General features: G+C 70.5%; 48 protein-coding genes (1 of these 48 cut by a window edge). 34 read left to right on the plus strand and 14 right to left on the minus strand.

Features of this window, described 5'->3' with window-relative positions; translation table 11 throughout:
- Nucleotides 1-140: 140 nt before the first annotated feature.
- The 6 genes from ABT352_RS31040 to ABT352_RS31065 form a co-directional block, all read right to left on the minus strand.
- Entirely contained in the window at nucleotides 141-497 is a 357-nt protein-coding gene (locus ABT352_RS31040) for a hypothetical protein (protein ID WP_350948527.1), read from the minus strand.
- Nucleotides 498-533: 36 nt separating this feature from the next.
- Entirely contained in the window at nucleotides 534-1,211 is a 678-nt protein-coding gene (locus ABT352_RS31045; RefSeq protein WP_350948528.1) for a uracil-DNA glycosylase, read from the minus strand.
- Between the two features lie 83 nt (nucleotides 1,212-1,294).
- Nucleotides 1,295-2,170, minus strand: coding sequence for a carbohydrate ABC transporter permease (locus ABT352_RS31050; protein WP_350948529.1), 876 nt, complete (start codon nucleotides 2,168-2,170; stop codon nucleotides 1,295-1,297).
- Entirely contained in the window at nucleotides 2,167-3,780 is a 1,614-nt protein-coding gene (locus ABT352_RS31055) for an ABC transporter permease subunit (protein ID WP_350948530.1), read from the minus strand. Before ABT352_RS31055 ends, ABT352_RS31050 begins: the two co-directional genes overlap by 4 nt.
- A 12-nt stretch (nucleotides 3,781-3,792) precedes the next feature.
- Nucleotides 3,793-5,121, minus strand: a complete 1,329-nt coding sequence (locus ABT352_RS31060; protein ID WP_350948531.1) for an ABC transporter substrate-binding protein — start codon at nucleotides 5,119-5,121, stop codon at nucleotides 3,793-3,795.
- Nucleotides 5,122-5,224: 103 nt separating this feature from the next.
- On the minus strand, nucleotides 5,225-6,499 hold the full coding sequence (locus ABT352_RS31065) for an ABC transporter substrate-binding protein (RefSeq protein WP_350948532.1): 1,275 nt from the start codon (nucleotides 6,497-6,499) through the stop codon (nucleotides 5,225-5,227).
- A 128-nt stretch (nucleotides 6,500-6,627) separates the two neighbouring features.
- Here ABT352_RS31065 and ABT352_RS31070 point away from each other — a divergent pair, with 128 nt between their 5' ends.
- The 3 genes from ABT352_RS31070 (at nucleotide 6,628) to ABT352_RS31080 (ending at nucleotide 10,389) form a co-directional block, all read left to right on the plus strand.
- The gene (locus tag ABT352_RS31070; protein ID WP_350948533.1) at nucleotides 6,628-7,134 is read left to right on the plus strand and encodes a PadR family transcriptional regulator; all 507 of its coding nucleotides are present in this window, start codon (nucleotides 6,628-6,630) and stop codon (nucleotides 7,132-7,134) included.
- Entirely contained in the window at nucleotides 7,131-7,883 is a 753-nt protein-coding gene (locus ABT352_RS31075; RefSeq protein WP_350948534.1) for an ABC transporter ATP-binding protein, read from the plus strand. The genes ABT352_RS31070 and ABT352_RS31075 overlap by 4 nt, the downstream gene beginning before the upstream one ends.
- Nucleotides 7,884-8,109: 226 nt before the next feature.
- Complete coding sequence (locus ABT352_RS31080) at nucleotides 8,110-10,389, plus strand: FtsX-like permease family protein (RefSeq protein WP_350948535.1); 2,280 nt, start codon at nucleotides 8,110-8,112, stop codon at nucleotides 10,387-10,389.
- A 74-nt stretch (nucleotides 10,390-10,463) separates the two neighbouring features.
- On the opposite strand, the gene treS is transcribed toward ABT352_RS31080, so the two are convergent.
- Both treS and ABT352_RS31090 read right to left on the minus strand, forming a co-directional pair.
- Entirely contained in the window at nucleotides 10,464-12,185 is a 1,722-nt protein-coding gene (gene treS, locus ABT352_RS31085; protein WP_350948536.1) for a maltose alpha-D-glucosyltransferase, read from the minus strand.
- Nucleotides 12,186-12,773: 588 nt separating this feature from the next.
- Nucleotides 12,774-14,432 carry an asparagine synthetase B family protein gene (locus tag ABT352_RS31090; protein ID WP_350948537.1) on the minus strand — a complete coding sequence of 553 codons (1,659 nt, stop codon included), beginning with the start codon at nucleotides 14,430-14,432 and terminating at the stop codon, nucleotides 12,774-12,776.
- A 71-nt stretch (nucleotides 14,433-14,503) separates the two neighbouring features.
- Here ABT352_RS31090 and ABT352_RS31095 point away from each other — a divergent pair, with 71 nt between their 5' ends.
- The 6 genes from ABT352_RS31095 (at nucleotide 14,504) to ABT352_RS31120 (ending at nucleotide 22,134) form a co-directional block, all read left to right on the plus strand.
- Nucleotides 14,504-16,411, plus strand: coding sequence for a glycosyltransferase (locus ABT352_RS31095; RefSeq protein ID WP_350948538.1), 1,908 nt, complete (start codon nucleotides 14,504-14,506; stop codon nucleotides 16,409-16,411).
- 145 nt (nucleotides 16,412-16,556) lie between these two features.
- Nucleotides 16,557-17,312 carry a DALR anticodon-binding domain-containing protein gene (locus ABT352_RS31100; RefSeq protein WP_350948539.1) on the plus strand — a complete coding sequence of 252 codons (756 nt, stop codon included), beginning with the start codon at nucleotides 16,557-16,559 and terminating at the stop codon, nucleotides 17,310-17,312.
- A gap of 43 nt (nucleotides 17,313-17,355) precedes the next feature.
- The gene (locus ABT352_RS31105; protein ID WP_350948540.1) at nucleotides 17,356-18,168 is read left to right on the plus strand and encodes a neutral zinc metallopeptidase; all 813 of its coding nucleotides are present in this window, start codon (nucleotides 17,356-17,358) and stop codon (nucleotides 18,166-18,168) included.
- 274 nt (nucleotides 18,169-18,442) lie between these two features.
- A complete protein-coding gene (gene lysA, locus ABT352_RS31110) occupies nucleotides 18,443-19,825 on the plus strand; it encodes a diaminopimelate decarboxylase (RefSeq protein ID WP_350948541.1) in 1,383 nt (460 codons plus the stop codon).
- Between the two features lie 60 nt (nucleotides 19,826-19,885).
- Nucleotides 19,886-21,178, plus strand: coding sequence for a homoserine dehydrogenase (locus tag ABT352_RS31115; RefSeq protein WP_350948542.1), 1,293 nt, complete (start codon nucleotides 19,886-19,888; stop codon nucleotides 21,176-21,178).
- Nucleotides 21,179-21,285: 107 nt separating this feature from the next.
- On the plus strand, nucleotides 21,286-22,134 hold the full coding sequence (locus ABT352_RS31120; RefSeq protein WP_350948543.1) for a polysaccharide deacetylase family protein: 849 nt from the start codon (nucleotides 21,286-21,288) through the stop codon (nucleotides 22,132-22,134).
- A gap of 71 nt (nucleotides 22,135-22,205) precedes the next feature.
- Here ABT352_RS31120 and ABT352_RS31125 read toward each other — a convergent pair whose 3' ends face one another.
- From ABT352_RS31125 to ABT352_RS31140, 4 genes are read right to left on the minus strand one after another with little or no spacing between them, the layout of a single operon-like run.
- A complete protein-coding gene (locus ABT352_RS31125) occupies nucleotides 22,206-24,044 on the minus strand; it encodes a glycosyltransferase (RefSeq protein WP_350948544.1) in 1,839 nt (612 codons plus the stop codon).
- Nucleotides 24,041-25,975, minus strand: coding sequence for a glycosyltransferase family 2 protein (locus ABT352_RS31130; protein ID WP_350948545.1), 1,935 nt, complete (start codon nucleotides 25,973-25,975; stop codon nucleotides 24,041-24,043). Before ABT352_RS31130 ends, ABT352_RS31125 begins: the two co-directional genes overlap by 4 nt.
- Entirely contained in the window at nucleotides 25,975-27,726 is a 1,752-nt protein-coding gene (locus ABT352_RS31135; protein WP_350948546.1) for a glycosyltransferase, read from the minus strand. Before ABT352_RS31135 ends, ABT352_RS31130 begins: the two co-directional genes overlap by 1 nt.
- Nucleotides 27,723-28,205, minus strand: coding sequence for a hypothetical protein (locus ABT352_RS31140; RefSeq protein ID WP_350948547.1), 483 nt, complete (start codon nucleotides 28,203-28,205; stop codon nucleotides 27,723-27,725). The genes ABT352_RS31135 and ABT352_RS31140 overlap by 4 nt, the downstream gene beginning before the upstream one ends.
- Nucleotides 28,206-28,615: 410 nt before the next feature.
- Between ABT352_RS31140 and ABT352_RS31145 the strand changes: the two genes are divergently transcribed.
- Nucleotides 28,616-30,394 carry a glycosyltransferase family 2 protein gene (locus ABT352_RS31145; RefSeq protein ID WP_350948548.1) on the plus strand — a complete coding sequence of 593 codons (1,779 nt, stop codon included), beginning with the start codon at nucleotides 28,616-28,618 and terminating at the stop codon, nucleotides 30,392-30,394.
- An 85-nt stretch (nucleotides 30,395-30,479) separates the two neighbouring features.
- Here ABT352_RS31145 and ABT352_RS31150 read toward each other — a convergent pair whose 3' ends face one another.
- On the minus strand, nucleotides 30,480-32,051 hold the full coding sequence (locus ABT352_RS31150) for a glycosyltransferase family 2 protein (RefSeq protein ID WP_350948549.1): 1,572 nt from the start codon (nucleotides 32,049-32,051) through the stop codon (nucleotides 30,480-30,482).
- A gap of 212 nt (nucleotides 32,052-32,263) precedes the next feature.
- On the opposite strand from ABT352_RS31150, the gene thrC reads away from it, so the two are divergent.
- The 24 genes from thrC (at nucleotide 32,264) to ABT352_RS31270 (ending at nucleotide 57,193) form a co-directional block, all read left to right on the plus strand.
- On the plus strand, nucleotides 32,264-33,322 hold the full coding sequence (thrC, locus tag ABT352_RS31155) for a threonine synthase (protein WP_350948550.1): 1,059 nt from the start codon (nucleotides 32,264-32,266) through the stop codon (nucleotides 33,320-33,322).
- A gap of 81 nt (nucleotides 33,323-33,403) precedes the next feature.
- Nucleotides 33,404-34,390, plus strand: coding sequence for a homoserine kinase (locus ABT352_RS31160; protein ID WP_350948551.1), 987 nt, complete (start codon nucleotides 33,404-33,406; stop codon nucleotides 34,388-34,390).
- A 466-nt stretch (nucleotides 34,391-34,856) separates the two neighbouring features.
- Entirely contained in the window at nucleotides 34,857-36,884 is a 2,028-nt protein-coding gene (gene rho / locus ABT352_RS31165) for a transcription termination factor Rho (RefSeq protein WP_350948552.1), read from the plus strand.
- 281 nt (nucleotides 36,885-37,165) lie between these two features.
- Nucleotides 37,166-38,485 (plus strand): sensor histidine kinase, encoded by a 1,320-nt coding sequence (locus ABT352_RS31170; RefSeq protein WP_350948553.1) that lies wholly within the window; start codon nucleotides 37,166-37,168, stop codon nucleotides 38,483-38,485.
- 13 nt (nucleotides 38,486-38,498) lie between these two features.
- Nucleotides 38,499-39,143 (plus strand): response regulator transcription factor, encoded by a 645-nt coding sequence (locus tag ABT352_RS31175; protein ID WP_350948603.1) that lies wholly within the window; start codon nucleotides 38,499-38,501, stop codon nucleotides 39,141-39,143.
- A 277-nt stretch (nucleotides 39,144-39,420) separates the two neighbouring features.
- Nucleotides 39,421-39,639, plus strand: a complete 219-nt coding sequence (gene rpmE / locus ABT352_RS31180; RefSeq protein WP_350948554.1) for a 50S ribosomal protein L31 — start codon at nucleotides 39,421-39,423, stop codon at nucleotides 39,637-39,639.
- A gap of 104 nt (nucleotides 39,640-39,743) precedes the next feature.
- A complete protein-coding gene (gene prfA / locus ABT352_RS31185) occupies nucleotides 39,744-40,796 on the plus strand; it encodes a peptide chain release factor 1 (protein WP_350948555.1) in 1,053 nt (350 codons plus the stop codon).
- 9 nt (nucleotides 40,797-40,805) lie between these two features.
- A complete protein-coding gene (prmC, locus tag ABT352_RS31190; protein WP_350948556.1) occupies nucleotides 40,806-41,660 on the plus strand; it encodes a peptide chain release factor N(5)-glutamine methyltransferase in 855 nt (284 codons plus the stop codon).
- Between the two features lie 10 nt (nucleotides 41,661-41,670).
- Nucleotides 41,671-42,336 carry an L-threonylcarbamoyladenylate synthase gene (locus tag ABT352_RS31195; RefSeq protein ID WP_350948557.1) on the plus strand — a complete coding sequence of 222 codons (666 nt, stop codon included), beginning with the start codon at nucleotides 41,671-41,673 and terminating at the stop codon, nucleotides 42,334-42,336.
- A 167-nt stretch (nucleotides 42,337-42,503) separates the two neighbouring features.
- On the plus strand, nucleotides 42,504-45,326 hold the full coding sequence (locus tag ABT352_RS31200) for a hypothetical protein (RefSeq protein WP_350948558.1): 2,823 nt from the start codon (nucleotides 42,504-42,506) through the stop codon (nucleotides 45,324-45,326).
- Between the two features lie 177 nt (nucleotides 45,327-45,503).
- Nucleotides 45,504-45,884, plus strand: a complete 381-nt coding sequence (locus tag ABT352_RS31205) for a hypothetical protein (protein WP_350948559.1) — start codon at nucleotides 45,504-45,506, stop codon at nucleotides 45,882-45,884.
- A gap of 220 nt (nucleotides 45,885-46,104) precedes the next feature.
- Entirely contained in the window at nucleotides 46,105-47,370 is a 1,266-nt protein-coding gene (gene glyA, locus ABT352_RS31210) for a serine hydroxymethyltransferase (protein WP_350948560.1), read from the plus strand.
- A gap of 57 nt (nucleotides 47,371-47,427) precedes the next feature.
- Nucleotides 47,428-48,807: a glycosyltransferase family 4 protein gene (locus ABT352_RS31215; protein ID WP_350948561.1), complete on the plus strand. Its 1,380-nt coding sequence runs from the start codon at nucleotides 47,428-47,430 to the stop codon at nucleotides 48,805-48,807.
- 152 nt (nucleotides 48,808-48,959) lie between these two features.
- On the plus strand, nucleotides 48,960-49,385 hold the full coding sequence (locus ABT352_RS31220) for a Cg1360 family ATP-synthase-associated protein (RefSeq protein ID WP_350948562.1): 426 nt from the start codon (nucleotides 48,960-48,962) through the stop codon (nucleotides 49,383-49,385).
- 72 nt (nucleotides 49,386-49,457) lie between these two features.
- Complete coding sequence (locus ABT352_RS31225; protein WP_343975662.1) at nucleotides 49,458-49,673, plus strand: AtpZ/AtpI family protein; 216 nt, start codon at nucleotides 49,458-49,460, stop codon at nucleotides 49,671-49,673.
- Between the two features lie 67 nt (nucleotides 49,674-49,740).
- A complete protein-coding gene (gene atpB, locus ABT352_RS31230; protein WP_350948563.1) occupies nucleotides 49,741-50,529 on the plus strand; it encodes a F0F1 ATP synthase subunit A in 789 nt (262 codons plus the stop codon).
- 65 nt (nucleotides 50,530-50,594) lie between these two features.
- Nucleotides 50,595-50,822 (plus strand): ATP synthase F0 subunit C, encoded by a 228-nt coding sequence (atpE, locus tag ABT352_RS31235; protein ID WP_350948564.1) that lies wholly within the window; start codon nucleotides 50,595-50,597, stop codon nucleotides 50,820-50,822.
- Between the two features lie 30 nt (nucleotides 50,823-50,852).
- Nucleotides 50,853-51,398 (plus strand): F0F1 ATP synthase subunit B, encoded by a 546-nt coding sequence (locus ABT352_RS31240; protein ID WP_350948565.1) that lies wholly within the window; start codon nucleotides 50,853-50,855, stop codon nucleotides 51,396-51,398.
- A gap of 46 nt (nucleotides 51,399-51,444) precedes the next feature.
- A complete protein-coding gene (locus ABT352_RS31245) occupies nucleotides 51,445-52,254 on the plus strand; it encodes a F0F1 ATP synthase subunit delta (RefSeq protein WP_350948566.1) in 810 nt (269 codons plus the stop codon).
- A 23-nt stretch (nucleotides 52,255-52,277) separates the two neighbouring features.
- On the plus strand, nucleotides 52,278-53,927 hold the full coding sequence (gene atpA, locus ABT352_RS31250) for a F0F1 ATP synthase subunit alpha (protein WP_350948567.1): 1,650 nt from the start codon (nucleotides 52,278-52,280) through the stop codon (nucleotides 53,925-53,927).
- A 3-nt stretch (nucleotides 53,928-53,930) separates the two neighbouring features.
- Entirely contained in the window at nucleotides 53,931-54,833 is a 903-nt protein-coding gene (locus tag ABT352_RS31255; protein ID WP_350948568.1) for a F0F1 ATP synthase subunit gamma, read from the plus strand.
- Nucleotide 54,834: 1 nt separating this feature from the next.
- Nucleotides 54,835-56,262, plus strand: a complete 1,428-nt coding sequence (gene atpD / locus ABT352_RS31260; RefSeq protein WP_350948569.1) for a F0F1 ATP synthase subunit beta — start codon at nucleotides 54,835-54,837, stop codon at nucleotides 56,260-56,262.
- A gap of 68 nt (nucleotides 56,263-56,330) precedes the next feature.
- Nucleotides 56,331-56,738, plus strand: coding sequence for a F0F1 ATP synthase subunit epsilon (locus ABT352_RS31265; RefSeq protein ID WP_350948570.1), 408 nt, complete (start codon nucleotides 56,331-56,333; stop codon nucleotides 56,736-56,738).
- Between the two features lie 44 nt (nucleotides 56,739-56,782).
- On the plus strand, nucleotides 56,783-57,193 hold the full coding sequence (locus tag ABT352_RS31270) for a DUF2550 domain-containing protein (RefSeq protein ID WP_350948571.1): 411 nt from the start codon (nucleotides 56,783-56,785) through the stop codon (nucleotides 57,191-57,193).
- Nucleotides 57,194-57,288: 95 nt separating this feature from the next.
- Here the strand turns inward: ABT352_RS31270 and ABT352_RS31275 are convergent, their stop codons facing one another.
- Nucleotides 57,289-57,671, minus strand: partial view of a cob(I)yrinic acid a,c-diamide adenosyltransferase gene (locus tag ABT352_RS31275; RefSeq protein ID WP_350948572.1) — the 3' portion only. It continues 208 nt past the right edge of the window; the window shows 383 of its 591 coding nt (coding positions 209-591); the start codon falls outside the window, past its right edge — the gene reads right to left on this strand; it ends in the stop codon at nucleotides 57,289-57,291.

Below are 57,671 nucleotides of genomic sequence, written 5' to 3' on the forward strand. Positions count from 1 at the left end.
GATGCCCTCGCGCAGGCACAGCGGGACGATCTCCGGTTCGACGACCCGCCACAGCATGTTGTACTGCGGCTGGTTGGAGACGATGCCGGGGTCGTTCTCAGTGCCGCGTGCTCAGTCTCGCGGTCTCAGTGCTCGCGGTCTCAGTGCTTGTGGTCGTGACCCGCGTGGTCGTGGTCTGCGTCCTCGTCGTCGTCCTCGTCCGAGGGGCCGTCGGAGGGCTCGACGCCCAGCACGGCCTCGCGGGGCTCGATCTGGTCGACGTGCTCGATCAGCCCAAGGACGTGGTCCGGCTCGATCAGCCACTGCAGTGCGGTGGCGCCGGTGTCGTCGGCCGAGACCAGCTCGGCCTGCTCCTTGCGCTCGTCGTCGTCCAGGTCGGCGTCAGGGTGGCTGATCTCCTTCAGCGCGGCGGCCTGCAGGGCGGCGATGTCCTGCACCTCCACGGTCAGCTCAACGGTCAGACGCAGGTAGCGTTCGGTGCCCGATACATCACTCATAGTGTGAATCCTAGTGCCTGGGTGGGGTAAACCAGCCTAAGGGAGTTTCCACTCCACGGGGGTGGTGCCCTGCTTCTCGAGAAGTTCGTTCGTCTTGCTGAACGGGCGGGAGCCGAAGAAGCCGCTGCGGGCCGACAGGGGACTGGGGTGCGCCGACTCGATGGCCGGGACGGAGCCGAGCATCGGGCGCAGGTTGCGGGCGTCGCGTCCCCACAGGATCGCCACCATCGGCTTGTCGCGGGCGACGAGGGCCTTGATGGCCTGCTCGGTGACCTCCTCCCAGCCCTTGCCCCGGTGTGAGGCGGGCTTGCCCGGCATGACGGTGAGCACCCGGTTGAGCAGGAGCACGCCCTGCTCGGTCCAGGGGGTGAGGTCGCCGTTGCTCGGCATCGGCAGCCCGAGGTCCTCGGTGAGCTCCTTGTAGATGTTGCGCAGGCTGCCCGGGATCGGGCGCACGTCCGCGGCGACGGAGAAGCTCAGGCCGATCGGGTGACCCGGCGTGGGGTACGGGTCCTGGCCCACGATCAGCACTTTGACCTGGTCAAACGGCTGTTGGAAGGCGCGGAGCACGTTGGCGCCCGAGGGGAGGTACTGCCTGCCTTCCGCCACCTCCCTCCGGAGGAACTCGCCCATCTCGGCGATCTTCTCGGCGACGGGTTCGAGGGCCTCGGCCCACCCGGCTTCCACGACTTCGTTCAAGGGACGTGCGGCCATGTGCAGGACCCTATCGAGGTTTTAGGCCCGGTACGGCGCGTGCCGGCAATCAGCGCGTGCCGCACCGGGCCTGCCCCTGTTAACTATTTCACCGAGCCAGCCATCATCCCCTGGACGAAATACCGCTGGAAGGCGAAAAAGAGGATCAACGGGATAATCAGCGACAGGAAAGCGCCCGGCGCAAGAATGTCCACGTTGGTCCCGAATTGCCGCATTTGGGACTGTAGGGCCTTGGTCATCGGCTGGTTCTCGGTGTTGGCGAAGACCAGCGAGACGAGCAGGTCGTTCCAGACCCAGAGGAACTGGAAGATGCCGAGCGAGGCGACCGCCGGTTTGGCCAGCGGGAACACCACGGTCGAGAAGATCTTCCATTCCCCGGCGCCGTCCATCCGCGCCGCCTCAAGCAGCGAGCGTGAGATGCCCGCGAAGAAGTTGCGGAGCAGGAAGATGGCGAAGGGGAGGCCGAAGGCGACGTGGAAGAGCACCACGCTCGCGATGGAGCCGAAGATCCCGGCCGAGCCGTACAGTTTCGCGATCGGGATCAGCGCGATCTGGGTCGGCACCACCAGCAGGCCGACCACCACCAGGAACAGCGCGTCCCTGCCGGGAAACTCCATCCAGGCGAACGCGTACGCCGCCATGGCGGCGATGCCGATCACCAGGATGGTCGAGGGCACCGTGATGAACACGGTGTTCCAGAACGACGCGGTGAACCCGGTGGCGAGCAGGTTGGAGTAGTTCTCCAGGGTCAGCTCGGCCGGCTTGGTGAGGATCGTCCACCAGCCGCTGGAGTTGTTGGCCGCCTCCTCGCGGATCGAGACCACGAACAGGCCCAAGGTGGGAACCAGCCAGAACAGGCCGACCAGCACCAGTACCGCCTGGACCAGGCCGTTGCCCAGCCGGTCCACGATCCTGCCGAGGACGCCGCGAGGTGGGGTGCCAAGGGTGGAGGTCGTCACTGGTTGTCCCTCCTGAACCGGCGGATGTTGAGAATCATGAAGGGAAGGACGAGGAGCAGCAGGAAGATGGCGAGCGCGCTGCCCAGCCCCTGGTTGCTGCCTCCGCCGAACGAGACCCGCCACATCTCCAGCGCGATCACATTGGCCTGCGGCTGCACCGATCCCGGTGCGATGACGAAGACCAGGTCGAAGACCTTCAGGGTATTAATGATCATCGTGACGAACACGACGAGCAGTACCGGGGAGAGCAGCGGAACGGTGATCTTGCGGAACACCTGCCACTCGGTGGCCCCGTCGATGCGGGCCGCCTCCAGCGCGTCGCGCGGGATGGCCGCGAGCCCTGCCGCGATCAGTACCATCGCGAACCCGGCCCACACCCAGACGAACGCGCCGATGATCGCCGGAGTGATCAGTGTCGGGCCCAGCCAGGGGATCCCGCCGAACGCCGCCTCGAAGTTCGACTGCGGCAGTCGCACCTGGTATTCGCCCGGAGCGAGCCCGGTGAAGCGGAAGGTGCCGTCGGCCCCGCTGGTGGCGGTGGCCTTGACGGCGCCGTCCTGCACCGCCTCGACCGTCATCCCGGCCAGGGCCTTCTCGGTGCCGTCCACCTCGTTGGCCGCGCCGCCACCGCCCTGGGTGAAGTCGACCCAGACGGTCCCCGCCAGCTCGCCGGGACCCGGCTGGACCGCCTTCGCCGTGGAGGCCGAGGCGAGGGTGTCGGGCTTCACGCCCACGAGCGGCAGGAGCACCGCCTGCCCCGGCTGTGCGGGCTGCTTGGTGACCACCCCGCCGCCCTGTTCCGCGGTGACGGGGGACTGGTCGTTCTCCCTGGGGCGGGCGTCCGGGTAGCCGTTGCCGGAGCCGAAGAGACCGGTCACCGAGGTGATCACAGCGTTGGCCACACCACGGTCGGGGGCCTGTTCGTAGACGAGGCGGAAGATGACGCCGGAGGCCATCAGGGAGACGGCCATCGGCATGAACACGACCAGTTTGAACGCGGTGGCCCAGCGGATCCGCTCGGTCAGCACCGCGAAGACGAGGCCGATCACGGTGACCAGGGCGGGAGCCACCGCGACCCAGATCAGGTTGTTCCTGATCGTGGTCAGGGTGGAGGAGTCGCTGAAGATCGTCGCGTAGTTCTCCGCCCCGACGAAGGTGCTGCCGCCGGCGTCGTAGAGGCTACGGAAGATCGAGTAGATGATCGGGTAGATCACCATCACGCCGAGTACGAGCGCGCCCGGCAGCAGGAACCAGATCGCCATCCTCGGCGGCGGCCCCAGCCGGGTGGCCCCGGCGGGCACCTTCGCGGGCGTGGCCGCCGGGGCGGCCGCCCCCGCCGTGGCGAGCTCCGGTTCGGCGGCCGGTGCGGCCGGGTCGTCCGACCTGACGTCGGCGAGGGCCGGGTGGCCGTCCCCGCCGTCCGTCTTCTCCGGGGTCTCCGGGGTCCCGGAGGTCTTCGAGGGCTCGTCGGCGGACGGGGTGGCGTCAGAGGTGTGGGGGGAGCCGGCGCCTCGCGCCGGCCGCTGGGTGTCGTCAGGTCCGGAGGAGGGACCGCGGGCGGCGTCGTCGCCGCCACGCGAACCCTGCGGGCCGTCTAACCGGTCGGTCACGGCCTTACTCCCCTACTTCCAGGCCTTCTTGGCCTCGGCCTCAAGCTTGTCCTGGATGCCCTTGATGTCCGAGGGGGTGCGCACGAAGTCCTGCAGGTACTTCCACAGGGCCTTGCCGTCGGTGCCACCGAAGGCGCTGGGCGCGAGGTCGGACATGTCGTAGCGGACCGTGTCACCGGCGGCGATGATCGTCTCGGCGAGCTTCTTGGTCATGTCGTCCGGGTAGTTGTCCGGTGAGACGTTGCGGTTGGGAGAGAGGTAGCCGGGAAGCTTCGCCCAGACCTCGCCGCCCTCCTTGGAGGCGAGGAACTCCAGCAGCGCCATCGAGCCCTCGGACTCCTTCAGCGCCACCGCGATGTCACCGCCCAGCACGACCGGCTCGGTGTCGCCGACCTTGGGGAACGGGAAGTACTTGGCCTCCTCGCCGAGCTTCGCGCCCGACTGCTCGGCCGTGACGCCCACGAAGTCCGCCTCGATGACCATCGCCGACTTGTCCTGGCCGTAGACCTGGGTCACGCAGGTCGGGAAGTCGGTCTGCAGGGCGCCGGCGGAGCCGCCGAGCAGGAACTCCTTCTTGCCGACGAGCTGCGCGATCTTCTCCAGCGCGGTGGTCACGCTGGGGTCGGTCCACGGGATCTCGTGCTTGGAGAGCTTGGTGTAGTTCTCCGGGCCCGCGGAGGACAGGTAGACGTTCTCGAACAGGTCGGTCAGGGTCCAGCCGGAGGCGCCGCAGAGGGAGAACGGCGGGGTGCCCGAGTCGGCGATCGTCTGGGCGGCCTTGATCAGGTCGTCCCAGGTGGCGGGGGGCGTCACACCGGCGTCCTGGAAGGCCTGGTCGCGATACCAGATGAGCGACTTGTGGGCCGCCTTCACCAGCACGCCGTAGGCCTGGCCGTCGGCGGAGCCGAGCTCCTTCCAGTACGGGGTGTAGTTGTCGTCGATCTGCTTCTGGACCTCGGCGGTGAGCGGCTTGAGCGCCTTCTGGTCCGCGTACTGCTGGACCAGGCCGGGCTGGGGCAGGATCGCGACGTCCGGCGGGTTGCCGCCCTCGATGCGCGGCCCGAGGTAGGCGCCGGTGTCCTCACCGGTGGAGGCGTAGGTGACCTTGGCGCCGGTCTTCTCCTCGAACGCCTTGAGCACCTGCTCGAAGTTGGTCTGCTCGGCGCCGGTCCACTTGGCGGCGACCTCGACGGTCACCCCTGCGAGGTTCTTGGCGGCCGGGGCCGACGCGGGCGCGCTGTCACTCGTGGCCGGTGCGGGGGCGGCCGACTCGCCGCCGCCGCACGCGGCGAGTGCCAGGGCGAGTCCCGCCGTCGTCACCGCTGCGATGGTTTTGCGCATACTGAACAGACCTCCTGAGACATTGAGGCTTGAAATCGGGATATGTAGGACGAACAACCAGCCGAAATGGGGATGACGGCTTCTGCCGGGGGATGCCCCGGCCTCATTGGGCCCGGATTATCTCTTCGAGTTGGCCCTTCATGGAGGAGACGACGTCGTCGCCGTCGCCGTCCTTCGCGAAAGGCGGTGTGAGGGCGTTGGAGACCGCGCTGGCGATCACCAGGCTCACCTGGTTGTAGTTGGCGCCGGCGGGCCTGGGCCGAGCGGAGAGGATGCTCTGCTTCAGGACCGGCAGGTAGGGAAAACGCCTGATCAGGTCGGGATCGTCGTACAGTTCGGCCCACACGGGCGGGAACGAGCCGTCGGCGAGCACCCGCCGCTGGTTCTCCAGGCCGGTGAAGTAGCGGATGAACTCGGTGGCCGACTTCTGCCGCTTGGAGAAGGCGCTCACCGCGAGGTTGTAGCCGCCGAGCGAACCGGTGCCGGGGCCGTCGAGGCCGGGCAGCCGGGTCACCCCGAACTTGCCGGCGACCGCCGAGGTGGTGGCCGGTCCGTAGGCGTGCGGCCAGTTGCGGGCGAAGGCGAGCCGTCCCTCCTCGAAGGCGAGCTGCGCCTCGTCCTCCTTGTAGGAGAGCGACTCCTCCGGGATCCAACCCTCCCGGAACCCGTCCATCAGGAAGTCGAGGCCGACCTTCGCCTTGGCCACGTCCATGGTCACCTTGGTGCCGTCCAGGCTGAGGATCTGCCCGCCCGCCGACTGCACGGCCTCGGTGAAGTTGACGGTCAGGCCCTCGTAGGCCAGGAACTGCCCCGCGTAGCCGCCGATGCCGTACTTGTCGTGCAGGGCGCGCGCCTGGGTGCGCAACTCCGCCCAGGTCTTCGGCGGCTTGAAGCCCTCCTTGGCCAGCAGGTCCCTGCGGTAGTAGAGGAGGCCGGCGTTGCTGGTGTAGGGAACCGCCCAGAGCTTGCCCCGGTAGACCGCCGTGTCGACGACCGGCGGCAGGAACCGGTCGAGCGGGAACATCGTGCGCTCCAGCGGCAGGATCCAGCCGGCCTCGGCGAACTCGGCGGTCCAGATCACGTCCAATCCGATCACGTCGTATCGGTCGCTTTTGGCCTGGAGGTTGGCGACCATCTGCGCCCGCTGCTCGTCGGCGGCCTCGGGGAGTTCGAGCAGGGTCGCCCGCTCCCCGGGGTGGGCCTGGTTCCAGCGGTCGAGCAGCGGCTGCAGGTAGGCGGTCGCGGGGCGTCCGATCACCAGGGTGAACGGACCGGTCCCGCCGAACCGCTCATCCTCCTGGGCGCCGGCCGCCGAACATCCCGCCAACCCCGCCACGAGAAGCACGGCGAGCGCGACGGGGATGAGTCGGCGCACCATGACCTCCCGGTTTCCAGTTGGTTACATACGTGTTAGGTAGATGCATGCATGTTATGCATAGCGGTATCATCACCGTCAACGGATAACCCCGTAACGCTCACGTAACGAGCTCTCCGAGGAGGTGGGGCGTGCGGCTGACGCTGCTGGCGCTCCTCGCGAAGGAACCTGCCCACGGCTACGAGCTCAAACAGGCACTTGAACAGATCTTCGGCAGCGCCTACCCTTCACCGAACATCGGGCAGATCTACGTCACGCTCGGCCGTCTGGAGAAGGACGGTCTGGTGCGCGCCGTGGACGTCGAGCAGTCCAACCGGCCGAACAAGAAGGTCTACTACCTGACGGCCGCCGGCCGCGAGATCCTCGACACGTGGGTGGACGAGCCCACCGAGGGCCCCAGGGTCCGGGACGAGTTCTTCATGAAGCTCGTGCTGGCCCCGATGACCGGCATCGCCGACAGAATGGCGATGATCAATCGCCAGCGCCGTCACTACCTCGGACTCATGCGTGACCTCAACGAACTCGCCGAGCGGACCGACCCGGAGAACCAGGTCGCGCTCCTGCTGGTCGAGGGGGCCATGCTGCACCTCCAGGCCGACCTCGACTGGCTCGAACGCTGCCAGGAGGAGCTGAGTTGACCTCTCCCGTGGTTCCCGTGGTCGAAACCGTCAACCTCGTCAAGATCTACCAGGACGGCGGGGTGCCGGTGCCCGCGGTGCGAGGGGTCGACCTGCGGGTGAGCCCGGGGGAGTTCGTGGCGGTCATGGGCCCCTCCGGCTCGGGAAAGTCCACCCTGGTCCACATGATCGGCGGTCTTGAGGCGAGGACCAGCGGTGAGATCTGGCTCGACGGGCAGCGGGCCGACACGCTCAGCGAGAGCGCCTGGGCGCTGCTTCGCCGCCGGAGGGTCGGTTTCGTCTTCCAGTTCTTCAATCTCGTCGCCAACATGACCGTGGCCGACAACGTCGAGCTGCCCGCGCTGCTGGCGGGGGCCTCCACGCGCGAGGCCCGCCGCCGCCGCGAATACCTCCTCGGCGAGCTCGGCCTCACCGCCCGCGCCGACGCCGCCCCCTCGCAGCTCGCCGGGGGCGAGCAGCAGCGGGTCGCGCTCGCCCGCGCGCTGGCCAACGAGCCGAGCCTGCTGCTCGCGGACGAGCCCACCGGCAACCTCGACAGCCGCAACACCCGCGACGTCCTGCGCCTGCTCGGCGAGGTCCACCGCGAGGGCCAGGCCATCATCCTGGTCACCCACGACGCCAGGGTCGCCAGCCTGGCCGACCGGGTGGTCTCCCTCCTGGACGGCCAGGTCGTCGACGACGGGGGCGCCGGGCTGGTCCGCCGCCGCCCCAAGGGCAGCGCCGGCGACGTCGTCGAGCTGAGAGGCTGACGGTGCGCCTTCTGCCCTCCCCGTCCGAGGGGCCGCCTCGGCCCGTGCTCCCCAGGCTCCTCCGGGTCGGCGACGTCGTCGCGGGCGGCATCACGGGTTCGCCTCCGCCGGTGCCTTCGGGGCTCGCCGGTCCGACGGCCTTGCGGGCTTCGGGGCTCGCCGGTCCGACGGTCCCGCGGGCTTCGGGGGCCCCACGGGTTTCGCGAATCATGCGGAAGGCATCGCGGTGAGCACCGTCCGCGCCTCCGTGAGGTGGATCCGCGCCGATATCAGGGCCCGCAGGGGCCAGGCGCTGCTCACGCTGCTCGCCGTCGCCGGGATCGTCACGGCGCTGATCACCTCCGCGACCCTCCTGGAGGACGGCACCAACCCGTGGCGAGGGCTGTTCGCCGAGTCCAGGGGCGCGCACGTGTGGATACACACCAAGGACGCCCCCGACCCGGCCGCGCTGTCGAGGCTGCCCGGCGTGGTCCAGGTCGCGGGCCCCTACCGGTCGGCTCCGGTCACCCTCACGCTGGACGGCAAGAGGTCGCCGGTGGCGCTGCGGGAGATGTCCGCGACGCCGCCCCGGGTCGCCGCCCCGCTGATCCGCGAGGGGCGCCCGCTGCGCTCCGGCGACACCGACGGCGTGGTCGTCGAGCGCTCCTTCGCCAAGGCGCTCGGCCTGAGGGTGGGCGGAGCCTTCCCGGTGACCGCGCTCAACGGCGCCACCCACCCGCTCATCGTGGTCGGCCTGGCCGACACCGCCGACCAGGGGTTCTACCCCGAGTGGACGCCCGGCCTCGCCTGGACGCTCGCGCCCGTGCTGGCCAGGGTCGAGCCCGCGCTGGGGCGCAGCGAGTCGGTCACCGGGCTGCGCCTGGCCGACGGGGAGGCCACGCTGCCCGCCGTCCACGGCGCCGTCACCCTCCTGGACGAGCAGATCCAGCGGATGTCCACCTGGCGTGAGGTCCGCGCCTCGATGGAGCTGGACAACCGGCTGCTCGGCCTGCTGCTCGCGCTGTTCGGAATCACCGGGCTGGTGGCCGCCGCGCTCGCCATCGCCAACGCGGTGGGCGGCCGGGTGCTGAGCCAGACGCGCGACATCGCCACCCTCAAGTCCCTCGGCTACACCCGGGGCCAGGTGTTCGGCGTGCTCATGGCCGAGCACGGCGCGCTCGGGCTGCTCGGCATCGCCCTCGGACTGGTCTGCGGGCAGATCGCGGCCTCGTTCGTCCTGGACGGGGTGCCGATACTGCCGCTCTCCCCGGTCCCGCTGCTCGCCATCACCGGCGGCACCGCCGCCGTGGTCCTGATCGCGGTGGCGCTGCCCGCCTGGCGGGGCGGCCGCACCCCTCCCGTCCCCGCGGCGCCCGTCGCGCCGCCCAGGAGGCACCTGTCCCGGCTGGCGCGCCTGGCGCTCCTCGTACGGCTGCCTCCCGCCCTGGTCCTGGGCACCCGGGACGCCTTCACCCGTCGCGTCCCGGCGTTCCTGAGCATCTTCGGCGTCGCGATCCCGATGATGATGATCACTATTGGGCTCGGCTGCTGGGCCACCCTGGACGACTTCCTGCGGCACCCGGAGCGGGTCGGCCAGGCGGCGGCGCTCACGGTTCGCCCGGACAAGCTCTCGGCCGACGACGCCCTGCGGATCGCGAGGGCCGACCCGGGGGTGCTGGCGGTCTACCCCGGCACCGAGGTGCCCGCGCTGGAGCCCGAGCAGACCAGGAGTGTGCTGGCCCGCGCCGCCGGAACCTCCGCCGAGCCGTACCCCTTCTCGGTCGTCGAGGGGCGGATGTACGCCGCCAGGGGGGAGGCCGTCGCGGGGCAGGGGCTGCTCGACCTGCTGGGGGTGAAGATCGGAGACCGGATCCGGCTCACCGTCGGCGGCACCCCGCTGATCGTGCACCTGGTGGGCCGGGTGGTGGAGCCCGACCAGGACGGCGAGGTGCTCTCCTTCGGGATCGACAGCCTCGCGGCCAAGGACGCGGTGCCGCCGCAGTTCTACAGCCTGGTGCTCAGGCCGGGCGCCGACCCGGCGGAGGTGAGGGCGCGGCTGATGGTCGCCTCGGGAGAGGCCCTCGAGGTCCGGCGGGTGGTGAACCCGGCGGAACGGCTCGCGATCATCCGCGTGGTGATCGTGGCGTTGATCGTCGTGCTCGCCCTGCTCGGCCTGGCGAACCTCCTGACGGCGAGCGCCCTCGGCCTGCGCGACCACGCCCTCGACCTCGCGGTGCTCAAGGCCATGGGTCTCACCCCCCGGCAGGTGGCGGCCACCCTGGTCACCGGGACCGGCCTGCTGATCGTGCTGGGGGTGGTCGCGGGCACCGTGGCCGGGGCCTCACTCGTCGGCGGGCTGATCGACCTGCAGGGGCACACCAGCGGTGTCGGCGCGGGCATCGGCCGTACGCCCTCGGTCCTGACGCTCGCCGTCGCGGTGCTCGTCGCGGTGGGGAGCGCCCTGCTGGTGACGCTGATCCCGGCGGGGTACGCGGCCCGCGCCCAGGTCCCGGTCACCGCGAGATGACCAGAACTCGTCGGGGTTCACCCGGGACGGCCCCGGGACGGTGACCGTCCCGGGGCCGTAGCGGAAAAGGGGGTTCAGCCGTCGATGCCGGGGACGTCGGCGTTCTTGAGCGAGAACCAGTAGAAACCGTGGCCGGGCAGGGTGAGCAGGTACGGCAGGGTGCCCACGGGGGGGAACCGCACCCCGCCCCTCGCCTCGACGGGGATCATGCCCGCGAAGCGGCGCAGGTCGAGCTCGACCGGCTGCGGATACTTCGAGAGGTTGTTGACGCACAGCATCAGGTCCTCGCCGTCCTCGCGGACGAAGCTGAGCACCGCCGGGTTGCTCGACCACAGCTCGTTGTAGACGCCGGTGCCGAAGACCTGGTGGCTGCGGCGGATCGCCAGCATGTTCCTGGTGAAGTGGAGCAGCGAGGCGGGGTTCTTCTGCTGCGCCTCCACGTTGACCGCCTGGTATCCGTGGATCGGGTCCATGACGACGGGCAGGTACAGGCGTCCGGGGTCGGCCGTGGAGAAGCCCGCGTTGCGGTCGGGGCTCCACTGCATCGGGGTGCGGACCGCGTCGCGGTCCTCCAGCCAGATGTTGTCGCCCATGCCGATCTCGTCGCCGTAGTACATGACCGGGGAGCCGGGCAGCGAGAGCAGCAGCGCGGTGAACAGCTCGATCTGGTCGCGGTCGTTCTCCAGCAGCGGGGCGAGGCGGCGCCGGATGCCGAGGTAGGCCCGCATGCGCGGGTCCTTGGCGTACTCGGCGTGCATGTAGTCGCGCTCCTCCTCGGTGACCGTCTCGAGCGTCAGCTCGTCGTGGTTGCGAAGGAAGATGCCCCACTGGCCGCTGTCGGGGAGCTTCGGGGTCCGCGACATGATCTCGGAGATCGGCTCGCGGCTGCCCCGCCGCACCCCCATGAAGATGCGCGGCATGAGCGGGAAGTGGAAGGCCATGTGGCATTCGTCGCCGCCGGTCGCGGGGTCGCCGAAGTATTCGACCACGTCCTCGGGCCAGCCGTTGGCCTCGGCGAGCAGCACCCGGTCCGGGTAGAGGCGGTCGACCTCGGCGCGGATCTTCTTCAGGTACGCGTGGGTCTCCGGCAGGCCCGAGCAGTCGGTGCCCTCGCGCTCGAAGAGGTAGGGCACCGCGTCGAGCCTGAAGCCGTCGATGCCCAGGTCCAGCCAGAACCGCAGGACCTCCAGCATCGCCTCCTGGACCGCCGGGTTCTCGTAGTTCAGGTCCGGCTGGTGGTGGAAGAAGCGGTGCCAGTAGTACTGCTTGCGGACCGGGTCGTAGGTCCAGTTGGACTCCTCGGCACCGATGAAGATGATCGGCGCGTCGGGATACCCGGTCGGGGTGTCGGACCACACGTAGAAGTCGCCGTACGGCCCCTCGGGGTCGTGCCGGGACGCCTGGAACCAGGGGTGTTTGTCGCTGGTGTGGTTCATCACCAGGTCGGTGATGATGCGCAGGCCCCGCTGGTGCGCCGACTCGATCAGCTCCACGAAGTCCCCGAGGTCCCCGAAGTCCGGAAGGATCTTCATGTAGTCGGAGATGTCGTATCCGCCGTCACGTAGGGGAGATTCGTACAGCGGAAGGAGCCACAGGCAGTCGACGCCGAGCCACTCGACGTAGTCCAGCTTCTCGATGAGACCGCGCAGGTCACCGGTGCCGTCGCCGTTGGAGTCCTTGAACCCGCGGACCAGCACCTCGTAGAAGACCGCGCGCTTGTACCACTGGGGATCCGCCGAGACGAAGTCCTCGGCCACGGACTCCTGGGAAGGGGAGGGGAGGGGGGATGGGTTCATCGTGTTCTCGCTCACGGTGATGAAGGGCAGGACGAAGTCACCGGATGCTCCGGCTGATGATGTTTGGTGACCGCGCCGGCGGGAGCCGTCATCCCCACGAGCTCCATGGCCGCGGACAGGATGAATTTGTGATTCAGGACTGTCCGTTGTGGCGCTTTCTGGGCCGAACACTACCAGCCACCTGAGACCCCCGAAGCCCTCTTGGCGTGGTACATCGCCCCCGCCCCACGGAATTTTCGCGCGCATCGCGCCACGACCGCGTAATCGTCGCGTCGCTGATTGTTTTCCTGCGTGAAACACGACACGCCGCAGAGGGGTGACCTCGTCCTATGCCCGGGGATCGGGCCGATACACGGACCCTCCCGCGCGGCCGGGAGCCGGTCCTTTGCGCGGATGTTGCGCATCGGGTCCCCGGAGCATTCCCGAAAGCATTCTCGGGGCACTCTCAGGGCACTCCGGGGGCACTCGCGGGGCACTCGCGGGGCACTCACGGGGCACGGAGAAACCCTCGCGGAACGGACGACTCGGAAAGGACCGGGCGGGAACGGGAACGGACGGAGGCCGCTCCCGGCGCGGAGGGAGAGGGGATCAGTTCCAGGGCGGGGTGAGGTCGGGAAGGTGGTCCCGGTAGTCGCCGAGCCAGGCGCCGAACAGCACGAGGCCGCGCACCCAGAATCGGTCGTTCCAGCCGTTGAACCGCGCCAGCGCGTCGGGGCCCTCGGCGACCACGGCGTGGAGCTGCTCCGACAGCAGCGAGGGCACGGCGCCGGCGACCCGGGTGAGCATCAGGTGGCTGTACTCCCTGGCGGGCGCGGCGGCCGAGCGGAGCGGGACCCGCTGGAGCGGCTGCTTGACCACGTTGGTGGAGGGCAGCGCGGCCACGCGCGGGTTGGCCGCGTACAGGACCTCGCGGTAGAAGCGCCCCTGGTCCTTGCGGTGCACGCCGACCGAGAGCGCCGCGTCGAAGAAGGCGGGGTGGATGAACGGTGCCGCGAAGGAGGCCTCGGGGCCGACCAGGTTGACCGGGGAGCGGGCGATGCCCCGCGCGGTCCTGGTGTGCAGGACCGAGAGCGGCAACTCGGCCCGGTGGCCGTTGAGCATCGCGGTCGACTGGGTGAAGGCGTGTCTCACGCTGTCGGTGATCCACGCCTCGGCCCCCTCCGACAGGAACGGCACGGACGGGGAGCCGAGCGCGAGCGAGCCGAGCAGCGCGGCCTTGCGCTCGGCCTGCGTGGAGGCGCCGAGCGCGGCCCCGCTGACCATGAAGTTCTTCAGCAGCGGCCCTCCGGCCAGCCCGTCGACGAGGGTCCGCCCCGCCCGGTGCACCTCGCGGGCGAACGGGGTGTACCAGGCGTGGTGCGGGGTGAGGAACTCCAGCCGCCGCGCCGCGGCCAGTGCGTCGTCGGGATAGGAGTCGGCGTCCTGGGTGATCACCCTGTGGCGTACGCCCAGCTCGCGGGTGATCGCCTTGGCGAAGACGATGTCGGTGTCGGTGCCGTCGTCGGGGCTGGTCGTCCACGACTCCACGTCGGCGCCGCGCGCCACCGCCACCGAGCACAGCAGCCGTGAGTCGTAGCCGCCGCTGACCGGCACCAGCAGCGGGCGCCCGTCGAACTCCTTGTAGACCTCGTGCAGGATCTCCAGGATCTCCCCGGCGGTCCTGCCCGCCTCGTACGGCTCCTCGCGCAGCCAGCGGGGCAGCATCCGCTCGACGCCGATCCGGTCCGACGCCCGGTCGAAGACGAGCGCGCTCGCCCCCGCGAGCCGCTTCACCTGCGTGTACGGGGTGTCGTCGCGCAGCGGGAAGGTGAGCTGGATGATCGAGGCCCAGGCGTCCCAGTTGATCTCGTACGGCGTGCGCGCGAGGGAGAGCAGCGGTTCGAGCAGCGAGGAGAAGTAGACGGCCCCGCCGTAGGACAGGTAGTAGACGTCCACGAGGCCGAGACCTCCGGTGTGCAGCGTGATCCGCTCACCGTCGTCGATCAGGCCGGGCGTCTCGTAGGTCTCCGCCACCGTGATCCACGGCGCCGCGCCGCCGGGCCTGCGCTCGCCCCAGGCGAAGGCCCAGGTGCGCTCGTCGCGCCGGTACGGGGGCAGCGGGGAGGAACTGAACAGGGCCGCGTTCTGGGCCTGGACGGCGGGTCTGACCCGCGGCCCCGCCTCGCGCAACCTCTCCAGGACGGCCTCGTCGAGGTGTCCGATGCCGCCGCAGACGTACGGCCTCACATTGAACGTCGGCCACTGCACCGTGCTGACTCCTCTGTGTCGCGATTGACCAAAGGGTATCCTTTCGCCCGGCTCACGAAACGGAGGACGGCGTGGCGGGCGAGCAACTCGAAAGCACACGACAGGCGTTGCGGGAGGCGGTGGCGCACGCGGAGAGGGCTTCCGAGCTGGCCCGCCTGCTCGACGCGGCACAGGCCAAGATCGCCGATGCGGAGCGTGCGGCCGAGGAGCTGCGCGGGGTGAAGGAGCTGCTGAGCGAGACCGAGGAGCGGCTCGAAGCCGCGAACGCGGCCGAGGAGAAGCTCCGCAAGGAGCTGGCCGAGCAGCGCTACCAGGCCGAGGTGGCGAAGTGGAAGCTCTCCTCGGTGCAGGTGGCCCGCTGGTCACGGCTGGGCGACGCGATCAAGACGGGCAAGAGCAACCCGGTGCGGCTGGCGCGCGGCCTGCGCGGGGCGGCCAAGCCGGCCAAGCGCCCGACCGCTCCCAAGCGCCAGCCGGTGCCGCGCAAGGCGGGCGACAAGGCGCCGGTGCCCGGGGCGTCCTTCCAGGCCACCAGCTCCGTCAGGACCGTCGGCGGCAGGCCGGTGAAGCTCAAGCCGTACCGCGTCCCGACCGGCCCGAACACCCGCCCGCACCTCACCGCCGCCGTGATCGCCGCGCCGCACGGCGAGGCGCTGCTGCGCTACGAGTGGCGCCAGACCACCGGTTTCACGCCGAAGGACTTCGCCAGGGTGCTGGCCGCCGAGGTCCCGCACCTGCTGCTGGTCGAGTCGGTGACGGAGGGGCCGTGGGCGGAGGAGCTGCGCCGGCCCGGCCAGGGACTGCACGCGCTGCTGGCCTGGTGCGCGGAGCGGGGCATCCGCACGGTCTTCTGGCACACCGGGGGCACGCCCGCCGAGTTCGTCGCCGCGGCCCGGCTGTTCGAGCACGTCGTGACCGCGCTGCCCAAGTCCGTGGGGCCGTGGGGCACCGCGCTGGCGGCCCAGGAGCCCGAGCAGGGACGCCGGGCGCCCTCGCTGGGAATCCTGCCCTTCGCGATCCAGCCGCGCGTGCACAATCCGTTGCCGCTCGCCGGGGACCGGTTCGAGCGGGTGCTCTCGCTGGAGGAGCTGCTTCCGGGGCACCTGTCGTACCCGGACGTCCTCACCTCCTACCGCTGGCCCGTCGCGGTCGACTGCCCGCCGGGCACGGAGCCCTGGCGGATGGCGGAGCTCGCCGCCTGCGGCACCCCCATCGGCACCGAGCCCGACGCGCGCCGCGCCCACCTGGCACTCCGCCAGGCGTACGCCTCGGGCACGATGACCAACAAGGTCGACGACCTGCTGGACGCGATCGGCCTGCCCAGCGGCAGGGCCACCCTGAACATCTCGGTGATCATGATCGACCGGGGCGACCTCGACTACGCGCTGGCCCAGGTCGCGCCGCAGAAGGGCGTCGTGCAGCTGGTGCTGCTGTCGGACGCCTCGGACGCCGCGGCGCGTGCCCGCGACGCGATGCCCGACGGCGTGCACGTCACGGTGCGCCGCCCCACCTCCAACCTGACCACGGGCGGCCTGCTCAACCGGGCCCTCGACCTGTGCCAGGGCGACCTGGTGGCGGTCATGGACGCCCGCGACCGGTACGGCGAGCACTACCTGGCCGATCTCAGCCGGGCGTTCCTGTTCGCCAGTGCCGACATCGTCGGCAAGGCGGCCTACTACGCCCACCTGCGCGACGTCGCGGCGACCGTGCTGCGCCAGCCCTCGGCCGAGTACTCCTACCTGCCCGACGTCGCGGGAGCCACCCTGCTGGCCCGCCGCGCGGTCCTGCGGGACATCGGCTTCGCCGACGTCTCGGACAACTGGGCCGACGTGCTGATGCGGCAGTGCCGCGCGGACGGGATCAAGGTCTTCTCCGCCGACCGCTTCGGCTACGTCTGCCTCCGCGACCGTGACCGCTGGCTGCTCGGTTCGGCCCAGCTCGTCGACTACGGTCCGGCCGACCCGCACGCCCTGGTCTGAACGCCGGCGACCGTCGGGCGGTCGACGGCGTCACCGACCGCCGGTCGCCCCGTCGCCGCCTGACGACCTCACCGGGAAGTCAGGCTGCCGGGTTGACTTCCTCTCCGGGGCCGAAGCCCTGGGTCGCCACGCTGGAGGGATTTCGATGACGCCGGGCACGCTCGCCGAGGTTCTCGGCCTGCCGCCGATTCCCAGGGGGACGTGGGTGGGGGAGGCGGTCTACGTCTCCCCGGTCGCGCTGCGCAGGGGCGAGGACCCCGAGGAACTGGCGGAGCGGCTGCGCGCGCTGCCGGGGATCACGGCCGTCCGGGTACGGCCCCGGGGTTTCCTGGAGATCGTGGTGGCCGTTCCCGGCGAACTCGTCACGGAGATCGGCGCGACCGTTCCCGTGCCCACGGGCGAAAAGCCCGTTCCCGCGAGGGAGGTCCCCGTGGCCCCCGGTGACACCTCCGCCGTTCCGGTGGCCGAGGGCGGAGTTCCCGTGGACACGCTCGGGGGAGGGTCCGCGTGGAGGGATCTGCCCAGGACGTGGGCCAACCCCGGGTTCGTCGTCAGGTACGCGCACGCGCGGGCGGTCGCCGTACAGCGCTGGGCCGTCGAGCTCGGCGTCGGCGGGGATTTCAGGCCCGAGTTGCTGGAGGACCGCAGGGACCGGGCGGTGCTCAGGCTGCTGGCCGAGATCCACGGCAGGCGGGTGAGCCGGGACCCCGGGTGGGCCGCCTACGCCGAGCAGCTGGCGCTGGCGTACCACGACGCGTTCGAGGGGGCCGCCGCGCTTCCCTCGGGGGACGAGGAGCCGTCGGAGCTCCACACCGCCCGGGTGCGCCTGGCGCGGGCCGTGCGGGACGTGCTGGCCGAGGCGTTGACGGCGCTTGGCGAGACGGCGCCCGAGAGACTGTGATAGACCCTCCCAAAGGAGTTCAAAAGGATCAGGGGAGAGGTGAATGGTCGGGCCTCGTGACTGGGAGGCGCACGAGCCGCGCCGATCAGGGGTGGTCCGGCGGACGCTGCCGACCCTGCTCGCCTTCGCCGTCATCCTCGGCGGGCTCGCCTATCTCGGCGGAGACCTCAGGGAGCTCCTCGGCACCGCCCCCGGCTCGCCCATCTCGGCCGCGGCCAAGCATCGCCTCTACGGGGACACCGAGCCGGTCGACGGCCGCTGCGACACCCTGCCGAAAGACATCGACGCCGACGTCAGGGCGTCGTTGGAGGCTCTGGCCGGCTGCCTGGAACGGATGTGGGCGGCCACCCTGGCGCGGGCGGAGATCGGCTACGAGCCGCCGGGGGAGGTGCGGCTGGTCGACGCCCCCGAGGAGGCCGCGTGCGGGATCGACGACTACGACTGGGCCGGGATCTACTGTCCGGGGCCTCGCGTGGTGAACGTGCTGGTCGAGGGCGAGCGGGCCTTCCCGATGATGTTCACCCTCGCGCACGAGTACGCCCACCATGTCCAGGAGGTGAGCGGGATCGCCGACCAGAGGGGTTCCGAGGCCTTCGACGAGGCGTGGTCGCGGCGGCTCGAACTGCAGGCCGACTGCCTGGCCGCGGTGGCGCTGCGAGGCGTCGCACCGCGCCGGCTGGAGAATTTGCGCCTTCTCGCCGGGCGCGGCCCCGGCGCGGACGAGGGGGCGGAGGCGGGCTACCGGCAGTCGCACGGCTCGGGGACGAGCAGCGCCGGGTGGATGCTGCGCGGCCAGAAGGGCGGCACCGTGGGGTCCTGCAACACCTGGGGCGCTCCCGCCGAGCAGGTCTCCTAGGCTCGGCGGGCCTTCGCCGGGCTTCCCGCCGTACCCTCACGCTTGGCTCGGCGCGTCCGGCCTCCCGCCGTACCCGCTACGCCGAGCGCTCGGTCCTCCGGCCTCCGGGAACGCGCTCACCCGGTCTCTCCCGAGGATCGTGTCGCGGTGCGACCTTAAAATATGTCGTCAAAATGGCCCATAACGTAAAAAGTTCGCGTGTTCGAGCAGGATCGCGTCTCGATGGGTGGGCAATCGTCTCAGGGGGATCACCGGGTCCGATAGCCTCGATCGGGTGAGTCGATTCGTCCACCCCGCCGGTGACCGGCATGCAGAAGTGCTGCCCGAGGAGCGCCCTCCGCACGCACCCGCAAACCTGAACGCGCTCGATCCGACCATCTGGCCCCGAACGTCGAGCCGCGCCGACGGCTCGATCACGATCGGCGGCGCGGACGTGAGGGACCTGGTCGCGGAGCACGGCACCCCGCTCTACGTGGTGGACGAGGAAGACTTCCGCTCCCGCTGCCGTGACTACGCGAGCGCGTTCTCCGGCGGCGAGGTCCACTACGCGGGCAAGGCCTTCCTGTGCCGCGAGGTCGCCCGCTGGATCATGCAGGAGGGCCTCGGCCTGGACGTCTGCAGCGCCGGGGAGCTCGCCGTCGCGCTCAGCGTCGGGTTCCCGCCCGAGCGGATCACCATGCACGGCAACAACAAGTCCCTCGCCGAGCTGGAGAAGGCCGTCGAGGCCGGGATCGGGCACATCGTGGCCGACTCCTTCGAGGAGATCGCCCGCCTGGGCTTCCTCGCCGACAAGCACGGCACGCGTCCCAAGGTGATGATCCGCGTCACCGTGGGCGTCGAGGCCCACACCCACGAGTTCATCGCGACCGCCCACGACGACCAGAAGTTCGGCTTCTCGCTGAGCAGCGGCGCGGCGGCCGAGGCGGCACGGCGGATCCTCGCCCTGCCCCAGCTGGAGCTCGTCGGCCTGCACTCCCACATCGGCTCCCAGATCACCGACACCGCGGGGTTCGAGGTGGCCGCGGCCCGCCTCGCCACCCTCCTGGTCAAGATCAAGGACGAGCACGGCGTCGTGCTGCCCGAGCTCGACCTCGGCGGCGGCTACGGCATCCCGTACGTCGAGGGCGACACCGCGCCCGACGTCAAGGAGATCGCCGACAACCTGCGGGAGATCGTGAGCAGGGTGGCGAGGGGCGCCGGCCTGCCGGTGCCCAAGCTCACCGTCGAGCCGGGCAGGGCGATCGCCGGGCTGGCCGGCGTGACGCTCTACGAGGTCGGCACGATCAAGGACGTCGAGGGCCTGCGCACCTACGTCAGCGTCGACGGCGGCATGAGCGACAACATCCGCACCGCCCTCTACGGCGCCGACTACACCGCGCGCCTCGCCTCCAGGGAGAGCGACGCCAAGCCGATGCTGTCGCGCATGGTCGGCAAGCACTGCGAGAGCGGCGACATGGTCGTGCGCGACCTGTGGCTCCCGGCCGACCTGGCCACCGGTGACCTGATCGCCGTCGCGGGCACCGGCGCCTACTGCCGCTCGCTCGCCAACAACTACAACTACCTCCCCAAGCCCGCCGTGGTCGCGGTCAAGGACGGGGTGTCTCGCGTGATCGTCCGCAGGGAGACCGAGGACGACCTGCTGAGAGGACAGCTGTGAAACGACCCGGAGCGGCCGAGAGCGCCGTCCACGGTGTGAGTGACAAGGGGGCGTGACCGGATGGCACTGAAAGTCGCACTTCTGGGATGCGGCGTCGTCGGTTCCCAGGTGGTCAGGCTCATGCACGAGCAGGCCGACGACCTCGCCGCCCGCGTCGGGGCGCCGCTGGAGCTCGCCGGGGTCGCCGTACGGCGCCTGGGCCGCAGGCGGGACGCCGACGTCGACCCCGCCCTGCTCACCACGGACGCCGAGGCCCTGGTCACCCGCGACGACATCGACGTCGTCGTCGAGGTGATCGGCGGCATCGAGCCCGCCAGGGCACTCATCCTGGCCGCGCTGAACAGCGGCAAGTCGGTCGTCACGGCGAACAAGGCGCTGCTCGCCGAGCACGGGGCGACCATCCACGCCGCGGCCAGGGCCGGTGGCGCCGACCTCTACTTCGAGGCGGCCGTCGCGGGCGCGATCCCGCTGATCAGGCCGCTGCGCGAGTCGCTCGCCGGTGATCACGTGCATCGCGTGCTCGGCATCGTGAACGGCACCACCAACTACATCCTCGACCAGATGGACTCCAGCGGGGCCTCGTTCTCCGACGCGCTGGAGGAGGCGCAGGCGCTGGGCTACGCCGAGGCCGACCCCACCGCCGACGTGGAGGGCTTCGACGCCGCGGCCAAGGCCGCGATCCTCGCGGGGATCGCCTTCCACAGCCGGGTGACGGCCGCCGACGTGCACCGCGAGGGCATCACCGAGATCACCGCGACGGACGTGGCCAGTGCCAAGGCGATGGGATACGTCATCAAGCTGCTCGCGATCTGCGCCCGCTCCGAGGACGGCAGGTCGTTCGGCGTACGGGTGCATCCGGCGATGATCCCCAGAACGCACCCGCTGGCCGGGGTCCGCGAGGCGTACAACGCGGTGTTCGTCGAGGCGCGCTCCGCCGGGCAGCTCATGTTCTACGGCGCGGGGGCGGGCGGCGCCCCGACCGCGAGCGCAGTGCTCGGCGACATCGTGGCCGTGGGACGCAACGTGCTGGCGGGCACCCGGGGACCTGAGGAGTCCACGTACGCGGACCTGGTCGTGCACCCGATGGGCGAGACCGTCACGCGCTACCACGTCTCCCTGGACGTCGCCGACAAGCCGGGCGTGCTCGCGAGGGTCGCCGACATGTTCGCCAAGCAGGACGTCTCCATCCAGACCGTGAGGCAGGAGGGGCACGGCGCGGACGCCCAGCTGGTGCTGGTCACCCACCGGGCGAGCGACGCCGCGCTCTCCGCCACGATCGAGGGCCTGCGCGAGCTGGACATCGTCCGCGACGTGGTGAGCGTCATGCGGGTGGAGGGCGAGGACGCCTCCTAGCGGCTCCGCCGGGCCGTTCTCCTCCACGGGGGTCGGCCCGGCATCGGGTTCCTGGGCATTTGATAACGGTTCATTTGGTGGCCTTTACCGACTTATAGGGTTCTTTCATGCCCTGTCTGCCGTTCCGCGAAAGGGAGTCCACCGTGAAGGTCTTCCACCGGGTGGTGGCGTTCGCCACGGCGCTGGCCGTCGTGGCGACGCTGAGCCCGGCCGCCCACGCGGCGACCGCGCGTCCCTCGAAGAAGATCAAAACGATCGTCGCGCTCACCTTCGACGACGGCGACTCCACCCACCCCGCCGTCGCCCGCATGCTGGAGAAACGCGGTATGCGTGGCACGTTCTACGTCAACACCGACACCGTCGGCGGCGAGGAGAAGCTGACCCGGCGCGAGCTCGCCGCGATCGCGAAGAAGGGGCACGAGATCGGCGGTCACACACTGACCCACGTCCGCCTCACCGAGCTCACCCGGAGCGAGCAGGAAGGCCAGATCTGCGACGACCGCAGGGCGCTGATCGCGTGGGGATACCGGCCCACGACCCTCGCCTACCCGTTCGGCGCGGTCGACTCCGACGCCAAGGCGATGGCTCGGCGGTGCGGCTACGACGCGGCCCGCGGGGTCGGCGGGCTCAAGGAATGGGGCTGCCCCGGCTGCCCGGCCGGTGAGCCCTTCCGTCCGAAGGACCGCTACGACATCCGCACCTCCGGCTCCGTCCGCGAGGACACCCTGCTGCGGCACCTGAAGCAGCAGGTACTCAACGCGGAGAAGACCGGCGGCGGGCTGGTTCCGCTCGTCTTCCACCGCGTCTGCGACGACTGCGGCCTCTACTCGACGACTCCCGGGCTCCTGAACCGGTTCCTCGACTGGCTCGGGACCAGGAAGTCGCACGGCACGGTCGTTCGTACCCTGCAGAGCGCCGTCGGCGCCCGCTACCGCCCCCTTCCCGTGTGGGAGTGAACGCGGCCGAGACCGCCCGGAGACATCCGGGTGTCCTCGGCGGCGGCCAGCCTCGGCGAGACGGTGGGACGTCAGGGACCCTCGGTGAGCCTGCGGAGGCGGCGGGCGGCGCGGGAGAGCAGGGAGCGCTGCTGGGCCTGGCGCAGGGCGACGGCCTCCAGGCGGCGCTGCTCGGCCTTCTCCTTCCACCTGAGGGTGTCCCGGCTGCCCTTGGCGGCCTTGGAGCGCAACTCCTTCAGTTCGGCCTTGAGGGCGGCGACCTGCCGCTTGGCCCGCTCGGCCTCCTTCGCCCGCGACTCGGCCGCGGCCTTCCAGCGCGCGGCCTCCCTGTTGCGGTTGACGGCCCAGTAGGGGTAGGCCTGGGCCGCGGGCCGCAGCTTCCACGACTCCGCGTCCAGCCAGGTCGCCCCGTGCAGGTCGGCGATCACGTCGTCGAGCCGCTCGCCCTCGCGGGCCACGCGCATCGCCCTCGCGACGGCGGAGGTCCGCTCCAGGCGGGCGGCGAGGACCCCCGACTCGTCCTCGTCCAGCGCCACGAGCAGCAGGCCCTCGTCCTCCTTCTCCGCCCGCTCGATCAGCGTGGCCAGCGAGTCCGCCCCCGGCACCCATCCGGCAGGGCAGAGCAGGCGGAACGGTGCGGGCGCGGAGGTCGCGGGGACGTGCTCGGCGAAGGAGACGCGGCCGTCGTGGGCGTACTGGCCGCGCAGCAGCCGCAGGTCGAGCAGCGGGTCGTCCAGCGGGGCCGGGCGTTCGCCGGTGAGCGACCCCCACGGCCCGGTGAGGGTGACGCGCACGTCGGGCAGGGTGCTGGCCAGCGCCCCGTCGACGCTCGCCCTGACGTCCTCGAAGGAGGCGCCCTCGGCGTCCACCACGACGTCGACGTAGGGCACCAGCCACTGCCTGCCCGCGTCGGTGCGCAGGTGGCGCCGGTACGGGATCCGGTCGGCGATGAACGGGTCGTTGTGCCGCCTGACGTCCGCGGGCCTGCGCATCGCCGTCGTCGTACCCAGGTGCCAGCTCAGCGCCTCGGCGTCGGGGACGAACACCGCGCCCGTCTGGGTGAGCCGGTAACCCAGCTCGGTGTCCTCGCCGAGGGTGAGGGAGGTGTCCAGCCCTCCCGCCTCCCTCAGCAGGGTGGCGGGCAGCGAGACCGTCGCGCCCACGTGGACGCGGTGCAGGAGCGAGCTGGGCGCGTCGCGGAAGTCGCGGTGGGCGGCGACGAGCTCGCCGATCCAGTCGTGCCCGTGCTCGGGATCCTCCTCGAAGAGGGAGTCGGCCCTGTCCTTGGCGACGGCGATCTGGACCTCGGCCGGGGTGGGCGGGGTGCCGGCCATGGCGGTGAAGCGCAGTGTCCCCGTCACCACCAGGTAGCCGGCCAGATGGTGCCAGCGCATGTGCGCCTCGACGTGCTCCCGGTAGGAGACGATGTCGGCGTCCATCCGGTGGATCACCTCGCCGTCCGCGACGGCCACGCCGGTCTCCAGGGCCCAGGCGATGCCCCGGCGCCCCGAGGCGTTGCCGACGAGCCGGGTGTGTTCGGGGGCGATCTCGGGGAGCCGGAGCGGGGGCGCGCTGCCGTCGTCCACGACGATCACCTCAAGGAGGTGGGAGGGGTAGGTCTGGGCGGCGAGCGCGGCCAGCGTGAGGTCGAGCCTGTCCTGCCGTCCCCTGGCGGGGATCACCACGCTCACCGGCAGGCGCGGCTCCCACGTGCCGGGCGCGGGTGCGGGCAGCACCCCGTAGTCGTTGCCCGGAATCCGGGGCGTGGCGACGGCGTCGCCGGCGAGGGCCCGCGACGTGCCCGCAGCGCCTTCCGTGGCCGGAGCCGGAGCCGGAGCCGGAGCTGGTGTCGGTGTCGGGTACGGCGTGCCGGGGACACGCCGTGCGTCGGAGGGGGGCGGCGTGCTCACGGCGTCTCCGTGGAGAGTTCCATGAGCGCGCTGGGCCGGAAGCCGCGCCACTGGCGCTTGTTGCGCCGCAGGAACGTGCCGATCGGCTCGCGCCAGGTGTGGTTGGCGACGTTGCCGCGCCGCAGGATGTAACCCAGTCCCTGAGTGCGGTAGATCTGTCCGCCCGCGGCCTGCACGGCGTGCTGGAACTGGGCGTCGATCGTTCCCGGCAGGGGACGGAAGCCGCCCACGGCCTCGAACGCGGAGCGTTCGGAGAAGATGGTTCCTCCGGCGATGAAGTTCGTGATCTGCTCGGTGATCTGCTCGCGGTGGACGGTCACCCCGATCGAGGCGAGATAGACGAACTCGGGGACCATGCCCACGACCTGGGCTCCCGAGTAGGAGTGGGCGAGCAGCAGGTCGGAGATGAAGTCGGGCCCGTACCAGTCGTCGTCGTCCATCTTCAGCAGGAACGACCCCGACGCCCTCGCCGCAGCCTGGTTCAGCACGGTTCCGAACACGGTCTGCTGGTCGGCCTCGACCACGGTGATCGGCCGTTCGAAGGACGCGAGGGCCTCGGCGACGCCCGGATGCGTCGCGGGGACGCCGTGCAGGGCGAGGATCACCTCGAACGTGGCGCCGCGCTGCCTGGACAGTTGCCTCAGCGCGAAGCCCACCATCTCCGGACGGCGGGTGACGAGCAGCACCGAGACCGTCGCCGCGGGCGCCACGGGGGCGCCCAGCTGCTCCCATCGGGCGCGGACCCCGTGCAGGCGCAGCGCCTCGCGGCGCAACCGGATGCTGTGCTCCTCGCGCTCCAGGTCGTCCTTGAGCGCGGGCTCGTCGATCGAGGTGATCAGTCTGGCCAGCTCGGGGCCGAGGGCGCCCGCCCAGCGCGGCACGGTCTCACAGATCAGGGGAACCCCGGCCGCGGCCAGTCCGGTGACGACCCGCAGTGCGGCGGCAGGGCCGGTGTGGCTGTGCCGCCAGTCCACCCGTACGCCCCTGACCTGCCTGATCCGGCTGACGTCCACGTCCGTGACGCGGCCGGAGGCGTCGAAGGAGGTGAGCGTCCCGCCATCGCAGGTGATCGTCCAGCGTCCGGACTCGGAGGACAGGTCGGCCGTGCCGAGGGTCGGCACGGTGACGAAGTTCATGGGGTTGACCGAGCGGCTGTCGACCGGGGGAATGGTCCAGGGCTCCGACAGGTCGCCGATGCCGTTCTCCAGGATCTTGCCGCCGCCGGGGCGGCCGAGTCTCTCCCAGGTCATCAGCTCGGCGACCGGGCGGTCCACCGTGGTCTCGCCGGTGGTCTCGACGCCGGACCAGGGCGGCGGCTCCTCGCCGACCGTGCGCACGACCAGGTCGGCGCCGCGGGCGCCGAACCTGTCGGGAACGGGGCCAGTGAGGGGCGCGGGGGCCGCGTTCGGGTCGCCGGGGCGCCAGTGGGCCGCTCCCGGGCCCGCCAGCGCGCCGACGGGGCCGGCGACGGCGTCCATCCGGTGTCCGCCGAACGCCCGCGCGGTCGCGGCGAGCGTCCGCCCGGCGGGCACCGGTTTGGAGAAGCCCGCCTCGACCACCCAGGCGGGCTGTTTCGGCTGGTGGACGCGGAGCTCCACGAGCGCGCGCCAGCGGTGGGCCGGGGTCGGGGACAGCACCGGCGCGGTGTACCAGTGCGGCGTCTCCAGTACGGCGACGACGACCCGGGGGGCCATGGCGAGCAGCGACTGCAGGCTCGCGGCCCTGCGGACGTCGGTCGCGGTGCGGGCGAGCACCAGGATCTCCGCGGCGCCCTCCTCGGCGCGCGGGAGGCCGTCGAGGTCGCCGTCGAGGTCCATCGCCCCGTACGCCTCCAGCTCGCCGAGCGTTTCGAGGCCCGCGCAGTAGACGAGGACGCGTCGCTTGCCGGCGCGTTCCCTGGCGGCGCGGACCAGATCGATCAGAAGGGACATCAGCCGGTCTTCCCCCGCAGCCTGGCCGTTGAGATGATCTTTTTGAGTGACCCGCGCCGCAGCTCGTCCTCCAGGCGCGCGTTCTTCGCCCGCAGCCGTTCGGTCTCGGCGCGGAGGCTCTTCACCTCGCTCCTCAGGCTCTCCGCCTCACGCTTCCGGCGCGCGGAGTCGGCCCGCCACCTCGCGGTGTCCCCGGCGACGGGCTCCGCCTCGCCCGCAGTCGTCACGCCGACCTCGGCGGCGCCCACCCAGAGTGAGCCGAACAGCTCGTGGACGACCCCGTCGATGTCACTGTCGATGTCACTGTCGATGTCACCGTCGATGTCACCGTCGGGATCACTGCCGAGGCTCCGGCGTCCGTCGCCGCTCACCAGCGCGGCCCTGGCGAAGGCGGCGGTGCGTTCGAACCTGGCCGACCTCACCCCGGAGGGCCCCTCGTCGAGTGCCACGCTCAGCAGCCCGTACTCCTCGCGTTCGGCGAGCTCGACCAGTTCGGCCAGGCTTTCCGCGCCGAGCGCCCATCCGGCGGGCAGGGTGAGCCTGAACGGCGCGGGAGCGGAGTCGGCGGGCGCCTCCTCGGTGAAGGAGACGCGTGGCTCGTGGGCGTACAGGTTGCGCACCAGGCGCAGGTCGAGCAGTGGCTCGTCGAGGGAGGGGCGGCGCCCGGTGGGGAGGTCCGTCCACGGCCCGACCACGGTGACGGCGACGTCGACGAGGGTGCCCGCGAGCGCGGAGTCCACGCTCGCCCGCACGTCCTCGTAGGAGGCGTCGCGGGCGTCGACGACGACGTGCACGTACGGCACCAGCCAGGTCCTGCGCGGGTGGGTGCGCAGCCATCGCAGGTCGGGAATGAGATCGGGCAGCACCGACCAGTTGTGCCGGTGCACCTCCTTCTCCCGGATCATGACCGTGGACGGTCCGAGATGCCAGCCGCGGGCCCGCGGGTCGGGGATGAAGACCGCGCCCGCCTGCGCGAGACGGAAGCCGAGATCGGTGTCCTCGGCCATGTTCAGGGTGGTGTTCACGCCGCCGACCGAGCGCAGCAGCGTCAGGGGGACCGAGGTGGTGGCGCCGGAGTGGAGCCGGTAGGCCCCGGTGCCCGCGTCCCGCAGCCACCGGGTCTCCTCCAGCACCCCGGCCCGCCACTCGTGCGGCGTGGACTCGTCGAACAGCTTCTCCGCGTCCCGGGCGTTCACGGCCGAGAAGACCTCGTCGGCCGAGGGGCCGATCCCGCCGGGGGTGAAGCGGACGTCGCCCATCACGACGGCGTAGGAGAGGAGATGGTGCCAGCGCATGTGCGCCTCGACGTGCTCGGTGTCGAGGACCATGTCGGAGTCGACCCAGTGCAGGATGTCGCCCGCGGCGGCGGTGGCGCCGGTCTGGCGGGCCCAGCCCCGGCCCCAGCGGCCCTCGGGCACCCGGACGAGCCTGGTGTTGGCCGGGGTGATCTCGGGGACGCGCATCTGCGGGTCGCTGCCGTCGTCGGCCACGACCACCTCCATGAGGTGCGCGGGGTAGGTCTGCGCGGCCAGCCCGGCGAGCGTGCGGTCCAGGGCCTCCTGGCAGTCGTGCGCGGGGATCACCACGCTCACCCTGAGCCGGGGCTCCCACGTGCCCAGGTCCGGCGGGAGCAGGGAGCCGTAGTCGTTGTGCCTCACCGCGGCGCGCGGGACGGCGGTCCGGTCGTCGCTCGGGTGGGCGGGAGAGGTGGGAGAAGCGGTGTCGGGGGTGGCGAAACCAGTCCCGGTCACGCCTTTCCCTCCGCTTTCTCCCACGCGCCCCGTGCGGTTCTCGCCTCCACCGCGGCCAGGCGCGGCAGCAGGTCGTGAACCATCTCCTCGATTTCCTGATGACGGGGTACGGAGGCCAGCCGGTCCTCTCCCAGGGAGACCAGGATCGCCTGCAGATCCTCGTCGCGCTTGTGCTCGTGCTTCTTGAGCAACTCGACGATCTCGTCCAGCCGCCGGTCGAGCCGCTGGGTGGCCGCCTTGACCGTGGCGAGTTCCGTCTCGTAGCGCTTGACCCGGGCGTCGATCCGCTGGGCTTTTCCGTCGACCCTGCGTACGGTCGCGACCGCGAACACCTGGACGGCGAGCACCGTCGCGATCGCGCCGAGCACGATGGCCGCGGTGACCGAGATGATCTCGAAGCTCGCGAGCAGCGTCAGCGCGATCAGGAACACCGGGCCGAGTGTCGCCGCCAGAAGCGTCAGTTTTCGGGGTGTGGACATCCGCGCTTACCTTCCGTGCCGCTCTGTAATCTTTACCTGTCCTTGTCAGTGGTAAATGAGGTTATCGGCTCTTCAAGTGCAAATACGTCGACAAATAAGAAATTCGAAGGTTCCTGTGACCTGTGTGACAGCTGTGAGCCTTTAGCAGTGATCCTCAATGTCAAGTGGGAAGTGTGGTGAGAAGGGATCTTCCTGCCTCGCTATCCTTCGCTCGTGCCCGCGCAGCCGACCTCCCCCTCCCCGCCCTCTCCGGCCACCCCGGCGGGCCTCCCGCGAGTGAGCGCCCACCGCGCCGGCGGCCCGGATCACCCGCCCCGACACCCGGTCCCGAGGCCCCCTCGACACCGGCTCCCCTGTGTCGCCCCGAACCCGGGACGCGGTCCTCGCCGGACCCCGGCCATGGAAGCGCCATGACGGCACGGATCACCGGTAACGACTACCGGAGCCTCACGCCGGCCGCCCTGGGCTCCCTGGCACCCTCGCTCCGGGTCAGCGTCGTCGTTCCCGCCTACGGTGACCAGGAGAAACTCGACCTCGCGCTCGCCGGGCTGGCCACCCAGACCTACCCCGCGGCCCTGACCGAGGTGATCGTGGTCGACAACGGCAGCAGCCCGCCGTTGCGGCTGCCCGCGCTGTGTCCCGAGAACACCCGCCTGATCGTCTGCCCCGTCCCCGGCCGCGCCCACGCCAGGAACGCCGGGCTGTCGGCCGCCACCGGCGACGTGATCCACTGGCTCGACTCCGACGTCGTCCTGGACCGCAGGTCGGTCGAGGCGCACATGCGCTGGCACCACGCCGCCCCGTACCTCGTGGTCACCGGATACCTGCGCTTCACCCCGGCGGCGCTGCCGGCCCCCGAGGTGGTCGCCGCCGCCGACGACCTGGCCGAACTCTTCGAGCCCGCCGAGCCGCACGCCTGGCTGGTCGACCTCGTCGAGCGCACCGACGGCCTCACCGCCAACCCGCACCGCGCGTTCAGCATGCACGTCGGCGGCGCGACCTCGGTCAACGCCGCGCTGCTCGCCGCCGCCGGGCCGATGGACACCGACCTGATCCTCGGCCAGGACACCGAGATGGGCTACCGGCTCGCCCAGGCGGGCGCCGTCTTCGTCCCCGAGCCGCTGTCGCGCGCCTTTCACCTGGGCCCGACCATGCGCATGCGCGACAAGGCGCCGATCGACCGGGTCAGCCACGCCTTCGTGGCCGACCGGATCCCGTCCTACCGCTGGCTCCGTTCCCACCCGGCCAGACAGTGGAAGGTGCCGTACGTCGAGGTGGTCGTCGAGCCGGGCGGAACAGGAGGTCCCGGGAAGTACGCCTACGACGAGGTCCGCGCCACCGTCGACGCCGTGCTGGCGGGCACCGTGCCCGACGTCGCGGTCACCCTCACCGGGCCGTGGGACCGCGTCGGCGTCGAGGGGCGCGCCCCCCTGAGAGACCCCGACCTGGACCTGGTGCTGATCCGCGGCCACTACGCCCACGAACCCAGGGTCCGCTTCGCCGCCGAGACCGCCGAGACCTCCGAGACCGCCGAGACCGCCGAGACCGCCGAGACCTCCGAGGCTCCCCGTGACCGGCCGGGGGCCTCGCCAGGTCCCGCCCGGGCGGTTCCGTACCGTCTCCGGCTGCCCGCGGGGTGGGTACCGGGCGAGGACACCCTGGCCCGCCTGCTCGACCTGGCCGTGGACGAGGGATACGGCCTGGTCTCGGTACTGCTGGCCGAGGAGGACGGTGCCGGCGCCGGCAGCGCTGACGGCACCGACGGCACGGGTTCGGGGCGGGGGGTCGTCGCGGCGCGGCTGGAACGTGCCGCCGCGTTCGCGCGCGCCGCGATCGTGTCGAGGGAGGGGGAGGATCTCGACGCCGCCGTGGACGACACCTTCGGCGTGATCTGGGTGGACGCCGAGACCTACGGGTTCGCGCCGGAGGCCCGTGCCCTCACCGGCCGCCGCAGCGCCTACCGGGTCAGGAGCGAGGCGGAGGCCGAGGTGGCGCGCCTCGCCAAAGAGGCGGAACGGCTCCGTGAACAGGTGGTCAAGTGGCGCGACGAGGCGGGTCGCTGGCGCAGGAGCACCGTCGAACTGCGCCGCGAGGTCGGCACCCTGCGCAAGGAGCTGGCGGCGGCCAGGAAGGTCGTCCAGTACGGGCTGCTGTCCTCCGTGAAACGGGTCATCACCCGCCGTCGCTGACGACATGACCGCATCTCGGCCGCCGCTCGTCTCCTGAACGCGGAGCTCCGCGTTCAGGAGACGCCCCCGGGGGCCTGCGCCGCGCTCAGCTCCTGAGCGCGGTGCGGAGCCTGCCGAGGAGGGAGCCACGCCCCTCCCGGCGACTTCCCTCCTGGTGCCGTTCCTGCCCGGGAGCCCGCTCCGCCACGGATCTCGCGGGTTCCCGCCCCCGATCCGGGGCCGGGCTCTCGGACGTGGCCGGAACCTGGGCGGGCGGAGGAGCGGGGATCGGGGAGGCGGGCCAGAACTCCGACCGGCCGCCGCGCCGTACGCCGTGGGTGGCCTCGATCGACGCGGCGACGTCGTCCGCGCCCAGCAGCCTCGCCCGGCCCAGCGCCTCGGTCCGCTCCAGCCTCGCCTCGCCGTCGTCGCCGAGATCGGCGACGAGCATGCCGGAACGGTCGTCCTGCATCACGCGGATCATCCGCTCCAGCGTCTCGCGTCCCAGCGGCACCGAGACCGGGCCCGTGTAGCGGAACGCGATCGGGGCGGGGGTCGCGGAGATCTCGTCGGCGAAGCGTATCCGCTCGTCGTGGGCGAAGTGCTCGCGCAGCAACCGCAGGTCGAACAGGGGATCGTCCAGCACGGGGCGACGCTCCCCGGACAGTTTCGACCACGGGGCGACCAGGGTGACGATCACGTCGCCGAGCGACCCGTCGAGCGCCGCGCCCACCGCCTCGCGCACCTTCTCCCAAGGCCCGTCGGCGCGCAGCACCACCTCCACGTACGGGACCAGCCAGTGACGGCCCCGGTCCTTGCGCAGGTCGCGGCGGAGCGGCACCCGATGGGCCAGGTAGGGGGCGACGACCCGCACCGCCCGCCCCGGGTCGCGCCGCTGGGCGGGAAGCCCCAGGTGGACGGCCTGGGCGGCCATGTCGGGGACGAAGACCACCCCGTGCGCGGCCAGCCGGTAGGCGAACTCGGTGTCCTCACCCCGCAGCACCCCGGGGTCGACCCCGCCCACGGCCTGGAAGATCTCGCGCCGCATCGACACCGTCGGCCCCGTGCACACGTGGTAGGGGTTGCGGCTGGCACGCAGGCCGTCGGTGCGGGAGATCGTCTGCTCGGTGGAGCTGGGCAGGGCGGCCGACAGGTCGAAGAGGGACGCGAGCGAGCCCGCGCGCACGCCCTCGTGGACCCGCGCGGCCGTGAGCGCCGGCTCCTCGACGAACTTCTTCGCACCGATCGTGACCAGGTAGCCGGCCAGGTGGTGCCAGCGGGCCAGAGCCTCGATGTGCTCGCGGCAGACGACCATGTCGGCGTCGAGGCGCTGGATGATCCGCCCCTCCGCGAGGGCGGCACCGGTGTTCACCGCGTGGGCGATCCCCCAGCCCGAGGAGCCGGTGGTCACGATCCTGGCGCCACTCGGAGCGATCTCCGGCAGCCGCAGCGGCGGGTCGCTGCCGTCGTCGACCACGATCACCTCCATGAGGTGATCGGGGTAGGTCTGCGCGGCCAGGGCGGCGAGGGCGAGGTCGAGCCTGTGCTGCCCGCCGTGGGCCGGAATGATCACGCTCACCGGGAGTTCCGGATCCCACGCGCCGAGCGCGGGCGGGTCCAGGGGTGAGTAGTCGTTGTGCCGGATCGGCGGCAGGTCCGCCGCCGTGCCGCCCGTCATGATGTGGCACCCCTTGTCTGATTCCCCGTCTGTCAAGCCCTGTCAAGGCTCGCAGACCATATCGGCTGATCCTTAGAGTTCCCTGGGGAGACGCCTGGCTTGTCCATTTGGTGGACATCGCATCCCGGAGCCGAGCGCGTTGCCCGTAGACTCGTTTCCCAATACCGCAGGTAGCACGCGCACGGATCGGCCGTGCGCGGTGAGGAGCAATCATGACCAGGGCGTGGCGTGGCCTCATCGAGGAGTACCGTGACCGACTTCCGGTGACCACGGCGACGCCCGTTGTCACGCTTCTGGAGGGCGGCACCCCGCTCGTCCCGGCGAACCGGGTGTCGGCGCTGACCGGCTGCGAGGTCTATCTGAAGGTCGAGGGCCTCAACCCGACCGGAAGCTTCAAGGACCGTGGCATGACCATGGCGATCAGCAAGGCCGTCGAGGACGGGGCGAAGGCGGTCATCTGCGCCTCGACCGGCAACACCAGCGCCTCCGCCGCCGCCTACGCGGTCCGGGCGGGCCTGACCTGCGCCGTGCTGGTGCCCCGAGGCAAGATCGCGATGGGCAAGCTGGCCCAGGCTCTGGTCCACGGGGCGAGGCTGCTCCAGGTCGAGGGGTCCTTCGACGACTGCCTGGAGATGACCAGGAAGCTGTCGGAGAACTACCCGATCGCCCTGGTCAACTCGGTGAACCCGTTCCGGCTCCAGGGCCAGAAGACCGCCGCCTTCGAGATCGTCGACGCGCTCGGGGACGCCCCCGACATCCACTGCATCCCGGTCGGCAACGCGGGCAACATCTCGGCGTACTGGATGGGCTACACCGAGTACGCCGGGGACGGCGTCGCGACGAGGACGCCGCGGATGTTCGGCTTCCAGGCCAGCGGCGCCGCGCCGATCGTCAACGGCGCGCCGGTGACCCACCCGCACACGATCGCGACCGCGATCCGCATCGGCAACCCCGCCTCGTGGCAGCTCGCCGAGGCCGCCCGCGACGAGTCGGGCGGTGTGATCCAGTCCGTCACCGACCGTCAGATCGCCGCCGCGTACAAGCTGCTCGCCCAGGAGGAGGGCGTGTTCGTCGAGCTCGCCTCCGCCGCCAGCGTGGCGGGCCTCCTCCAGGCCCACGGGCAGGGCCTGGTCGAACCGGGACAGCGCATCGTGTGCACGGTGACCGGAAACGGCCTCAAGGACCCCGACTGGGCCATCTCGGGCGCCCCGACGCCGGTGACGATCCCGATCGACGCGCACGCGGCGGCCACCGCCCTCGAACTCGCCTAGCCGGACCTCAAGCTCGCCCAGTGAACATCACGTGAACCTCAGGAGAAGCGACGTGCCCCTCACGGCCCCCCGAGGACCCCGATGACCGGCGGCACGGCGAAGGTGACCGTCCACGTCCCCGCGACGTCGGCCAATCTGGGGCCCGGATTCGACACGCTGGGGCTCGCTCTCGACCTTCACGACGAGATCGAGGCGGAGCTGTTCGATCCCCAGGGCGGGCCGGACTCCCGAAGCGTCGACATCGTGGTCGAGGGCGAGGGGGCCGCGGAGCTCGACCTGGGCGAGGGGCACCTCATCGTCACCACGATGCGCGCGACCTTTGACGCGATGGGTCTCCCACGGCCGCGTGGCATCCGGCTGCGCTGTCTCAACCGGATCCCGCACGCCCGTGGCCTCGGCTCCTCGTCCGCGGCGATCTGCGCCGGAATCCTCGCCGCCCGCGCCCTCGCCGCCACCCCGTACGCGCGAGACGACCGTGGCGGGGATCGGTCGCCGGAGGGGCCGCCCGAGCTGACCGACGACGCCGTCTTCGCGCTGGCCACCGAGATCGAAGGGCATCCCGACAACGTGGCGCCGTGCCTGGCCGGCGGGTTCACCGTGGCGTGGACGGACGCCGGGGGCGTGCCGCACCTGGTGCGGCTGCCGCCCCACGAGGCCGTCAGGCCCGTGGTCCTCGTCCCCGCGCACCGGCTGTCCACCGAGGTCGCCCGCGGGCTGCTGCCCAAGGACGTCCCGCACGCCGACGCCGCCGCGAACGCGGGAAGGGCCGCGCTGCTGGTCGCGGCGCTGACCGCCAGACCCGAGCCCGAGTTGCTGCTCGCCGCCACGCAGGACCGTCTCCACCAGGATTACCGCGCACCCGCCATGCCGCGGACCGCCGATCTGGTGCGACGGCTGCGCGAGGCGGGGGTCGCCGCTGTCGTCTCGGGAGCGGGGCCCACGGTTCTTGCGTTTTCAACGGTGAATACGCAGGATTTGATCGCACCGGAAGTGGGTAATGACTGGCACATCCAGCCACTGGACGTCGAAACCAGAGGAGCCCGCGTTGTTTCTCTCGAGACACGCTGACACCTCTTCGACCCTCAGGGAATAGCTGTGTGCGCTGGTGATGTTAGGCTGATAGCCGCACCAGGTGCCCCGCGTTGGGTGCGTGCTTGTCAGCCACACATCGCTGTGCCATGTCTCACCTGGTGAGACATGGGCGCCGCAGTGGCCTCCCCGAATCCGTTGCCTCCGAATGCCCCGTATTTCGGTAGGGGCATTGAGAAGCGGCGTTTAGGGGGGCATGCGCGTTCGAACCACCTCGACATCTGGTTGCCGGTAGCAATCCGGGGGGTGTCCTCCAAGTCCCACCGTCGGCGATTCTCGATGGTGACGGCCTGGATCCGCCCTTCTCCGACAGTGGCGGCGGCTCTCGATGGGCCGTCGAGGATCGCAACGTGCAACCCGACCCGGTCTGTCCCACCGGGTCGATCGCACCACCGGGACGATTGGCTGATCATGGCCACGCCCGACCCCTGGGAAGGACCCATTAGTGAGCGACACCACCGAACTCCTCTCCGACGTCACCGGCACGGCGCCGGCGTCCGGCGACACCCCCACCCGCCCCGCGGCCAAGCCGCGCCGTCGCTCCGGCACCGGCCTTTCCGCCATGGTGCTGCCTGAGCTGCAGGCCATGGCCTCCGGGCTCGGCATCAGCGGGACCGGGCGGATGCGCAAGAGCCAGCTGATCGCGGCCATTCAGGAGAAGCAGGGCGTCTCCACCGAGAGCGCCCAGGCTCCCGCCGCCGTCAAGGAGACACCTGCCGTGGCCGCCCCCGCCGTCGTGGCCGAGCCGGTCGCCGAGCGTCCGGCGCGCACCCGCAGGGAACGGTCCCGTCCCGTCGTGGCCGCCGAGCCCGTCGTGGAGCAGGCGCCCTCCGCCCCCACCCCCGAGCCCGTGGCCGCCGTCGTCGCGCCCGAGCCCGTCGTGGAGCAGCAGACCATCGAGACCACCCCGGCCGAGGGCCGTGGCGAGCGCGAGAGCCGTCGCGAGCGCGGCGAGCGCCGTGGCCGCAACAGCGAGCGCCGCGAGCGTGGCGAGCGTGGCGACACCCGCCCCGACAACCGGACCGACGGCCGCCCCGACCAGCGCGCCACCGACACCGGCCAGAGCCGTGGCGAGCGGGCCAACGACCGTGGAGACCGTCTCAACGACCGCGGTGACCGCGGTGAGCGGACCAACGACCGCGGCGATCGTGGTGACAGGGGCGAGCGAGGCGACCGTGGTGACAGGGGCCCGCAGAACCGAGGCCCGCAGGACCGCAACGACCAGCACGGCGTGGGCGACGACGACGACCGCCGTGGCCGCCGCGGCCGGTTCCGCGAGCGCAACCGCCGTGGCCGCGAGCGGTTCGACAGCAACGAGCCCGTGGTCGGCGACGACGACGTCCTCATTCCGATCGCCGGAATCCTGGACATCCTCGACAACTACGCGTTCGTGCGGACGAGCGGTTACCTGCCGGGCTCCAACGACGTCTACGTCTCGCTGGCCCAGATCCGTCGCAACGGCCTGCGCAAGGGTGACGTCGTCACCGGCGCCGTCCGCCAGCCCCGCGACGGTGAGCGCAGGGAGAAGTTCAACGCGCTCGTCCGTCTCGACACGGTCAACGGCATGGACCCGGAGCAGGCGCGGCAGCGGCCCGACTTCAACAAGCTCGTCCCCCTCTACCCGCAGGAGCGCCTGCGTCTGGAGACCGAGCCGAACATCCTGACCACCAGGATCATCGACATGGTGGCGCCGATCGGCAAGGGCCAGCGCGGTCTCATCGTCTCCCCGCCCAAGGCGGGCAAGACGATGGTGCTCCAGTCGATCGCCAACGCGATCACCCGCAACAACCCCGAGTGCCACCTCATGGTCGTCCTCGTCGACGAGCGTCCGGAAGAGGTCACCGACATGCAGCGGTCGGTGAAGGGCGAGGTGATCCACTCGACCTTCGACCGCCCCGCCGAGGACCACACCACGGTCGCCGAGCTGGCCATCGAGCGCGCCAAGCGCCTGGTGGAGCTCGGCCACGACGTGGTCGTGCTGCTCGACTCGATCACCCGTCTGGGCCGCGCCTACAACCTGGCGGCCCCGGCCTCCGGCCGCATCCTGTCCGGTGGTGTCGACTCCACCGCGCTCTACCCGCCGAAGCGCTTCTTCGGTGCCGCCCGCAACATCGAGAACGGCGGCTCGCTGACGATCCTCGCCACCGCGCTGGTCGAGACCGGCTCCAAGATGGACGAGGTCATCTTCGAGGAGTTCAAGGGCACCGGCAACCTGGAGCTCAAGCTCAACCGGCAGCTCGCCGACAAGCGGATCTTCCCCGCGGTGGACGTCGACGCGTCCGGCACCCGTAAGGAGGAGATCCTCATGGGTAAGGACGAGCTCCAGATCATCTGGAAGCTCCGCCGCGTGCTGCACGCCCTGGACATGCAGCAGGCCCTTGAGCTTCTCCTGGAGAAGATGAGGGAGACCAAGTCCAACGCGGAGTTCCTGCTCCAGGTGCAGAAGACGACGGTCAGCTCCGACCGCGACTGATCGTCCGCCGTACGTCGAACGCCCCGGCCCCTCCGGCCGGGGCGTTCACGTTTTCCAAAGCCCTTGTGTGACCCGGTACTTCGGGATATCCCTACTTCAGGACCCCTTTTTCCCGTGACTCTCGTGCCCGGGACGGTCGCGAGTGTGGACGGCACGCGAGGAGGGCGGCGCACCGGGGCGGGCGGGCGCGGGGAGACGCCGGGGACAGCGGGAACGTCGGGAACGGCGGGGGCGGCGGGGACACAGATGACGAGGGTGGGCACCGAGGGCAGAGGAGGCGCATGACGGCCGAGACGCTGGGAGGCACGACCCCGGTCAGGACGCCGCTCAGATGGCGTGTCCCGCTCGGGCCGAACGGTCCCCTGGGCATGCTCGTCGACCCGATGACCTGGCGGGCCGTCCCCTACCTGCTGGTGAGCGTGTTCTACGGTCTCGCCTGCTTCGCGTTCCTCGCGTCCGTGATCCCGGCCTCCCTGGTGATGGTGCTCGTGTGGATCGGGCTGCCGCTGCTCGCCCTGACCATGCTCGCCTGGCGGGGCGCCGCGATGCTGGAGCGCCACCTCCTGCGCCTGGCCTTCGGCGTCGACATCCCCAGCCCCTACCGGCCCTCCGAGGGCGACAACCTGTTCCTGCGCTGGAAGGACATGTTCGTCGACCCCGCGACCTGGAAGGACCTGCTCTACCTGTTGTTGCTGCTGCCGGTCGGGATCGCGGAGTTCACCGTCACGGCGGTCCTGTGGGTCCTCGGGCTGGGCCTGACGTTCGCGCCACTGCCCCTGCTGCTGGCCGGGCAGCCGATGACACCCATCGGCGGGCTGCCGGTCGACAGCGGGCCGAGGGTGCTGCTGTGCGCGTTGATCGGGGCCTGCTTCCTCCTCGCCGCCCTGTACGCGACCCGGGGCATGGCCTGGCTGCACGTCCTGTTCGGCGTCGCCCTGCTGGGGACGAGTGAGAAGAACCGGCTGGCGGCCCGCGCCGCCCACCTGAGGGCCAGCAGGGCCCGCGGGGTGGACGCGGCGGAGGCCGAGCGGCGCCGGATCGAACGGGACCTGCACGACGGCGCCCAGCAGCGGCTGCTGTCCGTGGCGATGGACCTGGGCCGGGCCCAGGCCAAGCTGGACTCCGACCCCGACGCCGCGAGGGAGCTCCTCGCCCAGGCGCACCGGGGCACCAAGGCCGCCATCGCCGAGCTGCGTGACCTCGCCAGGGGCATCCACCCGGCGATCCTCACCGACAGGGGGCTGAGTGCGGCCCTGTCGTCGCTCGCCGCCCGCGCGCCCGTACGGGTGGACCTGTCGGTGGAGGTCTCCCACCGGCCGCCGCCCGCGGTGGAGAGCATCGCCTACTTCGTCGTGGCCGAGTGCCTGAGCAATCTCGCCAAGCACTCCGAGGCCACCGAGGCGTTCGTCCGGGTGAGCCGCGAGGGGCAGCGGGTGATCGTCGAGGTCTACGACAACGGGGTCGGCGCCGCCGTGCCGCGGCCGGGCAGCGGCCTCGCCGGGCTGGCGGACCGGGCCGCGACCATCGACGGCACCCTGAGCGTCGACAGCCCGCTGGGCGGTCCCACGATGATCAGGGCGGAGTTGCCCTGCGAATGGTGAGAACGTGGGACCCATGCGGGTGGTGATCGCCGAGGACTCGGTGCTGTTGCGTGAGGGACTGGCGAGGCTCCTGGCGGACGGGGGCATCGAGACCGTGGGGGTGGCCGGCGACGGCCCCGGGCTGGTGGCGGTGGTCGACGAGCACGACCCGGACCTCGCCGTCGTCGACGTGCGGATGCCGCCGACCCATACCGACGAAGGGCTGCGCGCCGCACTGGAGGCGAGGTCCAGGCGGCCGGGGCTGCCGATTCTCGTTCTGTCGCAGTACGTCGAGGAGCAGTACGCCACCGAACTCATCGGCGGCGGCGCCGCGGCGGTCGGCTATCTGCTCAAGGAGCGGATAGCCGACGTGGCCGAGTTCCTCGACGCCGTACGCCGGGTGGCGGCCGGTGGGACGGTCATCGACCCCGAGGTGATCGGACAGCTCCTGAGCCGCCAGCGCAGGGGCGATCCCCTGGAGTCCCTGACCGCGAGGGAGAGCGAGGTCCTGGCGTTGATGGCGGAGGGGCGCTCCAACACCGCGGTCGCCGGACGGATGCTCGTCACCGAGGGCGCCGTGGAGAAGCACATCTCCAGCATCTTCTGCAAACTCGGTCTGGAGCCCGCCGCCGACGATCACCGCCGTGTCCTCGCCGTGCTGGCGTACCTGGGACGGTGACAGCCTGGAGCACCCGGTTTCCTCGCGGACGCCCGCCTGGCGCGGCCTCCGCGCGGATATCGCGACAGGCGGGGGCCGTGAGCGGCCTGGAGAGGCAGGTCACGGGGGCGGGGAATGTCTTGTGGCCTGGGATGGTTGGAGGATCTGGCACACTGGTAGCCGAACCGTAGCGGTTCCGGTTCCCGCCCGCGCGCACCTCGGTGTGCTCAGCGCGCAAGCCCCACAGGCGAGAGACAGTGGCGACCCGGCGACCGCGTTTTGGAGAGGAAAAGGCAACATGAAGCCCGACATCCACCCGGAGTACCACGCCACGCAGGTGACCTGCACCTGTGGTAACTCCTTCACCACCCGCAGCACCGCCAAGAACGGCGTGATCCACGCCGACGTGTGCTCCGCCTGCCACCCCTTCTACACGGGCAAGCAGAAGATCCTGGACACCGGCGGCCGGGTGGCGCGCTTCGAGAAGCGCTTCGGCAAGAAGCCCGCGGGCCAGTAGCTCTCATCTCGGCGCCGGCTCGGATAACCCCCTCCGCGGGGTGCCCGGGTCGGCGTTCGTGGTGATGAGGCAGGCTGACAAGGGCTTTCAAGGAAGGACGCACGGTGAATCTCGACGAGCTGCTCAGTGAGTACGCCGAGCTGGAACTCAAGCTCGCCGACCCCTCCGTGCACGCCGACCAGAAGCAGGCGCGCACCTTCGGCAGGCGCTACGCCGAGCTGACCCCGATCATCGCCACCTACCGCGAGCTTGAGGGCGTCCAGTCCGACCTCGGCACGGCGAGGGAGCTCGCCTCGGAGGACGAGGGGTTCGCCGAGGAGGCGAAGGAGCTGGAGGCCCGGATTCCCGAGCTGGAGGAGAAGCTCAGGCACCTGCTCGTCCCGCGCGATCCCAACGATGACAAGGACATCATCATGGAGATCAAGGCGGGCGAGGGGGGCGAGGAGTCCGCCCTGTTCGCCGGAGACCTCCTGCGGATGTATCTGCGGTACGCCGAGCGGATCGGCTGGAAGACCGAGCTGATCGACGCCACCCACTCCGACCTCGGCGGTTACAAGGACGTCACGATCGCCCTGAAGGCGAGGGGCGACGAGGGCGTCTGGTCGAGGCTCAAGTTCGAGGGCGGCGTGCACCGCGTCCAGCGGGTCCCGGTCACCGAGTCGCAGGGGCGCATCCACACCAGCGCCGCCGGCGTGCTCGTCTACCCGGAGGCCGAGGATGTCGACGTCCAGATCGACCCGAACGATCTCCGTATCGACGTCTACCGCTCCAGCGGACCCGGCGGGCAGAGTGTCAACACCACCGACTCGGCCGTGCGGATCACCCACGTGCCGACGGGTGTCGTCGCCTCCTGCCAGAACGAGAAGAGCCAGCTCCAGAACAAGGAGTCGGCGATGCGCATCCTGCGGGCACGCCTGCAGGCGATCGCCGAGGAGGAGGCGAACGCCGCCGCCATGGCCGAGCGCAAGTCCCAGATCCGCACGGTCGACCGCTCCGAGCGCATCCGCACCTACAACTTCCCCGAGAACCGCATCTCCGATCATCGCGTCGGTTTCAAGGCCTACAACCTCGACCAGGTGCTCGACGGGGATCTCACGGCCGTCATCCAGTCCCTGCTCGACGCCGAGATGGCGGAGAAGCTCGCCGCCCATTCATAGAACGCGCCCATGACCTTTCTGCTGGACGAGATCGCCCTCGCCACCGCCCGGCTCGCCGAGGCAGGTGTGCCGTCGCCGCGCACCGACGCCGAGGAGATCGCCGCGTGTGTGCACGGCGTACGCCGCAGTGAGCTGCACATGGTGAAGGACTCCGACTTCGACGCCCTGTTCTGGGAGGGCGTCGCCCGCAGGGAGTCCCGCGAGCCGCTCCAGCACATCACCGGGCGGGCCTACTTCCGCTACCTGTCCCTGGAGGTCGGGCCAGGCGTGTTCGTGCCGCGCCCGGAGACCGAGGTCGTGGTGGGCTGGGCGATCGATCGGCTGCGGGAGATGGACGTCGCCTCGCCCGTGGTCGTGGATCTCGGCACCGGTTCGGCCGCGATCGCGCTGTCCATCGCCCAGGAGGTCGCGCTCGCCACCGTGCACGCGGTCGAGGTCGATCCCGGCGCGTACACCTGGGCGAAACGCAACATCATCGAACACGGCCAGGGCCGTGTCCACCTGCACCCCGAGGACCTGGCCGACGCCCTCTCGGAGCTGAACGGCCAGGTGGACCTGGTGATCTCCAACCCGCCCTACATCCCGCCGGGCGCGATCCCCCGTGACCCCGAGGTCCGCGACTACGACCCGCACCGCGCGCTGTACGGATCGGGCAGCGACGGCCTCGACGAGGTCAGGGCGGTGGAGCGGACCGCGAGGCGGCTGCTGCGCCCCGGCGGGTTCGTCGCCGTGGAACACGCCGACCAGCAGGGCACTCCGGTCTATCTGATCTTCTCTGAGGAGAACGGCTGGCGCGACGTTCGCAGCCGCCAGGACCTGACTCGCAGGGACCGCTTCGTCACCGCTCGATTCGGCCAGGAATAGGATGCACGCCGTGAGCCGACGTTTTGACTGTATGGATGCCACCCAGCGAGCCACGGGCCTCCTGGAGGCCGCGTCCGCCCTCCAGCGGGGGGAGCTCGTGGTGCTCCCGACCGACACCGTCTACGGTGTCGGCGCCGACGCCTTCACGCCCGCCGCGGTCACCGCCCTGCTTGACGCGAAGGGACGCGGCCGTGACATGCCGGTTCCCGTGCTGGTCGGGACCGTCCGGGCCGCGAACGCCCTGGTGGAGAACCTCGGTCCGTACGGCCAGGATCTCATCGACTCCTTCTGGCCGGGACCGCTCACGCTGATCTGCCGGGCGAACCGGTCGCTGTCGTGGGATCTCGGCGACGCCAAGGGCACCGTCGCGATCCGGATGCCGCTGCACGCGGTCGCCCTCGACCTGCTCAAGGAGACCGGCCCGCTCGCCGTCTCCAGCGCCAACCGTTCGGGTGCCCCCGCGGCGACCACCGCCGCCGACGCGGAGAAGCAGCTCGGCGACTCGGTGTCGGTCTATCTCGACGCCGGGCCGTGCGAGAGCGACATCCCCTCGACGATCCTCGATCTGACCACGGCGGTGCCCAGGCTCCTGCGGCGTGGGGCGATCAGCGTGGAGAAGCTGCGCGGCGTGATCGGCTACGTCGCCACGGACGCGGGTCCGGAGCCCGGCGACTGACGGTGAGGGCGGTGTGAGGACACGGGCGAGCGCCTCCACGGGGGCGCCCCGATGTCTGAGCGCGCGTCTCCGGCATATGCCGTGATCCATGCCATCTGATTATCACCGTGACGCCGGGCTGTCTCCCCGGTACCTTGAAGTGGGCCGACACTTCCTGGGAGACGTCCATGGGCAAGTTCGAAGGAATGGACCCCAAGCTGGTCCGCGATCTGTTGTCCGAGGTTCAGCGGGCGGCCGAGCGGATGCGGGACGTCGAAGGCAAGGTCTCGCAGATGATGAGCGGGGCGGGCCTGTCCTCTCAGTCGACCCACAGACCCGTCCAGATCGCCGACGCGTGCGACGTGATGGTCCGCGACGTCTCCGCCCGCGTGGCGCTGCTGGAGAAGAGGGTCAACCAGAACGGGACGGCGCCCCCCACCGAGCCGAAGGCCGGGGACACGAAACCCGAGGCGGGTTCCCAGGGCGAGGGCGCGAAGCCGGAGACGGACGCCCAGAACGGTGCCAAGCCCGAGTCGGGCTCCCAGAACGGCGCCAAGCCGGAGAGCGGTTCTCAGAACGGGGCCAAGCCCGAGACCCCGAAGGCGGACGACCTCAAGCCGGCCGTCGGGGCGGACGACAAGCCCCGCGTCGGCGACCAGTCGGCGGAGGCCACCCAGCGCGACGATCCCAAAGACTCCTCCAAACACGACAGCAAGCCTGACTCCAAGCACGACTCCCCGAAGGCCGACGAGGCCAAGCCGGAGGCCGGTTCGAAGAGCGACGAGACCTCCCCGCGGGATGAGCGGGATGATCGGAAGGAGACGCGGAAACCCGAGGCGTCCGGGGCCGACGACCGGAAACCGGAAACGGGGTCGAAGGCCGACGAGACCTCTCCGCGCGAAGGAGAGAAGGCCAAGGAAGAGCGGGAGGGGGAGAAGGCCAAGGAGGAGCGGGAGAAGCCCAAGGAGACCGCGAAACCGACTGAGACCCCGCCGCGCGAGACCTCCAGGCCCGATCCCACGCCTGAGCCGCCCAAGGCGGAGCAGCCGCGTCCTGAGCCTCCCAGGCCCGATCCGACACCTGAGCCGCCCAAGGCCGAGGAGCCCCGTCCCGAACCTCCCAAGGCGGAGGAACCACGTCCCGAGCCTCCGAAGGCCGAGGAGCCCCGTCCTGAGCCTCCCCGCCCGGACCCCGTGCCGGAGGCTCCGAGGGACGATGCCGTGCCTCCGTCGGAGGTGTACAACCCGGACTCCCAGTCCGTACCGGACATGCCGAGGGGCGAGGACACCCGGCCGGAGGCCCCCGCGCCGGGTCGCGTCCCCGAGATGCCGAACGTCGAGGGCGCGCCCACGCCGGGTGCCCCGAACGCCGAGGGCGCGGAGGTGCCCAGGCAGGATTCCGCGCCCGCGCCGGACGTCCCCAGAACCGAGGGGACGCATCCTGAGACGCCGAGGGTCGAGGATCTGAAGCCCGCGGTTCCCGGACCGGGGGAGAACCCGCAGGGGGGAGGGCAGCCTGTCGACACCGCGCCGCGCGAGACGCCCGACCTCCCGCGTACGCCCGGGGCTCCCAACCCGGACACCGCCCCCGCGCCCGGGGCGCCGCAGGGGGACTCCACGCCCACGCCGGAGCCGCCCAGGGCCGACGACGGGGGGAGGGAGGTCATCAACTCGGGCGACACGACGCCGCGCGGGCAGGATTCGACCGGCACCGTGCCGGTGAACGATTCCGACGCCAAGGGCGACATGGGGTCCAAGGGTGATGAGACGACGCCGCGTGGGGATTCCACGGGGAACGCGCCCGTGAACGATTCCGACGCCAAGGGCGACACCGGCTCCAAGGGTGATGAGACGACGCCGCGCGGGCAGGATTCGACCGGCACCGTGCCGGTGAACGATTCCGACGCCAAGGGCGACACCGGCTCCAAGGGTGATGAGACGACGCCGCGCGGGGATTCCACGGGGAACGCGCCCGTGAACGATTCCGACGCCAAGAGTGACACCGGCTCCAAGGGCGACGAGCGCTCGCCCAGAGACGGGGGAGGGTCGTCCGGCGACACCGTTCTCGACACCCCGAGGAAGGATCACCCCGACGACATCGACCAGAGCGGCGATTCCAGGGCGAAGGTCGTGGAGGTCGACGGGGTGAAGGTGCTCCAGATCCCGCTCGACGCGCCCACGGCGGCCGAGGTCGACGAGCTGCTGAAGAACATCGAGGACATCCCGCCGCTGGAGATGCCGGGGGTCGACAACGTCTCCGTCACCGGGGGGCAGCCCGGCTGGGTCGAGCCGCACCAGCCGCTCGATTCCGCCAAGCCCGCGTACCCGCTCCTCGACACGGCGGGCCCGACCACGGACCAGACCGTCCAGCCGCCGGGCACCGGTGGCGACGCGACTCCCCAGTCCACGGGTACGACCTCGGGCGATCCCGCCCCGAGGCCCGCCGATGTGACGCAGGGAGACTCCCCTTCCCGGTCCACCGGTGAGGCCGCGCTCCGGCCCGTCGGGACGGCTTCGGGCGAGCCCGCGATCCAGACGGCGAATACGTCCTCGGGTGAGGCCGCGCGGCCGGACGGGATGCGGGTGCCGGCCGTCGGCGACGCGGTTTCCGCTGTGGCGCAGGATGCGGCGGGGGTTTCCGGACAGGCGGGAGCGGCTCCCGGGGGTGTGTCCGCGCAACCGGCCGTACAGCCGGACGCGCAGCCGCCCGTGCGACCGGACACGCAACCGGTCGCACAGCAGGACGGGGGTTCGGTCGCCCGGTGGGCGAACGACGGCAGTGACGTCGTCACCGCGGAGGCGGGTCCGCTCGACCTCGACGCGCTCAGGACGCTCGCCGACAACGCCCGCGAGATCGAACCGCTGGAGATGCCCGGCGTGAGCGTGCCCGACGGGGAGACCTGGGGCGAGGGCGCCTGGGCGCCCATGGACATCCGGCCCGACGGTCCTGCGGGTGACGTGGAGGCGGGAGATCCGCTGCGGCCTATCCCGCCTCCGGGGGACGGCCGGTGACCGTCGCGAAGGCGGCGTCGAGGCGGCGAGCGGGTGGGTGAGGGGCGCCTGGGAAGCGAAGGGCGGCAGGCGGTGAGTGTGCCGGCGGTTCGTCCTCGTCCTTGAGCGTGGTCGGCGAGTGAAGAGGGTCAGTGAGCAGGAGGCAGGGAGCGTGTCAGCGAGGGTGAGGAGCCTGTGATGTTCGTGGATCCACCCGCACCGCAGCCGATGCAGCCGGGGGAGACCCCTCCGGCCTCGGCCAGCACCGGCCTGCCGTCCCCGGACGCGGCCACGTCGTGGGAGTTCAACCCCGACTACCAGCGGCTGGTCATGATGTGGAGGCAGGTGCTCCCCGTGCTCGACACGCTGACCTCCAGCCTGGACAAGGCCTACCAGCTCGCCAGGAGCAGCGACGTCTGGGACGCGCCCGTCTCGGGCCGCTACGTCGAGGACATGACGGAGTGGCGCACCCGCCTTGGCCTCTACCGGCAGGCGGTCCTGACGTCGATCAGCGACCAGGCGGCCGACACGCCGAGGTGGGTGCCGGTCAGATCCGGAGCCCCGCACGCGTTCTCGTGAGGCGGCCCCGCCGGGGTGCCGACCCTCCGGACACGCGGTCTCGTGGGACGGTTCTCCGGGCGGCGTCGCGCCTGCCTGACGGGTGTTCCTGCGATGCGGTCTCTGCGATGAGGGCGCTCCCTCGCGACACGCCTTCCGGGGCGGCACGTCCTTGACCTGGGACAACCGGGGGCGGGCGGGCTTACAGTGGGGGTGAGTCGTCGTCTTCGGGGTGTGAGCCATGGGCGCAGAACCGTACTACGGGCCGGATTTCGGTCTTCTGCAGCGCGAGGACCCGGAGATCGCGAGTGTGCTCCTCGACGAGCTCGACCGGCTCCGTGGCGGCGTCCAGCTGATCGCGAGCGAGAACTTCACCTCACCCGCCGTGCTCGCCGCGCTCGGCTCGACGCTCACCAACAAGTACGCCGAGGGTTATCCCGGCAGGCGTTACTACGCCGGGTGCGAGGTCGTCGACCGGGCCGAGCGGCTCGCGATCGACCGCGCCAAGCTGCTGTTCGGCGCCGAGCACGTCAACGTGCAGCCCCACTCCGGCGCCTCGGCGAACCTGGCCGCCTACGCGGCCCTGCTCCAGCCCGGCGACACCATGCTCGCGATGGAGCTGTCGCACGGCGGCCACCTCACCCACGGCTCCAAGGTCAACTTCTCGGGACGCTGGTTCGACGTCGTGGCGTACGGCGTGCGCAGGGACACCGAGCTGATCGACTACGACGAGGTGAGGGAGCTGGCGCTTCGGCACCAGCCCAAGATGATCATTTGTGGCGCCACCGCCTATCCGCGTGAGATCGACTTCGCCGCTTTCCGCGGGATCGCGGACGAGGTGGGCGCCTGGCTGCTCGCGGACGTCGCGCACACCGTCGGCCTGATGGCCGGACTGGCCCTGCCGTCCGCCGTGCCGTACGCGGACGTGGTGACCTTCACCACGCACAAGGCGCTGCGCGGTCCGAGAGGCGGCGGGATCATGTGCACGGAGGAGCTGGGACCCAGGATCGATCGCGCGGTCTTCCCGTTCGTGCAGGGGGGCCCGCTCATGCACGCGGTGGCGGCCAAGGCGGTCGCGTTCGGCGAGGCGCTGCGGCCGGAGTTCGCGCAGTACGCGCGACAGGTGGTGGCGAACGCCCAGGTGCTGGCCGAGGCGCTCGCCGCCGAGGGCATGCGGCCGGTCTCCGGGGGCACCGACAGCCATCTGGCGCTGATCGATCTGCGCGATGTCGGGATCTCCGGAGCGGTGGCCGAGCAGCGGTGCCAGGCGGCCGGGATCACGCTGAACCGCAACGCGATCCCCTACGATCCCGAGCCGCCCACGGTGACCTCGGGGATCCGGGTCGGCACCCCCTGCGTCACGACTCAGGGAATGGGCCCCGAGGAGATGAAGGAAGTGGCCTCGATGGTCGCGCAGGCCGTCCGAGATCCGGACGCGACGGGGGAGATACGGGAGCGCGTCGAGGTGTTGACGAGGGCTCATCAGATATATCCCAGCGAACTATGAGCTGTTCTGTGTCGTTTTCCGGTCACAGGTGGCCGGACTATCCGCGAAACTGGTTCCGTGCGCGAATACCTACTCATGGCGCTCGTCGCGGCCGCGGTGACGTACCTGCTGGTTCCCCTGATCCGCGTTTTCGCCGTTCGGATCGGCGCCATGCCCGAGGTTCGCAGCCGTGACGTGCACACCACGCCCACCCCCAGGCTCGGTGGCCTGGCGATGTACGGTGGCCTGGTCGCCGGTCTGCTGATCGCCGGAGAGCTGCCCTACGCCGGGGGCAAGCTGGCGGCCGAGGGCCAGGGCAAGACCGTGATCGCGCTGATCGCCGCAGGTGGCCTGATCACGCTGACCGGCTTCCTGGACGACTGGCTGGGTATGGACGCGCTGGTCAAGCTCGCCGGGCAGATCGGCGCCGCGGGGGTGCTCGTCACCTTCGGTGTCAGCCTGCCGTGGCTCCCGCTGCCCACCGCGCTGGGCGGGCAGACCATCCTGGACTCGACGCTGAGCCCGCTGATCACGATCCTGATCGTGGTCGTCATGATCAACGCGGTCAACTTCGTCGACGGGCTCGACGGGCTCGCCGCGGGGATCGTCGGCATCGCCGCGATGGCCACGTGGACGTACTCGGTGGCCCTGTCGAAGGACTACGGCAACACCAGCATCAACGCGACGGCGGTCATCGCCTCGGTGCTCATCGGGATCTGCCTCGGCTTCCTGCCGCACAACTTCCACCCGGCGAAGATCTTCATGGGCGACACGGGGGCGATGCTGATCGGCCTGGTCCTCGCCTCCACGATGATCCTGGTCACGCCGCTCGACTCCAGCAGCATCAACCGTTTCCCCGTCATCCTTCCCCTGCTCGTGCCGGTCGCGATCCTGGTGCTCCCGCTGTTGGACCTGATCATGGCGGTGATCCGGCGCACGTCCAACGGCCTGTCGCCGTTCTCACCCGACCGGGGGCATCTGCACCATCGGCTGCTGGACATCGGCCACTCGCACCGCCGCAGCGTCATGATCATGTACGCGTGGACCTTCCTGTTCGCCTTCGCGGTCGTGGCGCTGTCCATCGAGGGCGTCCCGCTCATCCTGTTCCCGCTCACCGTGCTGCTCGCGATCGGTGTGCTGGTGATGATGGCGCTGCCCCGCTGGCGCGCCCGCCGCGACCTCGGCGGGGCCGAGGGGGAGGCCGAGGGGGGGACCGAGGGGCGTGGTGGGCCGGATCCCGCCTCTCCCACGGGTCCCGCGGGTCCGGCGGAGGGGCCGGGGCGGCACGCGCGTCCCGGCGGGCAGCCGCACCGGGGCAGGCCCCATCCGTATCCCTCGGAGGCGTCGGGACCCCGTCCGGCCGCCGCCGGCGACGACACGGCGACGCTCTCGGCGCTGCCCGACCTGTCGCTCAGCGCTCCCCGTCAGGGTTTCTCGAACTCTGAGACGCCGCTTTGAGCCGTTTTCACCAACACCTTGATCGTTTACTTGAAACAGCAGGTAAAGGCGGCCTTCCGAGAGCTTGTGATAGCTTTCACTAACGGGTCCGGGGGCCGGCCGGATCTACGACGTAGCAATCGCTCGCTTGATAACAGCCACAGGGAGTGCCGATGCAGGCCAACGACGTGCGCGTCCTCAAAGGGGCCGTGATACCCACCGCCGCCGCGGGCGTGGTCGTCGTGCTCGCGGCGACGCTGCTCTCCGGTGGCAAGGGGGCGCTGGGGGCCGCGCTCGGCCTCCTGGTGGTGGCGGTCTTCTTCACGGTGAGCCTGGTCGCGGTCTCCTACGCGAGCAGGATCTCTCCCGCCATGATGATGGTCGCCGCGATCGTCACCTACGCGGTGAAGGTCCTGATCATCATGGCGCTCCTTAAAACTTTCGAGAGTGCCACGGCCTTCGAGCCCCGCGCCTTCGGCTGGTCGGCGATCATCTGCACCGTCGTCTGGACGGCCGGTGAGATGTGGGGGTTCATGAAGACGAAGATGCTCTACGTCGACCCGAGTGCGACCGTTCCCGGTCGGGGTGACCCCCGGTGAGGCGTATTATGACCGGGCGGTGGGCACCCGATATGACTAGTCATCTGCCTGGCTGCTATTGTCATGCCCGCAATGAGCGAACAAGAACGCAGGCCCGAGAGCGATGGCCGCGACTTCGCCAATGCTGCCTGGTCGGTTCCCAGTTACATTCTCTCCGGGATCATTCTGTACGGCGGCGGTGGTTGGTTGCTGAGCCGTTGGACCGGCGTGGCTGTGTTCACACCGATCGGAGTGATCGTCGGTGTCGTTCTCGCCATCTACCTGGTCTACCGGAAATACGGTCGCTGACCTCGCGCGGCGGTCGCTTCGCTGAGGAAGCAATCTTGATCCACTACCACGTTGAAGGGAACGCCGCGTGAAGGCGCTGACGGTCCTCGCCGCCGACGAGTTCAAGGCCCCCGGGCTTGAGCTGTTCGATCTCCCCCCGATCATTCCCGGCGTCGCCTGGTTCACCAAGCCGGTCCTGCTCGCCCTGCTGAGCTCGCTCCTGGTCATAGCCTTCTGCTGGTCGGCCTTCGCCAACCCGAAGCTGGTCCCCAGGGGCATCCAGAACATCGGCGAGGTCGGCTACACGTTCGTCCGCGACCAGGTGGCCCGCCCCTTCCTCGGTAAGGACGCCGACCGCTGGATGGGCCTGCTGCTGAGCCTGTTCTTCCTGGTCTGGATCTGGAACCTGATGGGGGTCGTCCCCTTCCTGCAGTTCCCGGTCGCCTCGCACATCGCCTTCCCGATCGTCCTGGCGGTGAGCATCTACGTGCTGAAGATCTACCTGGGTGTGAAGCACCAGGGCGGTATCGGCTACTTCAAGAACATGATGTTCCCGCCCGGCCTGCCCAAGCCGATCTACCTGCTGCTCGCGCCGATCGAGTTCCTCTCCAACATGATCGTGGCGCCGTTCACCCACGCCGTGCGACTCTTCGCCAACATGTTCGCGGGCCACATCATCCTCGCCTTCTTCAGCGCCGTCGGTTTCTGGTTCCTCTTCGAGCAGCTCACGCCGCTCGGGGCCCCGGTCGGTGTCGTCGGCGTCATCATGACGATCGCGATGACCGGGTTCGAGATGTTCATCCAGTTCCTCCAGGCCTTCCTGTTCGCGCTGCTCGCCGCGATGTACATCGGCGGCTCGCTGCACGCCGAGCACTAAGACCCTTCTCGTCCAGTTCAGACCGGTGAGACTCGTTCACCGGCCATCTTGTAAAGGAAACAGCAATGAACGTCATCGCTGAGGTCTCCGGCAACATCGGTTCCATCGGTTACGGACTCGCCACGCTCGGCCCCGGCATCGGTGTCGGTCTCATCTTCGGTAACGGTCTGCAGGCCATCGCCCGCCAGCCCGAGACCTACGGCCTGATCCGCCAGAACATGCTGCTGGGCTTCGTGCTCGTCGAGGCGCTGGCCCTGATCGGTCTTGTCGCGCCGTTCATCTACGGCCTCTGATAGAAAACACCCTGACGGAAGGCTGCATCGATGACTACCGCAGCTAAGCTCCTGGCGGCCGAGGGCAACAGTCCGCTCATGCCGCACCTCTACGAGCTGGTCGTCGGCGGTTTCGCGTTCTTCGTCGTCCTCTTCGTCGTCGGTAAGATCCTCACCCCGCGCATCCAGAAGACCCTGGCCGAGCGGACCGACGCGATCGAGGGCGGCATCAAGCGAGCCGAGGACGCCCAGGCCGAGGCCCAGGCGCTGCTCAAGCAGTACAAGGACCAGCTCTCCGAAGCCCGTCACGAAGCCTCGCGGCTGCGTGAGGAGGCCCGCGAGCAGGGCGCGCAGATCAAGGCCGAGCTCCGCGAGGAGGCGCAGGCCGAGGCCCGCCGCCTGGTCGAGGCCGCGCACCTGCAGATCGAGGCCGACCGCCAGCAGGCGTTCGCCCAGCTCCGCACCGAGCTCGGCCGCCTGTCGATCGAGCTCGCCGGCCGCATCGTCGGGGAGTCCCTGGAGGACGAGGCGCGTCAGCGCCGTACCGTCGACAGGTTCCTTGAGGAGCTCGAGTCGAGCAGCGCGGCGGTCCGCTGATGACGCGGCGAACCGGGCGTGACGCGCGAGTGTCGGTGAGCAGCCGATGAGGGGCCTGAGCAGGGCCTCGCTGGCCGAGGTCGAAGAGCGCTTCAACGCCGTGGCGGGAAGCGCCGACCTCGGCACGCTGGCCGACGAGCTTTTCTCGGTCGCCGACCTGCTGGACCGTGAGCACGGGCTCCGCCGCAACCTCTCCGACCCCGCACGTCCCGCGGCCCAGAAGGCGCAGGTCGTACGGGTGCTGCTGGAGGGCAAGATCAGCGGTGCCGCGCTGGAGACGGTCATCGCGGCCGTGTCCGCCAAGTGGGCGCGCCTGGGCGACCTGGCCGACGCGCTGGAGCGCCTCGGCGTCATCGCCGCCGCGGCCGAGGCGGAGGCACAGGGCAGGCTCGACGACGTCGAGGACGAGCTGTTCAGGTTCGGGCGGATCACCGCCTCGAACCTGGAGCTTTACCGGACCTTGACGGCGCCGGCGGCCCCGGCACCGGCCAAGCGGGAGCTGCTGAACTCCCTCCTGGCAGGAAAGGTGGCCCCCACCACCCTGCGCCTGCTCATCCAGCTTGTGCTGCATCCGAGAGGACGTAGCCTGGACAGTGGGCTTGCCGAGTTCGGCAGGCTGGTCGCCGCCCAGCGGCAGCGCCTCGTCGCGGTGGTGCGCAGCGCCGTCGTGCTCTCGGAGGTGCAGAAGCAGCGTCTCGCCACGTGGCTGCGCACCTCGTACGGCCGCGACGTTCATCTGAACGTCGAGGTGGATCCGCGGGTGCTGGGAGGGTTCTCGGTCCACATCGGGGACGACCTCATCGACACCACCATCGCGGGACGAATCGAAGAAGTCCGCCGCCGGTTGGCCGGCTAGGCGAATAGGGAGACTGAAGAGAGATGGCGGAGCTTACGATCCGGCCGGACGAGATCCGGGACGCACTTGAGCGCTTCGTCCAGGCGTACGAGCCGGAAGGTGCCGCGCGCGAGGAGATCGGGACCGTCGTCGACTGCGGCGACGGTATCGCCCATGTCTCCGGCCTTCCCTCGGCGATGGCGAACGAGCTGCTTGAGTTCGAGGACGGCACGCGTGGCCTGGCACTGAACCTGGACGTCCGAGAGATCGGTGTCGTCGTTCTGGGTGACTTCAGCAAGATCGAGGAGGGCCAGTCGGTCCGCCGGACGGGCGAGGTCCTGTCCGTGCCGGTCGGCGACGGCTTCCTCGGCCGGGTGGTCGACCCGCTGGGCGTCCCCCTGGACGGCAAGGGCGCGATCGAGGCCGAGGGCCTGCGCGCCCTCGAACTCCAGGCCCCCTCGGTGGTCCAGCGCCAGCCGGTGAAGGAGCCGCTGCAGACCGGCCTCAAGGCGGTCGACGCCATGACGCCGATCGGCCGCGGCCAGCGCCAGCTGATCATCGGTGACCGTGGCACGGGCAAGACCGCCGTCGCCGTGGACACCATCCTCAACCAGCGGGAGAACTGGCTCTCCGGCGACCCCGACAAGCAGGTTCTCTGCGTCTACGTCGCGGTCGGCCAGAAGGGCTCCACGATCGCCCAGGTCAAGGGCCGCCTTGAGGAGGCGGGCGCGATGGAGTACACCACCATCGTCGCCGCTCCGGCCTCCGACCCGGCCGGCTACAAGTACCTCGCGCCCTACACCGGTTCGGCCATCGGCCAGCACTGGATGTACCAGGGTAAGCACGTCCTCATCGTCTTCGACGACCTGACCAAGCAGGCCGACGCCTACCGCGCGGTCTCCCTCCTGCTGCGCCGTCCGCCGGGCCGTGAGGCGTTCCCCGGCGACGTCTTCTACTTGCACTCCCGTCTCCTTGAGCGCTGCGCGAAGCTCTCCAAGGACATGGGGTCCGGCTCGATGACCGGCCTGCCGATCATCGAGACGAAGGGCAACGACGTCTCGGCGTTCATCCCCACCAACGTCATCTCCATCACCGACGGCCAGTGCTTCCTCGAGACCGACCTGTTCAACGCGGGTGTGCGTCCGGCCATCAACGTCGGTGTCTCCGTCTCCCGAGTCGGCGGCTCGGCGCAGATCAAGGCGATGAAGAAGGTCGCCGGCACCCTGCGTCTGTCGCTGTCGCAGTTCCGTGACCTGGAGGCCTTCGCCTCCTTCGCCTCCGACCTGGACGCGGCCTCCCGCGCCCAGCTGGAGCGCGGTCAGCGCCTGGTCGAGCTGCTCAAGCAGGCCCAGTACAGCCCGTTCCCCGTCGAGAAGCAGGTCGTGTCGGTCTGGGCCGGCACCACCGGTGAGCTCGACGACGTCCCGGTCGAGGACATCCGCCGCTTCGAGTCGGAGTTCCTCGACTACCTGGGCCGTGAGAACAAGGGCGTCTTCGACGGCATCCGCGAGACCCGTGACCTGTCCGACGACACGGTGACCGTCCTCAAGGACGCCATCACCGAGTTCAAGAAGAGCTTCGAGACCTCCTCCGGTGAGTACCTGGTCAACGACGAGCCGGTCGCCGCGCTCGGCGAGGCCGAGGTCGGCCAGGAGAAGATCACGAAGCGAGTCCGCTCGGTGGAGAAGAAGTAGCCGATGGGTGCCCAGCTAAGACTGCTGCGGCGGAGGATCAAGTCGGTCAAGTCCACGGCGAAGATCACCCGCGCCCAAGAGCTCATCGCCTCGTCCCGCATCGTCAAGGCCCAGCAGCGGATGCAGGCCGCGGTGCCGTACGAGCGCGAGATCACCCACGCCGTCACGAGCGTGGTCAGCAACACCACCGTCACCGACCATCCGCTGACGGTGGCCAAGGAGCAGCCCTCCAGGGCCGCCGTCCTGATCGTCACCAGCGACAGCGGCTTCTGCGGCGGCTTCAACGCCAACATCCTTCGCGAGGCGGAGGCGCTCGGCAACCTGCTCAGGGACAGGGGCGTCGAGCCCGTGCCCTACGTGACGGGTCGCAAGGGCGTCGCCTGGCACACCTTCCGCAACCGTGAGATGGGCGGGCAGTGGACGGGGTTCTCCCGTAAGCCCGCCTACTCCGACGCCAAGGAGATCGCCGGCGCGTTGATCGAGGCGTTCTCGAACGACGACGGGGTGGACGAGATCCACATCGTCTCCACCGAGTTCGTCTCGATGCTGACGCAGGAGGTCGTGGTCAAGCGGATCCTCCCGCTGGAGGTCGAGGAGAGCGTGGAGGAGGCGTCCGACACGCCGCTTCCCTACTTCGAGTTCGAGCCCAACGCGGGCGAGGTCCTCGACACGCTGCTGCCGCGTTACGTGGAGTCGCGCATCTTCAGCGCGCTGCTCCAGTCGGCGGCCTCGGAGGAGGCTTCGCGCCGCCGGGCGATGAAGTCGGCCACCGACAACGCCAACGAGCTCATCCGCGTGTTCACCCAGCAGATGAACCAGGTCCGCCAGGCCGAGATCACCCAGGAAATCAGCGAGATCGTCGGTGGCGCGAACGCGCTGGCCGACTCCGCAGCGGGGAAAGAGTGAAATGACTGCACAGACTGTTGAGACCGGCGTGGGCCGCGTCGCGCGGGTCACCGGTCCCGTCGTCGACGTGGAGTTCCCCGTCGAGGCGATGCCCGAGATCTACAACGCCCTCAAGGTCGACGTCGAGCTCCAGGGTGAGGCGAAGGTCCTCACCCTGGAGGTCGCCCAGCACCTGGGTGACAACCTCGTCCGCGCGATCTCCATGCAGCCCACCGACGGCCTCACCCGTGGCGCCCCGGTGACCGACACCGGCGCGGCCATCTCGGTCCCCGTCGGCGACGTCGTCAAGGGCCACGTGTGGAGCACCCTGGGCGAGTCGCTGGACGTCGAGACCTCTTCGCTCCAGATCAGCGAGCGCTGGGGCATCCACCGCCCTTCGCCCTCCTTCGACACCCTTGAGTCGCGCACCGAGATGCTGACCACCGGCATCAAGGTCATCGACCTGCTCACCCCGTACGTGCAGGGCGGCAAGATCGGCCTGTTCGGCGGCGCGGGCGTGGGCAAGACCGTTCTGATCCAGGAGATGATCCGCCGGGTCGCCCGCAACTTCGGTGGCACCTCGGTGTTCGCCGGCGTCGGCGAGCGCACCCGTGAGGGCAACGACCTCTGGCTGGAGATGGAGGAGGCGAACGTCCTCAAGGACACCGCCCTCGTCTTCGGCCAAATGGACGAGCCCCCGGGCACCCGTCTGCGCGTCGCGCTCTCCGCCCTGACCATGGCGGAGTACTTCCGTGACGTCCAGAAGCAGGACGTGCTGCTGTTCATCGACAACATCTTCCGGTTCACCCAGGCCGGCTCCGAGGTGTCCACCCTGCTCGGCCGTATGCCGTCCGCGGTGGGTTACCAGCCGACCCTCGCCGACGAGATGGGTGTTCTCCAGGAGCGCATCACCTCGACCCGCGGTCACTCGATCACCTCCATGCAGGCGATCTACGTCCCCGCGGACGACATCACCGACCCGGCCCCGCACAACGCGTTCGCGCACCTCGACGCGCAGACCGTGCTCTCGCGGCCGATCTCGGAGAAGGGCATCTACCCCGCGGTGGACCCGCTCGACTCCACCTCGCGGATCCTCGACCCGCTGATCGTCGGCGAGGAGCACTACCGCGTGGCCCAGGAGACCAAGCGGATCCTGCAGAAGTACAAGGAACTGCAGGACATCATCGCGATCCTCGGTATCGACGAGCTCTCGGAAGAGGACAAGGTCACCGTCAACCGGGCCCGTCGTATCGAGCGTTTCCTGTCCCACCCGATGTACGCCGCCGAGGCGTTCACCGGTCAGCCCGGCGAGAACGTCCCGCTGGACGAGACCATCGCCTCGTTCAAGGGTCTGTGCGCCGGCGACTACGACCACCTGCCCGAGCAGGCGTTCTTCATGGTCGGCGGCATCGACCAGGCCGTGGCCAAGGCCAAGGAACTCGCCCGCTAGTCGCCTTCGGCGCCGGTACGGTCACGCGGCCGTACCGGCGCCTGGTTCGATAAGGAACTGGAGAGAAAGTGGCGAAGCTGCGAGTAGGCGTCGTCTCCCCGGAGCGTGAGATCTGGTCCGGGGAGGCCGACATGGTCATTGCCAAGACCGTCGACGGCGAGATCGGTATCATGCCTAAGCACGCGCCCGTGCTCGGCGTTCTCGTCGAGGGCGGGTTGCTGAAGATCAAGCGAGGCAACGGCGAGGCCGATCTCGTCGCCGCCGTCCACGGAGGGTTCCTCTCGGTGGCCGACGACGAGGTGTCGGTTCTGGCCGAGGTGGCCGAGCTGGGTTCCGAGATCGATGTCGCCCGCGCGAAGAGCGCGCTGGAACGGGCTCAGGCCTCGGTCGAATCCGAGCAGGAAGACGCGGACGCGGCCGCCGGGGCGAGGCGTGCCAGGGCCCGGTTGCGCGCGGCCGGGGAAGAAGTCGGATAAATTCTGCTTCTTAGGCTGTACGCGCTTTTGGGGGGCGAGCAGACATGGTGGTGGATGTTCTCATCGTGCTGGGGCTGCTCGTCGCCCTCCTGGGCCTTCGGGTTCTGATACTCACCCGCTCCCGGGGATCGGTGCTCTGTTGTCTGCGCTCCCTGTCGAAGAAGCGGGGCTGGCGGGTCGGGGTGGCCCGCTACGCCGACGGCCACCTCAACTGGATTCCGCTCATAGGTCTGCTCCCAAGGCCGCGCCACGTCATCGTGAGGCGCGGCCTTGTGGTTTCCGGACGGCGCAAGGTCGGGTCCGGTGAGTTCTTCGGGTTCATCGAGGGCGTGACGGCGATCGAGTGCCGCAACGGGAATGACGCCTTCGAGCTCGCGATGGGATACCGGGCACTGACGGGCTTCGTCGCCTGGCTGGAGTCCGCCCCGCCCAGCGCCTACCTCGACGTCGCCTGACCCACCTGCCCGGCGGCACCCGCCGGGCCGGGCGCGATCCTCGCTCTCCGCGTGTGCCGACGGGTTTCTCCGTGGGGATCCGTCGGCGCTCGCTCTCAGCGGGTGCCGCCGGGTTTCCAGAGGATCTCGTCGCCGCCCGCGGCCACCCGGCAGAGGATGAACATCAGATCACTCAGCCGGTTGAGGTACTTCGCGGTGAGCGGGTTGACGTCGTCGTGGGCCTCCATGGCCGACCAGGCGGTCCGCTCGGCCCGCCGGACCACGGTCCTGGCGACGTGGAGCGCGGCCACGGCCGGGGTGCCGCCGGGCAGGATGAAGCTGCGCAGCGGCGTGAGGCGTTCGTTGAACTCGTCGCACCGCGCCTCCAGCCAGTCGATGTAGGAGGGCTCGACGCGCAGCGGGGGGAACTCGGGGTTCTCCACGACCGGGGCGCACAGGTCGGCCCCGACGTCGAACAGTTCGTTCTGGATCCGGCTGA

The sequence above is a fragment of the Streptosporangium sp. NPDC000563 genome (assembly GCF_040299985.1).
GTDB lineage: Bacteria > Actinomycetota > Actinomycetes > Streptosporangiales > Streptosporangiaceae > Streptosporangium.

Bases quoted from the DNA above. Each gene is read 5' to 3' on its own strand.
- ABT352_RS31175 (WP_350948603.1), top strand. From the start codon at position 38,499: ATGCGGGTGGTGATCGCCGAGGACTCGGTGCTGTTGCGTGAGGGACTG.
- ABT352_RS31150 (WP_350948549.1), bottom strand. From the start codon at position 32,051: ATGACGGGCGGCACGGCGGCGGACCTGCCGCCGATCCGGCACAACGAC.
- ABT352_RS31040 (WP_350948527.1), bottom strand. From the start codon at position 497: ATGAGTGATGTATCGGGCACCGAACGCTACCTGCGTCTGACCGTTGAG.
- rpmE (WP_350948554.1), top strand. From the start codon at position 39,421: ATGAAGCCCGACATCCACCCGGAGTACCACGCCACGCAGGTGACCTGC.
- ABT352_RS31100 (WP_350948539.1), top strand. From the start codon at position 16,557: ATGACGCCGGGCACGCTCGCCGAGGTTCTCGGCCTGCCGCCGATTCCC.
- ABT352_RS31220 (WP_350948562.1), top strand. From the start codon at position 48,960: ATGCAGGCCAACGACGTGCGCGTCCTCAAAGGGGCCGTGATACCCACC.
- ABT352_RS31255 (WP_350948568.1), top strand. From the start codon at position 53,931: ATGGGTGCCCAGCTAAGACTGCTGCGGCGGAGGATCAAGTCGGTCAAG.
- ABT352_RS31205 (WP_350948559.1), top strand. From the start codon at position 45,504: ATGTTCGTGGATCCACCCGCACCGCAGCCGATGCAGCCGGGGGAGACC.
- ABT352_RS31270 (WP_350948571.1), top strand. From the start codon at position 56,783: ATGGTGGTGGATGTTCTCATCGTGCTGGGGCTGCTCGTCGCCCTCCTG.
- atpD (WP_350948569.1), top strand. From the start codon at position 54,835: ATGACTGCACAGACTGTTGAGACCGGCGTGGGCCGCGTCGCGCGGGTC.
- prmC (WP_350948556.1), top strand. From the start codon at position 40,806: ATGACCTTTCTGCTGGACGAGATCGCCCTCGCCACCGCCCGGCTCGCC.
- ABT352_RS31245 (WP_350948566.1), top strand. From the start codon at position 51,445: ATGAGGGGCCTGAGCAGGGCCTCGCTGGCCGAGGTCGAAGAGCGCTTC.
- ABT352_RS31065 (WP_350948532.1), bottom strand. From the start codon at position 6,499: ATGGTGCGCCGACTCATCCCCGTCGCGCTCGCCGTGCTTCTCGTGGCG.
- glyA (WP_350948560.1), top strand. From the start codon at position 46,105: ATGGGCGCAGAACCGTACTACGGGCCGGATTTCGGTCTTCTGCAGCGC.
- ABT352_RS31225 (WP_343975662.1), top strand. From the start codon at position 49,458: ATGAGCGAACAAGAACGCAGGCCCGAGAGCGATGGCCGCGACTTCGCC.
- ABT352_RS31130 (WP_350948545.1), bottom strand. From the start codon at position 25,975: ATGTCCCTTCTGATCGATCTGGTCCGCGCCGCCAGGGAACGCGCCGGC.
- atpA (WP_350948567.1), top strand. From the start codon at position 52,278: ATGGCGGAGCTTACGATCCGGCCGGACGAGATCCGGGACGCACTTGAG.
- ABT352_RS31060 (WP_350948531.1), bottom strand. From the start codon at position 5,121: ATGCGCAAAACCATCGCAGCGGTGACGACGGCGGGACTCGCCCTGGCA.
- ABT352_RS31105 (WP_350948540.1), top strand. From the start codon at position 17,356: ATGGTCGGGCCTCGTGACTGGGAGGCGCACGAGCCGCGCCGATCAGGG.
- ABT352_RS31140 (WP_350948547.1), bottom strand. From the start codon at position 28,205: ATGTCCACACCCCGAAAACTGACGCTTCTGGCGGCGACACTCGGCCCG.
- treS (WP_350948536.1), bottom strand. From the start codon at position 12,185: ATGAACCCATCCCCCCTCCCCTCCCCTTCCCAGGAGTCCGTGGCCGAG.
- ABT352_RS31170 (WP_350948553.1), top strand. From the start codon at position 37,166: ATGACGGCCGAGACGCTGGGAGGCACGACCCCGGTCAGGACGCCGCTC.
- thrC (WP_350948550.1), top strand. From the start codon at position 32,264: ATGACCAGGGCGTGGCGTGGCCTCATCGAGGAGTACCGTGACCGACTT.
- ABT352_RS31115 (WP_350948542.1), top strand. From the start codon at position 19,886: ATGGCACTGAAAGTCGCACTTCTGGGATGCGGCGTCGTCGGTTCCCAG.
- ABT352_RS31045 (WP_350948528.1), bottom strand. From the start codon at position 1,211: ATGGCCGCACGTCCCTTGAACGAAGTCGTGGAAGCCGGGTGGGCCGAG.
- atpE (WP_350948564.1), top strand. From the start codon at position 50,595: ATGAACGTCATCGCTGAGGTCTCCGGCAACATCGGTTCCATCGGTTAC.
- ABT352_RS31160 (WP_350948551.1), top strand. From the start codon at position 33,404: ATGACCGGCGGCACGGCGAAGGTGACCGTCCACGTCCCCGCGACGTCG.
- ABT352_RS31145 (WP_350948548.1), top strand. From the start codon at position 28,616: ATGACGGCACGGATCACCGGTAACGACTACCGGAGCCTCACGCCGGCC.
- ABT352_RS31120 (WP_350948543.1), top strand. From the start codon at position 21,286: ATGCCCTGTCTGCCGTTCCGCGAAAGGGAGTCCACCGTGAAGGTCTTC.
- ABT352_RS31240 (WP_350948565.1), top strand. From the start codon at position 50,853: ATGACTACCGCAGCTAAGCTCCTGGCGGCCGAGGGCAACAGTCCGCTC.
- ABT352_RS31200 (WP_350948558.1), top strand. From the start codon at position 42,504: ATGGGCAAGTTCGAAGGAATGGACCCCAAGCTGGTCCGCGATCTGTTG.